This is a genomic window from Nostoc sp. (genome assembly GCF_036917415.1).
GTDB lineage: Bacteria > Cyanobacteriota > Cyanobacteriia > Cyanobacteriales > Nostocaceae > Nostoc.
Genome location: NZ_JBALDJ010000081.1, coordinates 1 through 47,390, shown reverse-complemented (window position 1 = coordinate 47,390; position 47,390 = coordinate 1). Strand labels below are relative to the sequence as shown.

Below are 47,390 nucleotides of genomic sequence, written 5' to 3'. Positions count from 1 at the left end.
AACTGCCGAGTAAAAAGGCTCAACTGCCGAGTAAAAAGGCTCAACTGCCGAGTAAAAAGGCTCAACTGCCGAGTAAAAAGGCTCAACTGCCGAGTTCAGAGGTGGAATGAATACAAAACTCACCTTGATAGCGCTAGGGGTTGGATGGGTATTTTCCAAGGTAGGTTGAATTATGCGATCGCAAATACATGAAACAAAAAATGCTCTGCCGATTGTGATTCTCAAAGGTGGTTTTGCAGGATTGTTTACAGCACTCCATCTCAGAGATTTACAGAGTTCCGTCCGATATAATTAGTAATTAGCTGTATATTCAATCCAAATATTGTGAGATTTCTTTTTCCTAGTGATTACTTCAATCCTAAGAAAGCGGATGCAGCATACTTGGAGCAAGTTGCTTGTATGCAAAATGCTGGGTTTGCAACTTCCGTTATTTCTTTGGAGTCGCTGGGATCTGGTTCATCAAGAGTTATTCCAGTCCCGACTTCTGATTCAAAAGTGGTCTACCGGGGTTGGATGCTCTCGCCCTCCGATTATGAGTTATTAGTTAGTGTTGTAGAGAGTACAGGAGCAAGTGTCTTAACTTCTAAGGCTGAGTATTTAGCTACACACTATCTGATAAACTGGTATCCTCTGATTACTGATTTAACTCCAGAGACTAAATTTTATTCCGTTGATGATGATTTAGAGAGTGAGTTGAATCAACTTGGCTGGAATGGATTTTTTATCAAAGATTATGTTAAATCTCTCAAAACCTCAGTTGGATCGATGATTGATAAAGCTTCGGAAATCGAAACAGTGGTTGCCGAAATGCAGAGGTTTCGGGGCAGTATTGAGGGAGGTATTTGTGTGCGGCGGATTGAAGATTTTGTGCCTGAAACCGAGAGGCGTTACTTTGTCGTATATGGTAAACCTTTTGCCGCTTTACTAGATGAGGAAATTCCAGAGATTGTTTCTGAGTGTGCCAAGCGCATTAGAAGTCAGTTTTTTTCAGTGGATGTAATAGAGCGTAGAGATGGTACTAAGCGGATCGTAGAAATTGGTGACGGGCAAGTATCAGATATTGTTGGATGGACGGCTGAACGTTTTACTCAACTGTGGGTAGTGTGATGATTAAACCTTTGCGATCCTACCCTGTAGGAAGGCGAAGCGCATCTGCATTAAAATTTTAACCCTCAATTCGCCACGAAATTTACGCAAAAAGCTTGGGTAGAGCGATCGCTCTATCCAGCCGACAATTATCCTTAACTCAAAATCCAATTTCAATGGTCAAGCTGCGAATCTTTCCTGTGTCTGCGTTAGCTTTATCTGCAACTTGAAGAGTCCAGGTTCCTTGGGGACTTTTACCTTTAAAGGCAGCAAGTTTTAGGGTGTTTACCTCGTCATAGGTTGTTTTAATATTATCTGTAGCTCCGCCCTGGCGATCGTGCAGAATTACGGGAAGTATACCTATTTGTACTGGGGGAAGAAGAGTAACGATAAGATCCCCAATATAAGTATGCTCGATATCTACATTAACTTTGATGGATTTTAAGAGGCTGGTATTAGCGATCGCCACCGACAATGTTGATGTTTGCAAGTCGTTAATTGGGATATCTTGCACTGCCTGGAAAATACTAATGGGCGATGTTTGAGCAGGCATGGCCAATTCTACAGCTTTCAGAGCATTGATTCGACCGTAACCGTAAAAGGGGCTGCGACCATTGGCATCATATTTACCTCCAGCTGAATCAATGCGATCGCAGGAGCGTTTAATAATGTCTCGCACTTCATCCCAACGCAGATTTGGGTTTCTAGCAAGAATTAAGGCGGCGACACCTGCTGCACCTGGACAGGAACTGGAAGTACCGCCAAATTCGTTCGTATAGTTGCCTAAAGCCTCACCCAGATTTCGATTACCCGAATTATAGCCAAGTACACCAGAGCGATCGGTTGTCCAAATTCCAGTGGTTTGAGAACTGTCACCATTGTTGCTAGGAAAGGCACACCAAACTGCCTGACCAAAATCACTGTAAGCGCTTCTCGTACCGTAGTCGTTACAAGCTGCCACTGCAATCACTTTTTGGTTGCTGGCATAGCCGTCATTATCGACGCTTTCGTTACCATTGCCAGCCGCGAATAAAATTACACAGCCCTTGCCGTTGCGTCCTTTATTGATTGCAAAATCTATAGCGAGTCGTGTAGAATCAGGCAAAGGTACTTTTTGCTTGTGTACGGGATCGTCTGGCTCAAACCAAGTACCGTCTGCTGGACCCCAACTGCAAGAAATAACATCAGCACCATTTTGAGCCGCCCAAATAAAAGCATCTGCTTCATCCTGCGACCCCAACGCCGAAGCTAAACGAATCGGCATGAGTTTTGCCCCCGGTGCCACACCAGATGCTCCAAAGTTACCGTTTGCACAGGCTACTCCTGCACAGGATGTACCGTGGTTATTATCGTTTCCCGGTCTGGGATTGTTCGTTTTACGTGTGACATCACGCGGAGCAACAATCTTACCAGAGGAACGGAACTCTTCATGATCGAGATCCACACCATCGTCGATAATTGCAATAATTGTCCCAGTGCCATTGCTCAACTTCCAAGCTGCTTCAACGTTGGCATGGGCGTTAATTGTCTTACCATTAATTGTTGTTTGCTTTAAGTGCCATTGCTGCGGGAAAACCTGACGTTGGCGTGACTCACGTGCTAGTTCAGGATGGCACAGTTCTACTGATTCCTCATGCAGAACTCTCTCGGCGATGTCAAAGACGGCTATACCAGTATTTGCAGGCGCACTGACAAAATAAGCATTTCGGGCGTATTCAAGTTGGCGTTTAATTGTTAAGTTGTAACGTCTTAAAACCTCTTGGCAGACACCTGACTCTTCTTCGCTTTCAAATTTAACAAAAAGGTTTTCAGTGTAAACTACAGGTTGTTGAGATACTGGATCGATTAGGACACGTCCGGCAAATTGGACTTCAGACTCATTGTTGAGAATTTCACGGGCGCGATCGCGCAAAGCAACACCCTGATTTGGAACTTTCGCTTGCAAAATTTCTACACCCGCTTGCCGAAACCTTGTTGTTAACTCAAATTGATTGAGAACACTACGAGCTATGGGTGATACAGTTGCGACTTCAAAGGATCTTGCACCAAGCAGAGTGCTGCGGCTTTCGGTACGCACTACAACGTGTTCGTTACTGATAGCAAATTCATACTGTTGGCCGTTCTGTCCACCATAGCGAACCTGAACCATTGTTTAATCTCCTAAATATTTTGAAAATTGAGAATTGGGCATGGGGCATTGGGCATTGGGCATAACAGTTCCCAGTCCTGAGTAAAGAAGTTAGGATTCCCCACTCAGCACTCATAAGGGGGATTGGGAAACCGTATTATGCCTTATTTTTAAAGCTTGCTGCACACATTGTAGGCTTACGTTAACTTTATGGATGCTTCTAATTTCATGTGTTATATGTGTATTACGCTACAGAATTTAATCTATCTAAGTTCATACAAACCTTCGATTAGTCTTTCCAGAAAAGAGGGATTCAAAATCAGGTTGTTTTAAGAATCTTCACTATCAGTAGGGGCGTATAACTGTGAATCACGATCAAAAGAATGTATTTGATGCCACTGAAAAACGCTATAACATCATTAGAACTTGAGAAATATGTTTTATTTTCCGGTTGAATATTTTCTACAGGTGTACTCTCTACCCCTGATTGGTGAAGTGAGATTTCAAAAAGACTACTTTTCTGAATATCCTGAACAAATTTATATTGGCGGCAATCGCACAACTGTATACTACACTCGTAAACCTGGGTACTATGCAGTACATTACAATCAACGCGACACTGTGGCAACAGGAGCAATTTTACGACTTAACGACGGTGCAATTGCAGTTTTTTCCGGCGAACCCAATCAATCAGAACAGGGTATATTGAGTCCGGTTTATACACTAGAATCCAATGGTTCTATAGCAGTACCAACTGGACTGGTTTTTATCCGCTTTGCTGAAGGCGTTGATGTGGAGTCGCAGCACGAGGTAATTAATCGAGCGGGTTACAAAGTTGCACAAAGCCTTTCTTATGCGCCTCATACCGCTTGGTTGCGTGCCCAATCAGGTAATATTGTTGATGCGATCGCTGGAATTTCTCAGTTAGAAGCGATCGCTAACGTTGAGAATGTCGAACCTCAAATGCTTATGGAAAGAGGTTTCAGATAAATTACAAATTATGTATGCATATTAAAGATATTCTTACTTCTCAGTTGACGGTAATATAAGTACCATGCTTCACTATTGCCTAAATCTTTTTTGATTGAATGACTAGATTTATCCACGATCAATTTGCAAAAGACTATTTGGAAGAATTACTAAAACTTTATGGAGAAGTGCAAGGTTCTAGCCGTGTGGCGGGAGAAGTTCGAGAAATCGATGTTTTGTTTTCTCCTTTAACGAAACAAAGCACGAATTTAGAAACACTAGGATTATTAGGAAGATTTGCAGCTACAGCAGCCATTTTTGAACCCTTCCGTAACCCTGCATCAAAAGAAGAAATTTGTGATTGTCTGTTAAAATTATTAGAAGTAAGGGGTGGATTACAACGTCAAGCAAATCGCAATAAAACTTCCATTTCAGAATTAGAACTTCCCAAATTATGGATACTCACTCCAACAGCATCTACAACACTGCTGTCAGGATTCGGTGCTACTCAAAAGGTAGATTGGCTACCTGGAGTACATTTTATCGCAGAGTATTTGCGGACTGCGATCGTTGCAATTCATCAGTTACCGCGTACCCAAGAAACTCTGTGGTTAAGAATTCTCGGTCGAGGAACAGTACAAAAACAAGCAATAGATGAATTAGAAGCACTATCATCAAATCATCCATTTCGCAGAGCAACGCTAGAATTACTTTATAACTTGCGACAAAACTTGCAAGTTAATCAAAATTCAGAAGAAGACGATCGGGAGTTAATTATGCGATTAAAACCACTTTATCAACAAGACCGGGAACAAGCTGTACAACAAGGGGAACAACGTTTAATTATACGTCAATTAAATCGCCGTTTGGGTGAGATTGATTCATCTACTATTGAGCGAGTTCAAGAATTATCTATTGAACAATTGGAGGCGTTAGGAGAGGCTTTGTTAGACTTCTCAGCTATTTCTGATTTAGAAGCTTGGTTAAATCAACAAATTGAATAAATCTAATCTGTAAATCAATAAACAAATCTTATGTGATCCTGCGCTTTATTCGTGTAGGGGCAAGTCATGAATTGCCCCTACAATTGAAATGAGAATACTAACCAAAACTTTGAACAACGTACATATCATTTCCTGTATCGCCTACTAAAAGCAAGCTACTGTCATCACTTTCTAAAGTTTGACTTCCAGCAATACCTTTTTGCAGAACTTTAATTATTCTTTGGGGAGTGAAAGATTCCAATTCCACAAACTTTCCAGATTCTAACCATGTTACTTCTTCAGCAGATAAACTTTGACGTATTTCTTCAGGTAATTGTTTAGCTGCTTGCGCCGACTCTGGAGAGGATTGAATGAACATTCCGCGCTTAGTAGCGATAATTTGACGTGGCGTTAGTCCAATATCAAGAATCATAATCTCGCTATTGAGAAACCAATTAGCATTGGTTCTCAAATTATAAACTAAACCAATTCCTTGTGGATTGCAATCATGTATTGCATAGACTTTCAAATCGGGATTGCGCCGCAGCATTTGCATTGTGGTGTCAAAAATGCTTTGGGGATATCCAGTAATGCTAAGAATTGCACAGTTATTTTCAAAGTGAAAATTATTAGCGATTAATAGTTGAGCAATACTAGCACTCTCACAAACGACTAATCTATCAAAACTGTAAGCAGTCACATCAGGATTAACTGTGGCTGGTGTATTCTCCTGCTTTGGTGAAGGAAGAATTTTGAGAATTGAACCATTAATTTGCTGCCAGCGGTCTAGCCAATCTTTAACCTGAGATTGTGAAATTAAAAAGTCTTGTGTTAATAATTGAATTCGCCTTAACTGTCGAGTTCCTAAATATATAGGTAGCATTCCCATAACAACAAAAATCAAAAACAATCTGAATGAATTTAAGGGAAGACTGAGTAGAATTCCAATAAAAATGATTATTCCTCCTATAATTTGCAAATTCCTTGCATTCTGTTTACGACTTACAATATTGAGTTTAGCTGATTTGCTACTTTCATGAAAAAAAATAATAAATGCTAGATTTACTATAAGCGGTAGAAAAATCGTTATTGATGTAACCAAGTTAATAAAAATAAAAAGAACTAGCCACCTAAATCTTGAAATTGACTTTGAGTTTTTTGCTAGACGATTATCTAGAAAATAAAGCAGTTGCTTGGGTGTGAAAAATAAGGTGTTATTTGCAGAAATGTCAGCGATCGCTTTTGCAAAAAAAGGATCGGTAATCTGAACATTACTCATACTAGTCGGTTCAAAGGCAAAGAGATGATTGCATTTTATACACCGACCTTGATTAGCTGTCCGGTCTTTTAGTTTATTATCAGTTCCGCAGTTAATACACTTCATAATGGTTGTTCAATGTTAGTGATTAATTATTAATCAATACGGTTCAGATCAAGCTTGATCCCCCCTAACCCCCCTTTTTAAGGGGGGAACTATCTAGCACCTGATTTGTTAGTAAAACACTATAGTCTTCCCGCCGACGAATCAGGCGGTGTGTGCCATTTTCTAGCAAGACTTCCGCAGGTTTAGGGCGGTGTAAAAAGTGAGACGACATGGCATAACCATAAGCACCGACATCTAGAATGGCAACGATATCACCAATTTCTAAAACTGGGAGTTGGCAATTTTTCCCCAGATAATCTCGTGAATATGTTGTATTACCACAAATATCAGTTGTGAATCGATTGTCTGCTTGCTTCCAGGTGATAATTTCTCGGTAGCCACCGTGTACTGAGGGTACTGAAAGATTGGCAACGGTGGTATCAACTCCGACAATCTGTTTTTCTCCTTGCCATTTTACAGAAACAACTTGAGCAAGCAAAGTTGCACATCCAGCGATCGCACTTCGCCCCGGTTCAATCACCAAATCAATTTCCCGTCCTAAACGAGTAATTCTCTCGGTTAACTCAGCCCCAAATATTTCCCAGTCAAAGGCTGTTTTATTATGGTGATAAGGATAGCCAAAGCCACCACCAAAATCTAAATATTCCCAATCAGGTAACTTTTGTGCAATAGCGATTACCGTATCGATCGCTTGGGTAAAAGCTGCTGTGGCGTTAGTTCCCGTTCCTCGATAGAAGTGTAAACCACTCAGCTTTAATCCCACCTCACTAGTTAAAGCGATCGCATCACCAAATTCCTCTGGACGTACACCAATGCGGCTATCTCCGGTAATTTCTGGCAAATTGAGACGTAAACCTAGCCGAATCGATTTCTCTTTATGTTTGGGCAAAACTTCGCAGCACAATTGCAACTGAGCGAGGCTATCGAAATTGAGAGTTGTAACTCCCCAATTTATAACTTGTAGCATCTCAGCGCAATTCAAATTACTGCCGCTATAAACAATCTCACTAGGATCGAAACCAGCTTGCAATCCTAAATAAATATCTCCTGGCGTATTGGCGTGAAGTCCCCATCCAAAGGAGCGAAAAATTTTTAACAGCGCAATGTTGCCATTGGTAACACTGGCAAAGCAAAATTGCGTGCGGGGATAACTGACTGCTTTGCTAATCCGCTCAATAGTTTCGCGCAAGCGATCGCCATTATAAACATAAAGCGGAGAACCGTAAGTACTCAGTAACTTTTGGGCAAATTCCCTGGAGAATGGGGGAGATGAGGAAATTAATTGTTCACTCCTAACTCCTAACTCCTCACTTTTATCTAACCTTGCCATCGCTTATAATTTCTCCATAGCCAACGATGTAACCAAAAGGGATGATCCCAAGACTGTTTACTTATTTCTTCATTTAAAACGTGCGATCGCCAAAGTTGCCACATAATTAATAACCAGAGTGTTTCACCAATTCGACGGCCTTGAATAGCTGCTCCCAGTTTGCCTTCAACGATTTGTGCCGCAATGTGAGGATAAAAGTGATTGTTGGCGCGAAGTATTTCTGGATTGAGCCAAATGCCGAGTTGATGCCAAAAATCATTTAAACACCAAGAAGTTAAAGGAACCCCCATACCACGTTTTTGTCGCCAGACAATTTCGGGTGGAAGCCAATTTTCTACAGCCTGTTTGAGGATATATTTTTCACAAGCACCCTGCAAACAGAGTTCTCCAGATAGGCAAAATGTCCACTCAGCTAGAGGTAAATCACAAAAAGGCGATCGCACCCATAATTTATGAGCAAACCCCAATGCAGTTGCACGGGGATGGATATTCTGCGCTCCTTTGAGCATCAAATTAGCACGGCGGAGGCGATGCAGCAAAGATGGACATTCATTGCGATCGAGAGCTGTTAACAGCCAATCTTCAGGATGCAAATTTTGGATCTGTGCATAAACCTCTGGCTGATAAACTTGAGATTCGTATCCCCCAAGACGGTGAAAGGTGCGGAGATATTGCTGGATAAAAGTTTCCTGTCCGGCGGGATTTTCTGCTTGATAAACACCTGCGGCTATTAAAGGTTTGTTCGTCCAACCAGCAAATAATTGATCTCCACCTTCGCCGTTAAAAATTACCTGAGTTTCCTGACTCGCTCTCTCAGATAGGAGATACAACGGCACACACACGCCATCTCCAAAAGGCAAATCCAATGCTTGCACAGTCGGAATTAAGGCATTCTTAATCGAACTTGGGGTTACTGCAACTTTAACAAGCGGAATTTTGAGAGACTGGGCGACTTGTTCAGCATAGAGATATTCTGGAATCCCTGCGTCACCAAAATCTAAAGTGTAGGCGCGGACTTTCACCCCTGCTTGTACCAGCAGCGCCGCCACTACTGAAGAATCGAGTCCGCCAGAGAGAAACACCCCAATAGGCTCATCTTTTAAATCGGCAATCTGACGCTCAATGGAGTCTTTCAGGAGAGTTTGCAATTGGTAAATTGCTGTAGCTTCATCTGTTAACTGTTCTGGCGCTTCCCGCCACGAGTGGATGTTTTTAAATTCAGGCGATCGCAGCTTACCTAATTGACGATCGCTCTGGCAAACTAACTCAGTTCCCGCCGTCACTGCAAACACTCCATTAATAGGAGTTAAGGGCGTGGGAACGTAAGAAAAACAGCTATAACCATATAACCCAGGAATGCTAACTTCTGACTGTTGCAAAATCGGCAAGAGTAATCGCAGTTGGGATGCAAACCAGATTATTTGTCCTTGCACAGTCCAATACAAAGGCATCTTTCCGAAAGGTTCTCTTCCCAAAATTAGGCAGTTGTTTTCCTGGATTACCCAAGCATCGGGTGAACTAAATAATCCTGATGCAAAGATGGCAGCAATTTGATTTTGTTGCGACGGGGAATTGCCATCAAGTCCTATATAAACAACATTCCAGATGGGAAGAGGAGAATTTTCCTGTGCAGAAAACTTCAAAGCCTTTCCCCTTCTATCCACAACACTAGTTAACAGCGTTTCCAAATCCTGTTGAACGCCGTAACCCCAATAGCCAAGAAAGTGATGCGGGATACCCATCTGGACTATTTAACTTCAAAGGTTGCATCGCTAATCTGCCGATTTTCCAGGAACATCTGTACTTTCCAATTACCGACAGTTGCAGCTGGGTTAATAGTGTAACGACATTGGGTATCCCAGACAGAGGTATTAATCTCACGGGTTTGATAGTTGTTTTGCTTGACAATTTGACCGCTTGGGTCAATCCAATTACAGGAAAGAGCCAACTTTTTATCCAAGGGTGCATCCTTTAAGGTGACACGATACAACACTTCTGGATTGGTTTGGCGGGAAATTGTCTTTAAGTCGCCCCCATTATCTTGTGTCAAAGTGATGCGGTCTTGTTGAGCATAAACACGGGAAAGTGTAGAACTTTGCTGCTGCATAAAAAATATTGTAAATACAATGACAACCACTATAACTGCCACCACTCCAGAGACAATCCATCGATTCCGGCGTTGTTGTACCTCTAGTGCTTGGCGGCGATTTAATTGAATCAGCGCTTCATCTAGTAACTCTGGCGGTAAATTCAACTCCTGTAAAATTTCTCTGACTTGCTGTTGGTCTAGTTCCGCTTCCCAACGCAATTGCAGACTTTCTACTTCTGTAACTATTTGTGATAATTGCTCTTGAGTCAGTCGCTGCGTCATAGCTTAACTCCTGTTAAAAAAACTTTATAGCGATCGCTAAATCTCATTTTTGTAGGTACATCATAAGCTACAAAATAAAGTTGTTGCTTTTCGGATTTTTTAAGAGATACTTTTGTAAACACAGACGCGATGAATCGCGTCTCTACGTCTCACTCTTGTACAGACGCGATTCATCGCCTCTCTCCCAACTCAGCACTGATTATGACTCAAGAACAACAAACTACAATTGCAGGTATCGATGAAGTCTGCATCGGCATTCCAGAGCCAATTTCTGCAATTCAGTATTGGGAGCAATTTGGCTATCGCATTGGTGAAGTGGGTGAATTAACCGCAGATGTCGCCCATCAATTATATGGGGTGAATTCATCTTTACGCTCAATCCGCCTCTATCACCAAAATGCAGATCATGGTTTGATTCGGCTGATGGTTTGGCAAAATCCCACAAATGAAGGTTTGGGAATAGCGTCAATGAAAATTAAGGGAAATCGTTGGGCGACAAGCTTAACTACGGATATCTTGAGTATCTTAAATCATATAGAGGATGCAAAGGCAGCAGGTTTCCCTATTAGATACTCTTACCCTTATTGGGAAGTCATCTACAACAAAGACAGAAAAAGCCGTCCTTTTATTGAGCCAGCAGTTGGTGTGCGAGAAATGCTGCTACTGCAACCCTTAGCTCGACAGGTTTTGTTTCAACGGTTTGGCTATACACTACCGCATTACGGACAAGTTAACCATAATGCGCCTCTCAAGACTAGTCAGTTTACTCATATAGGGATTATCGTTCAAGATGACAGCAAAGAAACCCTGAAGTTTTATGAAGAAGTTTTGGGTTTGCTGCGTGTACGTGATGATGTTGAAACTAGCTATGAATCTTCGCCAGCAGGTCGAGATATTTTTGACCTAAATCCTGGTGAAAAGTTTATTGTCACTACCTTTGACGATCCCCGTTCTTCTAAGTCTGACCTGATGGCTACGCGCAGTGGTAGACTTTATATCGTTCGATTTCCAGAATCTATTAATTTGGAATCACACTTTGAAGCAGCCCAACCAGGTAGCTTGGGTATGTCTTTATATACCTATCGGGTTAAAGGAATACAGGAGTATTGCGATCGCATCAAGGCAAGTACTGCACAAAAAGTTACAGATATTATTAGTAATGAATTTAGCGAGACGAGTTTCTCTTTTATTGCACCAGATGGCTATTTCTGGACTTTGCTAGAAGGTAATTAACTGATAAGGGGACAGGGGGACGAGGAGAAAACTATGCCCAATGCCCTATTCCCCATTTTCATTAGTTTAAACTTCTTTATTTCCATCAACCGCTAGCTGCTTTTTGCTGTGTTTCAATTGTTTCCAAAGTTTTTTAATTTGCTCGTAAGCTTCTTCCTGAGAGAGTTTTCCCCCTGTTTCTAGACATGTGATGTAACTAATTTTTTGAGAAAATTCTTGTAGGTTGGCATTAAATACTAAGTTTTCTGGCTGGAATTTCCCATAATACCGACTACGTGGGTAAAGAAAGCTGTTTTTGTCTTGCGAGTTAGGTTGTGTCATAAGTTTGCTCTCTGTAATTCCTAGAACACCAATTCAGTAATCCTCGAAGAACCTCTCCCCCTACCCCTCTCCTTGGAGGAGAGGGGAGTTTAGCTCCCCCTTCCTTTCTAGGGAAGGGGGCTGGGGGGTTAGGTTTTTGATTACTGAATCGATGCTCTAGTTAAATTTATAAACTATAATTTTTCTCTTTGTGTATATACACAATCCCAAATTCAAATTCCTGAAAAACTAATATTTTGGTTAAACCTTGGGATAAGGCAGGAGGGAAGGGTAATATCATGTTTGGTAAAAGACTTCGCAGGGGGCAGGGAGCAGGGGGCAGGGGGCAGGGGGCAGGGATTAGGGGCAGGGGGCAGGGATTAGGGGCAGGGAGCAGGGGGCAGGGAGCAGGGGGAAAGAGGGTTTTAAGATTTTTGGATAGATGCCTGGAATAATAACTAATCAAGCGGACATGATATAATTCATTGCGGAAAACACTGAAATAAGTAAGTCAAAGCTGATTTTGAGTAAGTCAAAGTTCATTTTGCTTGCGGAAAACACCAAAATGAGTAAGTCAAAGCTGCTTTTGCTTGCGGAAAACACCAAAATGAGTAAGTCAAAGCTGCTTTTGAGTAAGTCAAAGTTCATTTTGCTTGCGGAAAACACCAAAATGAGTAAGTCAAAGCTGCTTTTGAGTAAGTCAAAGCTGCTTTTGCTTATTAAACTCGACTTTATCAAATGGACAATACCTCGCTTCTGTGCAAGACGCTTTGCGTAGCTTGCTTCTCCATAGGAGTATGCGTCTACATGAATTGCCCCTACTAAGGTTGATAGCGAAGGCTAAAGTAAAAACCATCATCTTGAGCGTTATTGCCACGATCGCTCAGATCGATAAATGGAAATCCATAATCTAGCCGCAAAAAGAGATTATCAATTCCCATTGCCTGATTCCATAATAATCCTAAGCCTGCGCCCACTAAAAAAGTTTGATTGGGTAGCGGATTGGGATTATCAGACTGATTCCAGACGGCTCCCATGTCTACAAATGGCGCCAGTTGAATTGTCGATAATCCAGATTCATTACGCTGCACTGTAAACCGATCTTCGATCGCTACCCGAAATCCATTATCCCCAGAACGGATATTTTGGCGATATCCCCTTACAGATTGTCCACCGCCAATCACAAATTGTTGGGAAGGTAAAAGGCTATCTGGTGTAAGCTGCAAGTCTGCTTGGATCAGCAATAGATGATTGTTGCTCAGTTGCTGCACGCGCTGGACTTGACCAAGCCAACTGAAAAAGCGACCATCGGGTATGGGGTCATTATTGATAGTTGCATCTAATATATCAACGCCAAAATTAAATTGCGATCGCAAAAACCAAGCTCCTTGAGATTCCCGCCTGATATAATCTTGACCAAATTTAATTACACTGGTGCGGCTAACGCCATTGACATCAGGCCCAATGCCAAAGGGGGTTGCGAGGTTATCAAACAGGAAGGTTTGACCATCTTCATAGGTAAATCCTAAAGATAGAGCAAATTCTTCTTTGGGCGATCGCATCAATGGTTGACGATAATTGATTTCATAAAGATCCTGGTTTGCCTTAATACCAAAGGCATCAAAGGGTGGCTCAGTGATTTCGTTGCGATAAAATGCAGCTCGAATCTGCACTTTGCCGTTCATGGCGTTTACGGGAACTTGGTAGGCAAAATCAAACACATCGGAACCACCAGAAAGTGTATGGTAATAGGAGCCTGCTAACTCATCTCCCATACCGGTTAAATTGCGATCGCGCAATTCAATACCCAATCTTTCCGCCCCAATACTGGGAGGCGAATAATTATCTACACCCAAGCTACCAGTTAAAGGGTTTGCCTCTTCAACTCTGACAACGAGAGTACTTTGACCAACCTTACCAGTTGGACGCAAACGCGCTTCCACATTTGTAAATAGGGGGTCGAGTCGCAATAGTTTTAGTTGTTCTTCGAGCTTACCAGTATTGAGAGGAATACCAGCACCTAGTTGGATGCGACTACGAATATAAGATGGGTTTAATCGTCGCGTCCCTTCGATATTAATCTCTGTCAAACGTCCTTCAAATACCCGAATCACCACAACACCATCTGCGGTACTAGATTGTTGAGTATCTGGAATCGCTCTGGAATTTATATAGCCTTTATTTAGGTAAAGCTGGGTAACAGCATCTGCGGCTTGTCTAATTTCTTCTAAAGTTAAGTCCCGCTCTTCAAACGGTTTCACTACTGGATTAAAATCATTTTCATTAAAAACTGTGCTACCTACAACCTGGATTTTACGAACCCGAATGCGTTGTGGTGTTTCTGGTGGTGGGTTAGTTGCTGGAGTAGGTTCTGTTTCTTGTACTATTTGTAACTCTGACTGGCTGCTTTTTGGAACCGAGTCCGGTGTAAAAATATTTGCTGTAGCTCTAAGTCCATTTGCAGTTACTATCCAGATCGCAGGCAGAATTAGCAAGCCGCACCGAAAACTGAAACTGTGCTTACTGCATTTAGTAATTGCCAAATGCCAAGTGTCTAACTGATGAGAGAAATAGACGCTTCTTTGCTGAGTCGTTGCTCTCAGCTGAACACTAGTTTCTGTTTTTTTTCTCATTTATCCTCAGTAAAGTGTCTTATTTAACGACTGGGCTGATTTTGATTTTTGACTATGCTATTGCTATAAGCTAATACGCCTATATATTGCACAAACTCTGTATAGACCGTCATTAGTCATTAGTCATTTGTATTTCTAAGGACAAAGGACAAAGGACAAATGACAAAGGACAACCCTCTCCTGAAGGAGACGCTGCGCGAACACTAGTTAATGTGCAATTTTCTTTGCGTAACAGCTTATGAATATTTCAATATCATATTTTTGACATTCAGATTTCAGAAGATTTGTAACTAAAACTATAATTAACAGCGATTTCTTCTAAGTGATAGTCCCTAGCATTATATTGTGGTAACAGGTAGAAAACTTGGGAATACTTCGATGTCACCACCGATTTCCATTGTCATCGTCAATTACAACCGGGCGTCTTACCTTGAAGAAGCGATCGCTAGCGTCTTAGCGCAGACATGGCAAGATTTTGAGCTACTAATTTGGGATGATGGCTCTACAGATAGATCGGTGGCGATCGCAAACAACTATGCTCAACAAGATGGACGAGTGCGGGTAGTCCAAGCACACCATCAAGGAGTTACTGCGGCTTGTAAAAGAGCGATCGCTCAAACTAGTGGCGCTTACATTGGTATCGTAGACAGTGATGATATCCTAGCCCCTACCGCCCTCGCCCAAACCGCTACAGTTCTCAACCGCCACCCAGAAACAGGATTTGTTTACACCGACTACTTAAATATCGATCGAGACGGCAAAGTAATTGGCTACGGTCATCGTTGTGACATTCCTTATTCTCAAGCAGGTTTGTTGCTAAACTTCATGACTTTTCACTTCCGCCTCATGCGCCGTTCTGTTTACGACCAAGTGGGAGGTGTCAACGCATCCTTTGCTGGTAGTGCTTATGATTACGACTTGTGTTTACGACTTTCAGAAGTAACTCAGGTGCGCCAAGTTAAACAGCCCCTCTACTTATATCGAAATCATTCTCAAAGCATCTCTGTTACTAGAAAAAAAGAACAAATACTCTGGTCGCAGAAGGCGATCGCTCAAGCACTTTGGCGACGCAGATTAGCAGACAAGTTACAAATCGATGTAGAATTGCCCACAGGTCGCTTCATATTGCGTCACAAAAAACCTCTACTACACAATATCGCCGCTTCAGTCCTAGTTATTGCCTCGCTGGTAAGTCCCAAATTAGCCCAAGCACAACAAATAGTTCCTGCTAACGATGGTACAGGTACAATTGTGACTCCCAACGGCAATCGACTTGATATCAATGGCGGCACAACTTCTAAAGATGGTGCAAACCTCTTTCACAGCTTTCAACAATTTGGGATTTCACCAGAACAAATTGCTAACTTTCAAGCTAATCCGGCGCTGCAAAATATCCTTGGTCGAGTTACAGGCGGGAATGCCTCGGTTATCAATGGCTTAATTCAGGTGACAGGTGGCAATGCTAACCTTTTCTTGATGAATCCAGCCGGATTTATTTTTGGAACAAACGCCAGTTTAAATGTGCCTGGTGCTTTTACGGTGACAACAGCTAACGGCATTGGCTTTGGTAGCAGTTGGTTCAACGCCATCGGTGTGAATGACTACAATGCTTTAGTGGGAAACCCCAACGGATTTGCCTTTAGTACAAATCAGCCAGGAGCGATCGCAAATACTGGAAATTTGGTAGTAGGTACTGGGCAAAATTTGAATTTATTAGGCGGTACTGTAATCAACACCGGGCAACTTTCGGCACCTGGAGGGCAGATTACCGTTACATCAGTACCAGGACAAAATTGGGTACGTCTCAGTCAGCCAGGAAATCTGCTGAGTCTAGAAATTCAGCCCCTCGCCTCTAGTAGCAACCAACCCAATAACTGGACAATTCCCATCGCCTCAATACCCGAACTACTCACAGTTGGTAACACAGGGTTAACAGCCAATCCTGATGGAACTGTAAAATTGACAGGCTCTAATGTCACAATTCCCACAACTCCAGGTACAACGATTGTTTCTGGGACAGTGAATGCAGCGAGTCAAACAGGCGGTACGGTAACTGCTTTGGGTAAAAAAGTCGCGGTGATTGATGCCAATATTAACGCCTCTGGAAACAATGGCGGCGGTACTGTGCTAATTGGTGGAGATTATCAAGGTAAGGGGACTTTACCCAATGCAGATCGGACTTACGTAGACTCAAAATCCGTCATTAATGCCGATAGCAATTTGAATGGAAATGGCGGACGGGTAATTGTTTGGGGTAACGACACAACCAAGTTTTTTGGTAACATTTCGGCTCGTGGAGGAGCAAATGCTGGCAATGGTGGTTTTGTAGAAGTATCAGGCAAAAATTTCTTGACCTTCAACGGTTTGGTAGATACTTTAGCCCCTAATGGCAACTTTGGCACTTTATTGCTAGACCCCAGCACATTGACCATTATCGATGTCCCAGATGGGGTGCTTTACGATGGCCTACCAGGAACGCCAGGTGATTATGATAATCAGATAACAACGCTGTCACCTGGCAATATTCTGTTTGACGTTCTAGATAGTGGGGCTAACACTGTTTCTTGGGGTGCGATCGCAGCATCGGGTGCAAATATCAACTTACAAGCTACGGGAAATATTACCATCAATGATATCACCGGAGCTACACCCGGAGTAACTACTGATGGTGTCGCTTCATTAAACTTGGGCGGTGGTAGCTTCAGCCTGACCTCACAAACTGGTTCTGTAAACTTTGTTGACCCTACCAACACAATCCAGACAAACGGAGGAGCAATCAGCATTTCGGGAGCCAGCTTATCGTTGGGAAATTTAGATACGACTACTAATTTTTCTGGTTATAGTGGCAATGTCAATTTATCTGCGAGCGGCAGCATCACTGCGGGGGACATTATTGCCAGTGGTCCGGGCTACGCTGGCGGTAATATTACAGTCCAAAGTACTAGTGGTGGAATTACTTTAAATAACCTCGACACTAGTCATAACCAAGGATTTTTCTTTACTAATCCGGCTGGAACAGTGACTTTAAGTGCCGCAGGCAACATACTCACAGGTACGATTAATTCTTCTTCCAATGATGCTTATATCTCAGGTTCAGGTGGCAATGTGGTAGCAACAACAACAGGTGGCAGCATTACCACAGGAGCAATTAACTCGTCTGTAGTCAAGCAAGGAGGTGGCGATTTTACTGGCACGGCTGGTGCCGTCACCTTAACTGCCAGAGATAATATCACTGTAAATGGAGCCATTAATGCGTCAGCAACTGTTATTGGAGTGGATAATACTGCAAGTGCTACAGGTGGCAACGTTACTTTACAGACTACCAAGCCCTTTGACAGCACAATTCGCTTTACCAGCATTGATACAGAGTCTTTAGCGGATAATTTTGGCGATCTAAACACTGGTCAAAATGGCAATGTGCAATTTCTGCAAGTTCAAGGTGGCAATGTGCAAGTTCTGACCAACGGACTGATTCAAGGAATAGAAACGGTTAGCACGATCGCAACTGGTGGATATATTCCTGGTGAAGTAGGTTTTATCGCTCGACCTCTTGCGGGAGGTACTGTCAGAATTCAACATGATGGTGGCCCAAACAATGTGCCATTTATCGTAGGTGATGCAAGTGTCAATGGCACAGCAGGGGCAATTAATACAGGCGACAATTCAATCATTCCTTCAAATAGCTTTCCAGTTTTACCTACTACCGGAGATGCTAGCGGCACTCCAGGAGCTATCACCATTACTTCTGTCAACACCCCGCCGACATTAACGGCAAATTCATCGCTACCCAATACTCAGACAAATCAGCCAGTGGCCCTGCCTTTCGGCAGTTTGGCTGCCGTGGTCACGGATGCTAATAATGACATTACCTCCATACGCATTGATGCGGTAAATACAGGAAATCTGACTGTCAATGGCGCTCCCGTGATTCCTGGTGTTACTACCTTATCTAGCGGCGATACTTTGGTGTACACACCTCCGGCAGATACCAATGGGTCATTAAATGCCTTCGCCATCAGTGCAAGCGATGGTGTGTCCTCTTCTGCACGAACACAAATAGGAATCAACGTCAATAGCAATAATGGCAATAATGGCAATAATGGCAATAATGGAAATAATGGCAATAATGTGCCTGATTTTCCCCCCTGTACATTCCAGTGCAACACAGGTACACCACCTAATCCTAACCTTAACCCCTCTAGCTTTAGACCCGATCTCCCTGTTATTAATGCCAATTCTACTGCCGAAGGTGGTTTCACAAATGAAATTGCCGACTATTTAGGCATCCCCACTCCTAAAATCAAAACATTGGATGATGCCAAAGAGATCGCTGGCAATATTGAGAAAGCTACTGGCGTTAAACCTGCATTTATCTACACCAATTTTGTTCCTGTAGAAATTCAACCACCGCCAAATTCAGGCAAAGCGACATTTACTAAACAGTTGAATACCGAAGCAGAGCAAGTTAATGACCAACTAGAATTGGTGGTAGTAACCGCAAAGGGCGACCCCATCCGCAAGCGCATCCCAGAAGCGACCAGAGCTAAAGTTCTCCAAGTAGTTCAAGAATTTCGCGATCAAATCGTTAGTCCCCAAAACCGTCGCCGCACTGGTTATTTGCGTTCATCTCAACAACTTTATCGCTGGATTATTGCACCAGTGGAAGCAGATTTACAGGCGCAAAAGATTAGCAATCTAGTCTTTCTACAAGACGTTGGGTTACGTTCAACCCCAATGGCAGCACTTCACGACGGTAAGCAGTTTCTGGTAGAAAAATACAGTATTGACTTGATGCCCAGTCTCAGCTTGACTAACACCGTGTATACAGACATTAGAAAATCTCAAATTTTAGCGCTGGGGGTTTCTCAAAGTACTCAAGGGCAAGATCCTTTACCAGGAGTTCCCGTTGAATTATCAACACTAGTGTCCAAACTCTGGGGGGGCAAATTATTGTTAGACAAGCAAGCCACCTTAGACAATCTCAAAAGTATTCGTCGCCAACAACCTTTCGGGATTATTCACATGGCAACCCATGCTGATTTTGTTACTGGCGCCTTGAGCAACTCCTATATTCAGCTGTGGGAGGACAAGTTACGCTTGAACCAATTACGACAGTTAAAGTTGAATCAACCCCAAGTCGAGATGATGGTGCTAAGTGCTTGTAGAACAGCTTTAGGGGATGAAGAGTCTGAGCTTGGATTTGCGGGTTTAGCAGTGCTGGCAGGTGTGAAAACTAGTGTTGCTAGTCTTTGGTCGGTTAATGATGCTGGCACAGCAGCGTTGATGACACAATTTTATAACAACTTAAAGACAGCTCCGATTAAGGCAGAAGCTCTCAGACAGGCTCAGGTAGCTATGGTCAAAGGCCAAATTTATGTAAAGGATGGACAAGTGCAAGGTTTAGGAGTAGTTGGGAATTTGCCTTTACCTGCTGACAGTGCTGATGAATCACTTATGCATCCTTATTATTGGGCTGGATTTACAATGGTTGGCAATCCTTGGTAAAGGTAAGGAATAGGGAGTCATATCATGTTGGGTAAAAGACTTATCATTAAGAGCGCAGGGGGCAGGGGGCAGGGGGCAGGGGGCAGGGGGCAGGGAGCAGGGAGCAGGGAGCAGGGGGAAAGAGGGTTTTAAGATTTTTGCATAGATGCCCGGAATAATAACTAATCAAGCGGACATGATATCAGAGAGCTAGGGGGAGAAAAAGATTTTTATTGTTGCTATTAACCTAATGTAAATTAGACGTAGAATTAGTTTTACCACTAGTAACTTCAATCGAGCGACATACTTCTAACGGATACTACGGATGAAAGATGTGTCTTCTTGTAGATGAACGCTACAATCTATCAGAAAATAAAAGAAATAGTTAAATCCAGAGTGGCTTCATGAGGGCTAATTTAACACCTACAGAGACATTTGACTTTGTTACCGTGCTATCCCAAGCGGCGGTTACGTATCGACAACCACAACGCATACGCCCTAGTGCTGAAATATTAGTAAAGGCGTTGCTACAAGCAGAAAAAACTGCCAAGCAGCAACGGTTGACTTATCCGTTTGAGTTTCTTCTCGGTAAATGGCAACTTTGCTTTGTCACTGGCACTAAGAAAAACAAAGGTAGCGGGGGAATTGTATTAGGCAACGGTTTCTATGTACCCAAGTTTATAGCAGTCCATGTTTCCTTTAATGCCACTTTGGAACAGGATTCAGACAGAGGCGAAATTACTAATCAGGTTGAGTTTAACCCAGTTTCACTGAAGCTCACGGGCCCAGTGCAATATTTCGGTAAGAAAAATTTATTGGCTTTTGATTTTAACCAAATGATTATCAGTTTGTTTGGTCGTGTTATTTACAACAGAGCAATCCGTGCTGGTAAAGTTCAAACAGAAGATTTCTACAACCAACCTATAGCTAAACTACCCTTCTTTGGCTTCTTTTTAGTGACAGAAGATTTTATTGCAGCTCGCGGTCGTGGGGGAGGATTGGCATTTTGGATTCGAGAAACTTAAAGACGCTTGCAACAAATCAGGCAGTCTTGCTGGAGGCAAAAGGAAAGAGGATTTGACTTACAGCAGTTTGCAACAAGCGTGAGGTACAAAACCGAGGACTCAAAAATTAAATTATTCTTCTCCCTCCAGCATAGCTGCCTCCTGCCTCCTGCCTCAAAACTAGTGACTTTGTACTTCATCCAAACGAAAACTGCTGTATTTGTTTGATTTGTAGAAAGTGGTGCAACCTTTTTTACAAATCAAATAAATACTTCACATCATCTGCGCTTGATTACTTAGGGAGTGATAGAGTTCGCCTGATTTGGTCTTTTATCTTGCTTTCTCAAAAAAATATATGCTAATATTGATAATCGTGTGGTTAAGGACGTATAGCTCAGTTGGTTAGAGCGCTACGTTGACATCGTAGAGGTCACTGGTTCGAATCCAGTTACGTCCATTTGTTGTACTGTATCTTCACAAATTGAATGTCGCTGTTCGCAGATTAATGTCGCTATTTCACAAATTAGTGTCGTTACTTCTTCTAGATAACCGTTCACAAATTAATGTCGCAACATTTGAGTCTAGTCAACTATTCACTCTGGCGAGACAGAATCATCCCAGAGTGAATAGTTGACTATAGACTCAATTTTAACTTAAGCTAAAAAGCTTCCAGCCAACTTTCTCGATGTAACGACGAAGACACCTAGATTTTTGATAGCTACAAAAGCATCGGGTTGCTGATAGTTTTACTTAGGGAACAGAGTCTGCTATTTGCTGCCTCAGGCTCATCTAATACCAGTTGCTCTGTCTCCAAACCTTGAGAGTGAGTTTCTCTACTTGCTCTCTGCGGTGTTAATCATAAATCTTTAACCGGACACTATATAGCAATATAGCAGTCCTAAATGAGTCGTGAAAATATAGATAAGGAAACGAACCGCCAACGCGTAGCGTCTCGTTAGAGAAGGACGCAAAGAGAAGAAAGAAAAAAGAGATATATAATTTTCACAAATGATTTAGGACTGCTACGTGACAGATTAATAGTGCTGACCTATCGAAACCAAGTTGAGTTAGTCCGCAAATACACGTATGCAACTAGATTAAAATTAGATTATGATATAACCGAAATATTACTGTGATTTTTGAAGGTTTTTATATATGTAAATGGTTGATTTCAGAGGATATACGGTAACAATAACCAAAGCGATCGCGGTACTTTAATTTTAATAAATCTTATATTAGTCAGATTAAAAAACTCAGAGAAGATGACGAACACAGAATATAGAAGCTCAAGCTACTACTCGATTCTAGCCTAAAACTAGTACGGTAAAACTCTGACGAATGCCAAACGTAGTTCTCCTTTAGAATGTGAGAGCTACTCTCTAGGCATTTGCGCGTCTACAGAGGTCTGAGGTTAAAAACCTCTTCTTTGGCACTTCAGGCTTTGGTGAAGACTTGTGCAATGTGTAGGTTTTTATAATGGAATTTTTAAATAATTTTTTCTCTACTAGTCAGTTTATTCCCCACGGACATTGCTACCTCTGGAAACCAGGATTGGTGTGGTTGCACCTGATTTCAGATGTATTAACTGGACTTGCTTATTATTCAATTCCAGTGATGTTGGTTTATTTTGTCCGTAAACGGCGAGATATGCCTTTCGGTTGGATATTCCTAATGTTTGGCACATTCATCGTTGCTTGTGGCACAACTCATTTAATGGATGTATGGACGCTTTGGTATCCTACCTATTAGCTATCAGGGTTGCTCAAAGCTATCACTGCTTTTGTCTCCGTATTAACGGCTATACAGCTTGTGCTATTAATGACGCAGATAATGGCTCTACCGAGTCCTGCCCAACTAGAGGCTGCAAACTACCAACTAGCAAAGGAAATTGCTGAACGCATACGGACTGAGGAGGTATTGAGGGAAAGCGAACAACGCTGGCAATTAGCTTTGCGAGGCAATAATGATGGAATTTGGGACTGGAATGTTAAAACCAATGAAGTTTTCTTCTCGGCTCGCTGGAAAGAAATGCTCGGTTATGAAGACCACGAAATTTCTAACCATTTAGATGAATGCGTGACACGAGTGCATCCGAACGATCTTGACTGGGTAAAACAAGCGGTTCAAGATCACTTTGCTCAGAAAACACCGTTTTACATTACCGAGTATCGAGCTTTATGTAAAGACGGCACCTATAAATGGATTTTAGATCGAGGGCAAGCATTGTGGGATGAAGATGGTAATGTAGTACGAATGGCAGGATCGCATACTGACATTACCGATCGCAAGCAAGTAGAGGAGACATTAAATAGCCTACTTAACCAACTAGAAAGCATGGTTGAAGAAAGGACAGCAGAGTTAACAAAAATCAACGAATCATTACAGACAGAAATTACTGAACGCCAGCGAATAGAAGAAGCACTGCGAGAGAGCGAACAGCGATTTCGTGCTGCATTCCACCAAGCTGCTGTTGGCATTGCCCATGTCGCAATCGATGGAAGCTGGTTGTTAGTTAATCAGAAGCTTTGCGATCTTCTCGGTTACACACTCGAAGAACTACAGTTGTTAACTTTCCAAGATATTACTCACCCAGACGATCTTAATACTAACCTGAAATATGTTGAGCAGATTTTAGCAGATAATATTCAAACTTACTCGATGGAAAAGCGCTATTTCCGCAAAGATAATTCCATAGTTTGGGTTAATCTCACTGTGTCTTTAATGCACGAATCTAGTGGGGAGCAAAAATATTTTATTTCTGTGGTCGAAGACATTAACGAACGGAAAGCCGCGCAGCGCGAACGCAAGCAGTGGGAGAAGCAAATTAAAGCATCACTATTAGAAAAAGAGGTGTTATTAAAAGAAATTTACCATCGAGTCAAAAATAATTTACAGGTTGTTTCTAGTCTGCTAAATCTGCAATCTGCATATATCAAAGACAAAGAAGATTTGGTAATATTTCAACAAAGCCAGCAGCGGATTGCATCAATGGCTCTCGTTCACGAAAAATTGTATCAATCTCAAGATTTGGCAAAGATTAATTTGGGTGAATATATTCGAGATTTGGTAGCCAGTTTATTTACTGCTTATGAAGTCAATGAAGATGCGATCGCTTTGACAATCAATACCGAAGATTGTATTTTTCTCGGTTTAGATACAGCAATTCCTTGTAGCTTAATTATCCATGAGCTTGTATCTAATTCCTTGAAATATGCATTTACCAAAGGCAGTAATGGTGCAATCAATATTGAAATAAAGAAAATAATTAATAATAATTTAATGCTGATAGTTAGTGATAACGGTATTGGCTTACCACTAAATTTTGATTTTAAAAAACTCGCATCATTAGGATGGGAGTTAGTGGATGCCTTAACCCATCAGTTAGCAGGAAATATCAATATTACAGGCTCTACTGGAGTAGAGTTTCAGGTGACATTTCCTTTACCATAAATACACAATTAATAAAAAATGACAAAGGCAAAAATTTTAGTTGTGGAAGATGAAGCTATTGTTGCTAAAGACTTACAATATCGGCTTAAAAAGTTTGGTTATACAGTGCCTGCTATTGCTTCTTCAGGAGAAGAAGCGATTAATATAGCAAGAGAAATATCTCCAGATTTAGTTTTGATGGATATCAAGCTTAAAGGGTCAATGGACGGGATACAAGCTGCTGAAGAAATCTATAAGCGTTTGGATATTCCAGTAATTTATTTGACTGCTTATGCAGATGAGAACACATTGGAACGAGCTAAGATAACTGAGCCGTTTGGCTACCTCCTAAAACCTTTTAAAGAAAGAGAATTACAAACAAATATTGAAATAACTTTGACTAAACATAGTTTGGAAAGGCAATTAAAAGTTAACAAAAAATGGCTGGATGCGCTTTTAAAAAGTATCAGCGATGGTGTTATTGCTAGCGATTTACAAGATATAATCACTTTTATGAATCCGGTTGCTGAAAATTTGACTGGATGGAAACAGGAAGAAGCTTGTGGCAGAAATTCCTCAGAAGTATTTAATATTGCTAATGGCAAAACTCATAACCCTATTGAAAGTCCGCTTATAAAAGTTCTTCAAGATGGGACGAGCGTTAATCTTCCCGCAGAAACAATTTTGATTACTAAAGATGGTGCAGAAATACCAATTGATGACAGCGCTGCACCGATTAAAGATGATAAAGATAAGATTACAGGCGCTGTATTAGTGTTTCGAGATATTACTGAGCACAAACAAGCAATTGAGGCGCGTCAAAAGCAAATTGAGCAAGAACAACTTCTGGTGCAATGGGAGGAGATAAATCAACTCAAAAATGACTTTTTGAATTTAGTTTCTCACGAACTGCGATCGCCTCTGAGTAGTATCAAGATGATGATTCAAATGATACAACTATCGAATAATACTGAGGATGCTCAACGCTATCTAAGATTAATGGAAAGCGAGTGCGATCGCGAACTAGAATTAATTAACGATCTACTAGACTTACAACAGCTAGAAAGCTCATCCTATCCAGTTATTACACCTAATGCGTTGCTCTTACAACAGTGGTTACTTTGGGTTATCGAGCCGTTTCAAATCCGCGTTCAAGAACATCAGCAAACTCTACAGCTGAATCTCCCTGCAAATCTCCCGCCGCTGTTATCAGATAGCATTAACTTGGAACGCATCGTAGTAGAATTGCTCAATAATGCCTGTAAATACACACCTGCGGGTGGTGAAATTGTCTTGAGTGTAAGTCACAATTCCTCGGAAGCACCTGCGAAAACTATTATTACTGTCAGTAATTCAGCAGAAATTCCGATAACAGAGTTACCACGGATATTTGATAAATTTTATCGTCTCCCCAATGCAGATATCTGGAATCAAGGTGGTTCGGGATTAGGTTTATCAATAGTACAAAAATTAGTCGAACAATTGCAAGGAAACATTCAAGTAGAAAGTAGCAATGGATGGACTACATTCACTCTTACATTAACTGATTTATAGTACTCGACAACTCAAAAATTGCTAAGTAAGTGTGGGGAGTAAAAAAGTTTTTCGTGTTGTTAAACCTTTGGAGACTTAGCAAAGTTTCCTTGGAAGACTAATAGGTTTTTGATATTAAAATTTTATAACTTTGATCGTTCTTGATGTTGGGTTTCACTGCCATCCAACCCAACCTGCATTAATAGATTCTATGATACAGCAGTTTGCAACAAGCGTGAGGTACAAAACCGAGGACTCAAAAATTAAATTATTCTTCTCCCTCCAGCATAGCTACCTCCTGCCTCCTGCCTCAAAACTAGTGACTTTGTACTTCATCCAAACGAAAACTGCTGTAAGTAATTAACCAGACTTGATATGAGATAATTAAAGCAAATTATTAAATATCAAAAAATGCCATTAACTATATCTTCCACACCTCAAGGTTTTAGTGCATTTATCACTAATTTGGGAATACGAGATACAACTGATGATTTTGTATTTATTAAATCATCAGTTCCTTGTGTTGCAGATGGAGTCTTCACTCAAAGTCTTTTTGCTGGGCCAAGTGTTACTATTAGCCGTGATAACTTAAAAGATTCACAAGCACAAGGAATTGTCATTATATCTAAAAATGCAAATGTAGCTAATGGTTATGTTGGCATCGCTGACGCCCAAGAGGTTCTGCAATTAGTTGCAACTGAAACTGGAATTGCTGCACATAATATCGTGATAGCTTCTACAGGTGTAATTGGCAGACGTTACCCCATTGAAAAAATCCGGGCTGGTTTATTAGGATTGGGCAAAAAATTGACTGATGCTGATTTTCATGCCGCCGCTCGTGGTATTATGACCACCGATACAGTAGCGAAACTAGCTACACGGCAAATAGGAAATGCCAAGCTAGTAGGAATTGCCAAAGGTGTTGGCATGATTGAGCCTAATATGGCTACACTCCTAACTTTCTTTTTTACTGACGCTGCAATTTCTGCAAATAACCTTCGTTCTATTTTTCGCTCTACTATAGATAAAACCTTTAATTGCCTGAGTGTAGACACTGACACTTCTACTAGTGACTCTGCTGTGATTCTAGCTAATGGAATAGCTGGTGAAGTTTCAGAATCAGATTTTGCTAGTGCATTGCAAGAAGTTGCACAGGAATTAGTCCTGAAAATTGCACGAGATGCAGAAGGTGCTACTAAGATAATTGAGGTGACTGTAGATTCAGCGATTAACTATGCACAAGCTAAAACAGTAGCGAAAGCAATTGTAAATTCACCATTAGTAAAAACTGCTGTTTACGGAGCAGATCCGAATTGGGGAAGAGTTGCTATGGCTATAGGCAAATGTGAAAATGAACAGCAGATAAATCCAGAAATAGTTATTATTCGTTTTGATAATGTGAAAGTTTATCCTAGTAGCTTAACTGAGGCAAATCTAGAACAGTTACGCAAAATTATGTCTAGAGATAAAGTAGATATTCATGTTAGTCTTAATATTGGCAAATCCTCTGCAACTGTATGGGGTTGCGATCTTTCAGAGGGTTATATAGAAATTAATGGTAAATACTCAACTTGATTAGACTTCTTGTACAAAAAACACGATATTAATAAGAAACATTGGAATGTTTCTCACAAACATTGCAATATTAATACGAAACATTGCAATATTCCTCACAAACATTGCAATATTAATACGAAACATTGCAATATTCTTCACAAACATCACGATATTAAGAAGAAACATTGCAATGTTTATAAAAAACATCATGATGTTGGTGAGAAGAGCTTCTGTTAAAACCTAATTAACCCTCTTCTATCACTTTGGGGAAAGAAAAATAAATGTAGGTTGGGTTGAACAAAGTGAAACCCAACTTTTCTAAGGTCTTTGGGTGTTGGGTTTCGTTCCTCAACCCAACCTACGTCTAAATTGATAAAAGTCATGAGAAATAAGGGTTTTAGATTTTTCTCTACCGATAGTGATTAAAGAGGATTAAAACAGCTACCCCTGCGCTATTTTATGAAAAAAATTCTTACTAGTCTTTTGACTGTGGGTGTTTGTCTAACGCCTTTAACAGTAATGCTCATATAGGAATCTGATTTGATTTATGAAAAAATCTAAGTATCTGTAGGGGAGCCAGCCGCGTGGGCGGGTTTCCCGACTTGAGCAGACTGGCGTTGTGTTATGGCGTAGCCTAACGCACCTAAATCGTTAACTGGTGCGTTAGCCTTTGGCGTAACGCACCCTACGTGTATTTCAGAAATCAAATATGAGTCCTATAGCTTAACCCAGATGGCAGGGTGGTTTCATACGAAAAAAGAAAAATACATAAGTCTTGATTTCTCGTGAAAGTGGCATGGCTTTTTCCCTCACTTCCATTCCTCTCCCCCACGGGGGGAGAGGCTTTGAAACCCAGTTTTAATTTTTCTTTGCTTGTATGAAACCACCCTGCTATAGCTTAACCCAGATGGGGACAGACTTATATCATGTCCGGTCAAAGACTTATGATTTAGACCGCAGTTCTTGCAGGGAGCAGGGAGCAGGGGAAAAGAGACTTTTCCGATTTTTGCACAGATCCGGTAATCATAAGTGATTAACCGGACTTGATATTACAGCAGTTTTCATGTATTTGAACCACATCTGTCGTAAGGGCACAGCATTGCTGTGCCCCTACCGCATGGTCTATTTACCTGAAAATAGCTGTAAAACTCGCGATCGCAAGAAGCACAAAGACTGCTAGAGCATTTCATGTATTTGAACCATATCTGTCGTAAGGGCACAGCATTCCTCATAGGTGTAAACTTCAGGTAGAAGTTATGTAAGAGAAAGGGTTCTAGGGTTGCCCTCATGCCCTAACCCCTTCTCTCTACAAACCAATTCATTTACAGCAACTTATCTGGTGTAATTGGCAGATCGCGAATTCGCTTACCTGTGGCATGATAAACTGCATTAGATACGGCAGCAGCTACCCCAACAATCGGAAGTTCTCCCAAGCTTTTGGTTCCTAGTGCATTCACATAAGGATCGCGTTCTTCAATAAATTGTACTTCCATATTGGGGATATCTGCATGAACCGGAATCAGATAATCAGAAAGGTTAGCACCAACTATTCTGCCCTGATTAGCATCCATTACAGTTTTCTCCATCAGCGCCATACCAATTCCCCAGGTAATCCCGCCGATAACTTGACTCCGCGCTGTCTTGAAGTTGAGAATTCGCCCTGCATCATAAACGCCTACGCAACGTCTAACTTTGATTTCTCCTAACAATTCATCAACTGCAACTTCGACAAATATCGCCCCAAAAGAGTGTTTGGCGTATTCTTTGCTCTCTGGGTTGAGTGACGATTCCTCTGTAAATTCTAAACTTTCTAATCCATGACGGCGCAGAATATCGGTGTATTTGTCTCGCTTCGATGGGTCTTGTTTTAAGAATATTTCCCCTGACTCAACGGTAATATCTTCTGCTTGCGAGCCATAAAGCAGAGAATTTGCATCTTCGATCGCCATTTTAATTATCTTATCCCGTGCCGCGATCGCTGCTTTATACACTGCCGGGGAAACACTAGCAACTGTCATTGAGTTCCCTGTAATCGGGGCTTTGGGAAGATTGCTATCACCTAATTCAAACTGCACTGGTAATCCTAAGACTTCAGCAGCTACCTGCGTCATCACTGTATACGTGCCAGTACCGATATCTTGAGTACCACTTTGTACTTTCACTTCTCCAGTGGCAAAAATTTCTACCTTGACTGATGCAGTTCTAGCATTGGTGGGAAACGTCGCACTTGCCATTCCCCAACCAATCAGGAAATGACGATCTCGCATGGAACGGGGAACTGGATTGCGTTGTAACCAACCAAAAATTTCTGCCCCTTTTTGGTAACATTCTTTCAGGGATTTACTTGACCAAGGTAATCCTTTGTGCGGATCGATATCTGCATGATTTCTTAATCTTAGTTCAATTGGGTCAATATTTAAGGTGTATGCCAATTCATCCATTGCCGATTCTAAGGCAAACATTCCCGGCGCTTCTCCTGGCCCCCGCATAAAGGTTGGTGTGCCGGCGTTGATGCGTCCCAAACGGTATTTAATTTCCAAATTGGGACAGGCGTACATCATGGTTGTTGCTGCACCCACTGGTTCGGCAAAGTCATCAAACAGGGAAGTTAAAGATGTACCAATTTGCTCGATCAGGGTTAGTTTGCCTTCCTTGGTTGCACCTAACGTTAGCTGCTGCTGAGTTTCGGATCTGTGGCCGCAAGCAGTGTACATTTGCGATCGCGTTAGCACAACTTTTACAGGGCGTTTTACTTGACGAGCTGCGATCGCTGCTAAAATCGTATGCGATCGCAGCAGCGCTTTACAACCAAATCCGCCGCCTAAATATTTGGAGATGACGCGGACATTTTCTTCGGGAATATTCAGAATAGATGCAATTCGGCTTTGGGTTGCAGAAATGCCTTGAGTGGTTTCATACAGCGTCAAATTATCCCCTGACCACATTGCGATCGTTGCAGAAGGTTCTAGGGGATTATGATGTTCTATTGGCGTGGTATAAATTTGCTCTACCAAGACATCTGCCTGTACTTTCCCCGATTCAACATCCCCTCTGGTGACTTTAGCTGGCATCATACCAAAAAATATCGATTCAGGTTCAAATATCTCTGTACGTGCCATTGTGACTGTCGGAATAGCTTCCTCGTAGATAATTTTTACCCTAGAGGCAGCAGTTTCGGCTTGTTCTAAAGTTTGGGCAATTACAATCCCCAGATGTTGACCATCGTAGTAAATGTTATGGTCTTTTTCGGTTGACTGGGGTTGTTGAGGGCCAAAGAAGGGTATTTTTACCAGAGATGGGGTTTGTTGGTAAGTAACGACATCTAGCACGCCAGGGGCGACTGCGGCTGCGGATGCGTCTATTTGGATAATTTTACCACTGGCGATCGCGCTTTGAAAAATCACTCCATAAGTTAAATTCTCTATTGGCACATCGGCTGTGTAAGGTGCTTCTCCCGTTACTTTCAGTCTGCCATCAACGCGATCGAGTGGTTTCCCAATAATTTTATTCATATCAATTAATTATTAATCCTCTTCCTTGTCCCCTTCTGTCACAACTGAGAGTGCGCGTACCAAAGCGCGTTTGACTAACTCAATTTTGAATTCATTGTGTGTTTGCGGTTTTGCTTCTTTGACGGCTGCGGCGGCTGCGACTGTAAAAATATCTTCGTTAATTGCTTTCCCTTTTAGAAATTCCTCAGCTTCCCAAGCACGCCAAGGTTTGGGTGCTACTCCTCCAAAAGCGATGCGTGCTGATTTTATCGTGTCTTCTTCTATATCCAAAGCAACAGCTACAGAAACAAGAGCAAATTCGTAAGAAGCACGATCCCTTACTTTTAAATAATGGGATTTATATGCAAAATCTGAAACTTCAATGGCAACAATTAATTCTCCAGGCTGTAATAGAGTTTCTTTTGCTGGTGTCTCGCCTGGTAAGAGATAAAAATCATGAATTGAAATTCGCCGTGATTTTTCTACCCCTTGGATGCAAATCACTGCATCTAATGCCGTCAAAGCTACAGCTAAATCGGAAGGATGAACGGCAATGCAATGTTCGCTAGCTCCGAAAATGGAATGCATTCGATTGTAACCTGTAATTGCCGAACAACCTATACCGGGAATGCGTTTATTACAAGGAAAAACCGGATCGCGAAAATAACCACAGCGGACTCGTTGCAGTAAATTACCACCCACTGTTGCCATATTTCGCAGTTGCGGTGAAGCACTTTGTAATAAAGCTTGGCTAATTACGGGATAACATTCCTGAATTTGGGGATGAAAAGCCACGTCACTCATTCGAGAGATAGCACCAATGCGGATTCCCTGAGGTTGAGATTCAATATCTGCTAAAGGCAAACTATTAATATCAATTAATATATTCGCTGTTTGGACTCCATCTTTCATTAATCCCAGCAAATCTGTGCCACCAGCAATAAATGCAGCAGTTTTGTCTTGCTCAACTGTGGCGATCGCCACTTCTTGTAAAGTAACTTTAGCATAACTAAATGGCTGCATTTTCTATTTCCTCTAACACATCCCGAATCGCCGCAACAATATTTGGATATGCTCCACAACGGCAAAGGTTTCCACTCATTTTTTCTCGAATTTCTGTCTCAGATTTTGGCGATTCTTCTAATATCATCCCTACGGCTGAGATAATTTGACCTGATGTACAGTAACCACATTGAAAAGCATCATGGGTAATAAAGGCTGTTTGCATGGGGTGGAGTTTACCATCTTGTGCTAATCCCTCAATTGTGGTAATTTCAGTACCGATGTGCATAATTGCCAAAGTCATACAAGAGTTAATTCGCCGATTATTAACTAATACAGTACACGCACCACATTCACCGCGATCGCAAGCTTTTTTAGTGCCCATTAGACCCAGCTTTTCTCGAAGTGCATCTAGTAAAGTCACACGAGGTTCTATCTTCAGGGAGTAAGATAGATTATTAACATTCAGCGATAATTCTACTTCTTCTGAACCGAATATTTTCGTTTCCTGGGTAAATGAGTCTGAAGTTATTAACGCTAAAGAATTTTCTTCCATGTCTCATGTAGATAATAATTACATCATTTACTATAGTAACGATAAAAAGTCTGCGGTTCTTCTAGCTAGACTTCCTGAGATTTATAATTAAGAGTGAATTCTGACTTAATAATATGAACACAAATCTTACTCAGAAATTATCCCAACCCATAGTAAAGAAAGTTGCGATTGTCGGTGCTGGCCCAGGTGGTTTGGCTGCTGCGATCGCACTGAGAAGCCAAGGGATAGAGGTTCAAGTATACGAAAAAGCCCAAGAATTTCGTCCGGCGGGAACTGGACTAGGACTAGCTCCGAATGGCTTGAATTCTCTAGATGCGATCGCGCCGGGAATTGTCGAAACCCTCAAAAGTTCAGGATGCGAGGTTCACCACACGGTTTTAAAGAATATTCAGTCTGAGACAATCCGAACTAACGCAACTAAATATTTAGAACAATACGGACAACCGTTGTTAACTGTTTGGTGGTATCGTCTACAGCAAGTTTTAGCATCGAGATTGCCGCCTGAAATCATTCACCTCAATCATCGCTGCATCGGCTTTGAGCAAGATGCAAACGGTGTAGAAATTCATTTTGATGGTAAAAAATCAGTAGATGCAGATTTGCTGATTGGGGCTGATGGCGTTAACTCTGCGATCAGACAAACTTTATTTGGCGAGGGTAAGCCTAATTATATCGGTAGTATGTGTTGGCGTGCCGTCATCAAGTATCGCCACGAGCTATTTAATGACTATGAACTAGTTTTTGTTAAAGGCAATAAACAGTTTATGTACCTTCTCAATGTCGGCGGCGGCTATACCAGTTGGATTAGTCGGAAGTTTTCGCCTGAGTACTCCCTTTCCCACAGCGCCAATGAAGTGAAATCTCGCATTCTTGATGAATTAGCCGACTGGGATAAATCCTTCCGGGTGGTGGTAGAAGCGACACCAGCCGAGGAAATTTGGGAAGGGCCAATTTGCGATCGCCCACCGTTAACTCAATGGAGTCAAGGCAGAGTGACTCTCTTAGGCGATGCCGCTCATCCAATGGCACCTGCAATGGCACAAGGAGCCAATACCACTTTTGAAGATGCATACCAACTGCGAGAGTGTTTTTCTGATTCAACTAATCTGCAAGAAGCTCTGACTAGCTACGAACAGTGTCGCATCGAGCGGACAAAACTCATTCAAGCTCGTAGTGCCTTGGGTGAAATGCGGTACTATGACATTAACACCGTGGCATCTACTGAGCAGACGCAACGCCAAATGGGTCTTAATGATGATTTTCACAAATGGGTGTACAATTTTAAGCCATCTGTAAAAAGTTAAATTTTAGTGTGGTATTAGTAAAGTTACTTTTATCGCAACTAGCGCATAAACTTACAGCAAGGACTAATCTTATCGAGTAATTTGAGCCTATCAGAAGTGACTGTTTTTAGTCAAGCCCTCAAACACAACAAATTCGTTGAATAATTGAGAATTACTCGCGTAAAATCAACATAACTTAATCAGATTATTAATTTTTGTAAGAAGTGATGCCATTATCTCTTTGGAGTAAATTGAAGTATTAAATCTCGTTTTAGAGTTACTAATTTACCCCTATTGTTGGTCGAGATTCAGCGGAAGTAATTAACTTAGTAGCTATCTAGGTTTAATTTCCTGAAACTTTTCGATTGTTAGAAAGATTTCTTCATCAGCTATTTGACTATTGTAATCGATATTAATTTTGGTTGGATAGCCGAGTTTTGCATTGTATTCTACATCCAGGTTGAATGCCTTACGGTTGATCGCATCTTGAATCACATTAAAAAGCTTGGGAATTGTGTTGTATTGTTGAAAAAATTGCGGATTAACTGGTTTACCTGTAGCGACAGAAGTGATGGAAGTTGTTTGACCATTACGCACTTCAATAACCACTGGCCCTCTAGCATCTTGTATACAGAAGCAACTGTTGCTAACTGTAATCCGATAGTTAGAAATATTTGCTTGTTCCCACAAACGTTTATTAAATCTTAACCGTCTTAAATTCAAGTTATTATTCGTTTGCGTTTGATATTGTGTTTTCTCTGCGGGAGTTTCGGAGATTGCTGATAGGTTCAGACCTAGAGATAGCAATAGTGCTGCACTGATAATGATAGGTAAACGCATATTAATCCATTTATTGGTTTTCAAAGCTCTAACTATTATTATGATACAGCGAATTTTAACTTATTTGCGAGAGTTTGTTTAAATAAGTTTTATTTTGGAATTAATTTTTTCGTAGATAAATGAATCTGCATTTTCTCAGAATACCATCTATAATCCAATTTTCCAGACATCAATTAGGAACTTTGCCGAAATATTTTCGATCGCCCAAAATTGCCTCATTGTCCAAAGCGATGCCTACAGCTAGCTACGCCTACGCAGCAACCCTAAGTTTTGCGTATCTATATAGATTTAACTCATAAAAAATAAGCACAACAAGAGACTTTCAAGGCTGTTTGTGTCGTGTTACCTGCGACAAGATAAATTATAATCCTCCCCTAACTTGAAGTATGAGGAGGATTCAATTATCCCTAATTAGCAATGTTGGTGATTGTGGCTATTAGGATTTAGCTGCAAGCTTGCAGATATGCCTTAGCTTCTCTATGGATTTTGAGAGATGTTTACGCAACGATCTCAAAGTTTGTAGCTGATAATAATGGTGGGGCTGTGAATTGATTGTTATCGTTATCAATGTTGGCAAACAAACTACCTGTCCCCAAGCCTGGTGATGTCAAGTTTTGGTTGAAGAACAAGTTGCCAGTTCCAAGACTATAACTAATGAGTCCATAGCTAGTTGCAGCTGCTGCATCATTAGCTACTATCGTAATTTGGTACAAATTATTGAGTCCGGTAAAAGTTGTCTTATCGAGGACAATTTTATCGCTATAGTTGCTGAAGTCAGTAATTTTATCAACACCTAGATCGGCACTATTGTACCCAGTACCTGAGTTGAATACAAAGCGATCGCTACCAGCACCACCAGTCAGGATGTCATTACCTTTACCACCTCGTAATATATCGTTACCAGCATCTCCATAGAGGTTGTCATTGCCAGCACCACCATAGAGAATGTCATTACCCTCACCACCGAAAGCTCTCAACGGTGTCGCTGTGCCACTACCATCAAGAAAGTCATTGCCAGCCCCGCCTGTGAACCATACCGCATTTACAGAAGTTGCTGACAGGTTATTGACATCAAGGATGTCATCACCTCCACCACCATTGATTTCAAACCTCTCTGCACTGTCTACAGTCAGAGTGAAGGGAACTAGGTTCAGCCGATCGAAGATTGCTCTACCTTGAGCATCTTGTTGCAGGCGGAAGTTGTCTCCCGCAGCTGCTGCGCCGTTGACCTCAACCACGTCATAGCCAGCATTACCACTGATTCTGTCGCTACCATCACCATTGTTCCAGATCAGGCGATCGTTGCCGTTTCCACCAGTGAAGGTGTCGTTGCCACGATTTCCAAGTATGGTATCGTTCCCGTCCCCACCAGATAGATAGTCAATACCATCGCCACCTCGTAACAGATCGTTACCAGTATCGCCATAAAGATTGTCGTTGCCAGTACCACCTGTCAAACTGTCATTACCCTCACCACCAAAGGCTCTCAAAGGTGTCGCTGTGCCACTACCATCCAGCACATCATTTCCAGCCCCGCCTGTGAACCATACCGCATTTACAGAAGTTGCTGACAGGTTGTTGACAGCGAGGATGTCATCACCACCCCCACCATTGATTTCAAACCTCTCTGCACTGTCTACAGTTAGAGTGAAGGGAACCAAGTTCAGCCGATCGAAGATTGCTCTACCTTGAGCATCTTGTTGCAGGCGGAAGTTGTCTCCCACACCCGCGCCGTTGACCTCAACCACGTCATAGCCAGCATTACCACTGATTCTGTCGCTACCATCACCATTGTTCCAGATTAGGCGATCGTTGCCGTTTCCACCAGTGAAGGTGTCGTTGCCACGATTTCCAAGTATGGTATCGTTCCCGTCCCCACCAGATAGATAGTCGATACCATCGCCACCTTGTAACAGGTCGTTACCAGCATTTCCATAAAGGCTATCATTTCCACCCAAACCATTGAAGTTATCAGAAGCGGCATTACTAATACCTACATCTGCTCCATTAGTCGGCCCTGGGCCTGGAATCCAACTTACTGCCATGATTAATACTCCTAATTCTTAATTTATCTAAGTAAACAATGAGTTCCTAATACTTCATTTTTAAGAAATGTATGGAAGTACTAGTTTCTCTCTACGAACTACAAAACTTATAGTTTTTAGCTGCTAAGTATTAATCAGAGATATGTTCTTCTTTTATGCAGAAGATTGGTTTTTGTAAAATTTCTTCACTATGAGTTTTAGAGACAGACCTGACCTTTTCACATCATTTTAAAAAGAGAGAAGAGCTCGTGAATGCCTTTTGCAAGCTAGCTTATGACTGTTTGAGCTATTTTAGTTAAAGTTTAAAATAGTGCTTCTGATCTGCGAGGATTAAATATCTATCTTAAATTTACAACCTAATGCCTAAGTATATCCATCGCTTCAGATGTATTGATTACACAGTCGGAAATCACTTTTATGAAAAGAGCCAAATCCTATTAAAAGCAATGCCAAAAAATAATTTCAAGCGTTAGAACAAAACGTACAATCAATATCTTACGTAGTGTAATAGACATTACATTCAAGACAGGATTTAGTGTCATGTGTTTTTATACCCATCCATAGTCCAATCTTCAAGGCATAAATTAGGAACTTTGCTAAAATCTCTATGATTGCGAGTAACTAAAATTGCTTCGTTAACCAGAGCGATCGCAGCAATTCTTAAGTCTTGTGTACCTATCTGGATTTTTTGCTGGCGCAAACTTTGATAGTAACTGTATGCTGCGTCATCGAAATCCAGCAAATTCATACTACAAAAGTAAATCTGGGTTATTCGCAAATTTCGATAAGCAACTGCTAGCAGTTCTGATTTAGTAGCACATTTGCTAATAGAAGCTAGTCTGCCTTTCAACTGTTCTTCTAGTGTGACTGTTGTAATAAATATGTTGGAACTTCCGACAGCTTGAGCGCGTTGTAGAATTTTAGAATTACCATGTTGAGAAAGAGTAACATGATCGGTATCGAGGATATATTGGCTCAAGCTGACTGATTCTCCTCTAAAGAAGCTTCATAAGCAGTGATTTCTGCATCTAATTCACGTCGATTTACAGCCATATTTTCTACAAAATCATCAAAAAGTGGGTCATCTTTGAAAATTCCATCAAATTTAACCCAAGGATTGGACTCTTTAACCTGCTGTTGCTGTTGCAAGATTGGCAAACAACAAAGCCGTAATGTGACCCACCATAAGTAAGACATAATAGGGCTGTTGAACTCACTATCATTAATTAAACCGTGAGCCATGCGGTTTCTTAAATTTGAACCAGAACGCTCAATTAGTAAACCCTGGAGATCAAAAAGTGTGTCTTCATCAAAAATTGAGTTTATTTGTGGATAGTTGCGGGGGAAAAGAGTAGTATTCAAATCACGTTCATCTTCAATTCCCTTATCGATATCAATTTTTGATGGTAGCGCACCCTGCCTTCGCAGTAAATAACGAATAGAATTCTCAATTTGAGGAATGAGAATATGGGTGGATGTAAGCAGATCTCCTGTTAGTCCAGCGTAAAGCCCTTTCGCAAACTGATATTCTCTCCCTGCTGGGACAAAGGGGTTGTTTGAAACAATTGGAAATAAGTCTTTTATTTGTAGACTATGTTCTATATTTATTTGATACCTGGCTGGTTCGATATAAGCTTGAGCGTGAAGTTTTTGATAGTAGATTGCATTTTTATACATCTCAAAACGAATTGATTCTTCTACCTGCTCTGGATTATTGGATAAGCCTAACTTGGGTTGACGAGCTACAACTTTACCCATCTGATTAATCATTGAAGATGGGAATAAATGATATATGGGATTTTCAACAGCTATTTCTAACACCTCTTGTCGAAGCTGGGAGACTTTAGGTGGTGTTCCTATAAATGCTAGAGAAAAGAGTGCATCATCAAATTCTTTCCCTTTAACGTGTGATCTAGCTATATTCACCTGAGCAGTAATATCTGTTTCATAAGACATAGAAACTAACTCATTTATGGATTGCTCCTGATACTGGCTAAGAAGCTTGCGAACCTCCTCAGCTTTTTCTTTTGCAGGAATAGTTTCTTGCTTAGTACCTCGGACATTCATAAAAGCTTCAAAACCTTTCTCCATAAAATGTGATGCACGCAGGTAGCTTGGATCTGTACCCTTAAGGCTATCTTCAGCTTCTTTTACATAAGTTTCAGCCGCCTGCATTTGTGCTGTACGTTCCTTCTCTTCATCTTTTTCAAAACGATGCCATTGTGCTTTAATTTCCCAATAGTTTCTAGCTCTACGCCAATCATTGTTTGATTCTGCTAGGGTTGCGGCTTTCTTAGCTAGAGCAGCGTATTTAGTCGGATTACCGAGTTTGTATTCTTGTAAAAGCTCCATAAGTTTTGCTGACAGCCACAGTGGATCTTCTCCGTTGTAACGATCAAGAACTGCCTCTATGTGTGCGACAACTAATTCAGCTTGATAATTAATTTTGCGTGCTAGCCGAAGTGCCCGTTCAATCCTCTTGAAACACCAACTCCACTTTTCAGGATCTTCTAATTCTGTGGCAGATTGTAAGTAGGCTGTAACTGCTAACTGTGCCATCCGATAATTGCGCTTTTTGACCCAGAGAATGTCCGCAATTCGTGCTTCAAGTTCTGGATCTGATACTTCAGGAGCAATTTCAGTAAGAAAATTTAAATGTTCATCAGTAAGATTTTGGAAAACTTTAGCAAAAAATTCCTCTGTAGATTCTGGCTTGATTGCAGCACCAGTCAGTAACGCCAGAATCTCAAAGACAGACTGTTCTCTGACATTTTCTGCCTCTTTTGCTTCCTGTGCCTTGTTCCAGAAGACTCTGTTGTAAGCACCACACTCTTTTCTCTGGCTGCTATTAATTACGTCCTGCCAGCGAGAGTTAATAAAATCTTCTTTAGTAAGAGGAGGGTTTATTAATGGCATAGTCTAGAATTACTGAGCTATATGTCTACTATGCCAAATCTAAAATAATGTAGGTAAAATCTATAAATTAACATTCCCCGGCAGAGCCAGAGAATGAGAGAATACTAACTTGCGGCTAAATTGCCCCAACTTACGTAGGGTAATTTTGTAGCAGTTGCCCGAACTTGGTCGGCGTTAGCTACCAACTGACCGCAAGCGTCCCAAGTTCCAGAAATAAATGTGCTTCTTGTACCTTCACCGATCGCAACTGAAACAATATAATCACCAATTTGCACTTGCAAGGTTTCCAAATCCACTGTTACGGCGGCTTGAGGATTGGCAGCGACTAAATCTTGCAGTTGTTTAACACTAACAGCATCGGCTGTCAGACAAGGTATGCCCATTGCCACACAGTTACCAAAAAAGATTTCGGCAAAGCTTTCACCAATTAAAGCTTGGATTCCCCATTTTGCGATCGCTTGGGGTGCATGTTCCCGTGATGAACCACAGCCAAAGTTACGATTGACTATTAAAATATTTGCCCCTTGGTACTGCGGTTGATCGAAGGGATGTTTGCCTTGAAGTGCTGTCCGATCGTCGATAAATGCGCCTTCACCTAACCCATCAAAGGTAACGGCTTTCAAATATCGCGCGGGAATGATGCGATCGGTATCTATATCATTACCCACTAAGGGTATACCGCGCCCTGAAACTGTTTTAACTTCACTCACCATAAACTTGACAAAGGGATTGGGGACTGGGGACTGGGGACTGGGGATTGGGGACTGGGGACTGGGGACTGGGGATTGGGGATTGGGGACTGGGGACTGGGGACTGGGGACTGGGGATTGGAGACTGGGGATTGGAGACTGGGGCAGAGGAGCAAAGGAGAATAATTCATAACCAATGCCCAATGCCCCATGCCCAATGGCCCTTTGTAAATTACAACAACTCGCGCACATCAGAGACTTCGCCTTTAATCGCAGCAGTGGCGACCATCGCCGGACTCATTAACAATGTCCGACCAGAAGAGGAACCTTGTCTTCCTTTAAAGTTGCGGTTGGAGGAAGAAGCGCTGATTTGTCTTCCTTGTAGCTTATCAGGGTTCATGGCTAGGCACATAGAACAGCCCGGTTCGCGCCACTCAAATCCGGCTTCTTGAAAGATTTTATCTAGTCCTTCAGCTTCTGCCTCTTCCTTCACCCTTTCCGAACCAGGGACAACGAAGGCTTTGATTCCCTCTGCAACGTGGCGACCTTTAGCGATTTTCGCGGCTTCTCGCAAATCACTAATTCTGCCGTTGGTGCAACTACCAATAAAGCAGACATCTATTTTTGTGCCCTTGATGGGTTGACCAGGATATAAATCCATGTAGCGGTAAGCTTCTTCGGCAATAAATCGGTCTTCTTCCAGCAGTTCTTCTGGTTGAGGTACTGACTGGTTGACACCAATACCTTGATCGGGAGTAATGCCCCAGGTAACGGTAGGAGAAATTTCCGCAGCGTCGAATACGACCACATCATCATATTGCGCATCAGTATCACTCTTGATGGATTCCCACCAAGCCACTGCTTGATCCCAATCTGCATATTTGGGTGCAAAGTCTCTGCCTTTGAGGTAATCGTAGGTGACACGATCGGGATTGACATAGCCGCATCTAGCACCGCCTTCGATCGCCATATTGCAGACAGTCATTCTCTCTTCCATATTCATTTGCTCAAAGGTCGTACCTGCGAATTCATAGGCATAGCCCACGCCACCTTTAACACCAAGGGTGCGGATGATATGTAAAATTACATCTTTGGCGTAAACTCCAGGGTTAAGAGTGCCGTTAACTTCAATTTTGCGGACTTTCAGTTTGGAGAGGGCGAGGGTTTGGGAAGCGAGAACATCCCGAACTTGGCTAGTACCAATACCAAATGCGATCGCACCAAATGCCCCATGACTGGAAGTATGACTATCTCCACAAGCGATCGTCATTCCTGGCTGGGTGAGTCCAAGTTCTGGAGCGATAACATGAACTATACCCTGACTGCCAGAACCAATATTGTAAAAAGTTATGTTATTTTCTTGACAGTTATTTTCGAGCGCCTGAATCATTTCCTCTGCCAAGTTATCGGCAAAGGGACGCGCCTGGTTTTCTGTGGGCACAATATGATCGACTGTGGCGACGGTACGCTGTGGAAAGAGTACCTTTAGACCCCTCTCGCGTAACATAGCAAAGGCTTGAGGACTGGTGACTTCATGAATTAGATGAAGCCCGATAAATAGTTGCGTTAGCCCTGAGGGAAGTGTACCAACGGTGTGTAAGTCCCAAACTTTGTCAAACAGGGTACCTTTGCTCATACGTCAATCAATATTTAAAGAGTCCGGTCTTAAATAGTATCAAAAAAAAGTCTTGGTTTTTACAGATCGCTTCATATTACTTACATCTTTACACTCTTATTTCTCTGTGCCGCGCCAGTTGCTACAACGGGGGGCTTCGGGGCCCCCTTTGGGGATGGGGGAAGACCCCCCTTCGGGTTCACCAGTCACCTACGGCGGGAAACCCGCCTACAGCGCTGGATTCACCGCAACGCACTGGCTTCTCTGTGCCTCTGTGGTTTCAATCTTCCTTAACGAACCGCAGAGGCGCTGAGAACACAGAGGAAGAGAGAAGAGAGATAATATCACCTTTGAGGTAACAAAAGCGAAAATTATCCGAAATATTGAGATGCAAAGATGTAAATAATTTTATCCTTTTCCACAAGGATATGTTAAGACAATACCAGATTATTGCACTACCAGGTTATGTCCATAGATTTACGGGAATTTTATCAGGCTAGCGATCCCAGCAGAACTCTGTTTGTCAACAATAGCTCTGATGGCAAGTATTATATAGATTTTTCTTCGGTACGAGGTGGTGATATTCTTGGCAAGCTGAAGCAGAAAATTACTTTTTTTAAGCCGAATGAACCCACTTGCACTTTATTTACTGGACATATTGGTTGTGGGAAATCGACAGAACTATTACGGTTACAGGCAGAACTGGAAAAGTTAGGTTTTCATGTGGTCTATTTTGAGTCCAGTGATGACTTGGAAATGACTGATGTTGATATTGCTGATGTGCTGCTAGCGATCGCTCGTCGTGTAAGTCAAAGTCTGGATAAAATTACCTTGGAGGCACCTAATAAGTTTAATGAGTTGCTGCAAGGTGCTTGGAAGGTCTTAAACTCCGAGGTGACGGCGGGAAAAGTTAAGCTTCCGGTGGTTGGGGATGTCGGTTTATCCGCAGATAAAGAAAAGTTTTCTCTGTCTGTGGGCATTGGTGAAATCACCGCGAAGATGAAAAATGACCCAATGCTGCGAGAAAAACTTAATCAGTATTTAGCACCGCAAAAAACTAAGCTGCTGGAAGCGATTAATCAAGAATTGTTGGAACCTGCGATCGCTAAACTCAAACAGCAGGGTAAAAATGGTCTGGTGGTAATTGTCGATAATCTTGACCGCATAGATAATCGTGCCAAACCTTGGGGTCGTCCACAGCAGGAATATTTATTTGTCGATCAGGGTGAGTTTTTAACAAGGCTTAATTGTCATCTACTCTACACCATGCCCTTGGCTTTGAAGTTTTCCAATGATTACGGAATGCTAACTCAGCGTTTCCCAGAAGATCCCAAGGTGTTACCTATGGTACCTGTACAAAGGACTGATGGCAGTGTTCATACACAGGGAATGGCACTCATGCAGCAGATGGTACTAGCGAGAGCTTTTCCTAATTTGACAGAACAGGAACGTTTAAATCAAGTTACCGAGATTTTTGATAGTGCTACTAGCCTAGAGCGGTTATGTAAAATGAGCGGTGGTCATGTGCGGGATGTGCTGAGGCTGCTGAATACCTGGATTATGGAAGAGATGAGTCTTCCCCTAACTCGTGAAACCTTAGAGCAAGTAATTCGTTCTCGGCGGAATGAAATAATGTTACCGATTTCTGAGGATGAGTGGCAATTGTTACGTCATGTCAAGGAAAGGAAAAAGGTGAGTGATGACCACGGATATCAAAAACTGATCCGCAGTCGGTTTGTGTTTGAATATCGGGATGGTGGGGAGTCTTGGTTTGATGTTAATCCAGTTTTGGCAGAAGCAAGAGAGTTGAATGTTCCTTAACAGTAGGGTGTGTTACGGCTTCCGTAACGCACCATCCCCAGTACACAACCGACATCTTCCGTAACGCAGCATCTCAGGTTTTCGGTGCGTTACGCTTCGCGGTAACACACCCTACACGCACACTGTACATAAGTTTATGAATCCAGAACAACCATCAGAAGATGACCATGTAAACAGCGATCGCACTCTGGCACAATTAGCTTGGGCAATCGAATCCTCTGTGGGACAGTTTAAGCTGATTTTGGCACGGTGTAATTATGCTAGCTTGCGCGATCGCTTAATCTCCAGACTGCGAGAAATTTGTCAAGTTGAAATTCGTGTCTTGACGGTGCAGCAATCGAACAGGACTCTTTATACTGCGATTCAAGAAGAATTCGGCAAAGAAATACCAGCTTGCGTGATGGTTGTGGGTTTGGAATCAGTGCAGAATTTGTCTGTGATGTTAACCTCTGCTAATCAGGTGCGGGAAGAGTTTCGCAAGAATTTTGCTTTTCCCTTAGTGTTCTGGATTGACGATGAAATTTACAGACACCTAATACAGCTAGCGCCAGATTTGGAAAGTTGGGCAACTACGAGAAATTTTGCCATATCAACACAGCAATTAGTAGATTTTATCATCCAAACGGCTAATCAATGGTTTAGTAATAATTTGCAATTTAGCGTCAATGTATATTTTAAGCTGGAAAATGAGTTAGAAGCAGCGCAAAGAGATTTAATTAAAAAGCCAGATATTTATAATTTAGATATTCAAGCTAACTTAGAATCTTTATTAGGTTTTATTAAACAGATAAATAATCAAAGAAATTCGGCATTAGAGCATTATCACAAAGCTTATAAGCTCTGGCAGCACAGTCATAATTTAGAAAAACAGGTAAAAATCATCGGTGAAATTACCTTTTGCTGTTATCTCAAAGCTTTGAAACATCAAGATATCAATTGTCAAGATTGGCAGACAACTTGGCATTATCTTCAAGAGTATATAAACTTTATTAACCAGTTCCAAAATCCAGACTTAATTGCTAATGCAGTAGTTAAATTCGGTGATATCTTGCGAGACTTGAAAAAGTGGGAAATATTGCAGAGTCTTTCGGAACAAGCTTTAGTAATCCATCAAAATAACAAACAGCTAAAGGAATTAGCCAAAGATTACGGTTTTTTAGCTGAGGTGGCTTTGGCTCAAAAAAACTGGGTAAAAGCAAATCAGTTAGTTAAGCAAGCATTAGAAGTTTTTGCTGCGATTCCAAATCTGGAATCAGCTAATATATCAGAGATTTTATCTGATATTCCCGAAAGGGTTTTAAAATCAAAAGACTTGAGCTTATATCAGTTTATTTTAGGTCGTTCTCAATACAACTTAGGTCAAATTCGACAGGCAACTTTCAGCGTAGAAATTGCTAGAAATGTGGGGAATCCCCTAGAAGATGTCAGGCTTTACTTGGATATTCTCAGGTTTTTGCAGCAGCTTTATTTTGAGCAGAAAGAATATCTCAAAGCATACAAAATTAAACAGCAACGGCGTTCTATTGAACAGCAATTTGGCTTGCGGGCTTTTATTGGTGCGGGTAAGTTAGAAGCTACAAAACAGGCATTTGTAGAGTCATTGCGCTCAAACTCTCCCCAAGGAAATATTGCCCCAGAAATTGCTGCATCTGGTCGCCTCTTGGATGTAGAACGTTTAATTGAACGCATGGGTCGTCCTGATTATAAGCTAATAGTAATTCATGGGCAATCGGGTGTGGGCAAAAGTTCCCTGGTGAATGCGGGATTGATACCAGCTTTAAAGAATAAAGCAATCGGTACTCAAGATTATTTGCCGGTGGTAATGCGCGTTTACACCAACTGGGTGGAAGAGTTGCGGAAGCTTTTGGGGAGAGATGACGGAGATGAGAGGGATAAGGGAGATGAGAGAGAGTTAGAACCTCAACGTTCACCCTCAGAAGGTCAACGTTCAGCTTCAGAAGGTCAACGTTCAGCTTCAGAAGGTCAACGTTCAGCTTCAGAAGGTCAACGTTCAGCTTCAGAAGGTCAACGTTCAGCTTCAGAAGGTCAACTTTCAGCTTCAGAAGGTCAACGTTCACCCTCAGAAGGTCAACGTTCACCCTCAGAAGGTCAACGTTCAGCTTCAGAAGGTCAACTTTCATCCTCAGAAGGTCAACTTTCACCCTCAGAACTCGGAACTCCGCAATATTTAATATCCAGACTTAAAGAAAACGAACAGCACAACCTCCGCACGGTGCTAATTTTCGATCAATTTGAAGAATTTTTCTTTGTTTACACCGAACCTGCACAAAGAAAGCAATTCTTTGAGTTTCTGGGAGAGTGTCTGAATGTTCTATCAGTGAAAGTTATCTTATCGCTGCGGGTAGATTACATCCATTACTTGCTGGAGTGCAATGATTTGTCCAGTCTCAAGATTATTGGCAATGACATTCTCAGTAATAATGTGCTTTACAAGTTGGGGAACTTCTCACCGGCTGATACCAAGTCAATTATTCAGCGTTTAACTGAAAATACTAGTTTTCACTTAGAAGATGCTTTAGTTGAACAACTGGTGCAAGATTTAGCCGGCGAATTGGGTGAAGTTCGTCCCATTGAGTTGCAGGTTGTGGGGGCGCAACTGCAAACGGAGAATATTACAACTCTGGCAGAATATCGACAGCGTGGCACTAAGGGGGAATTGGTTAAGCGTTATTTGGATGAAGTTGTTAATGATTGCGGTGAAGAAAATCAGCAAGCAGCAGACATATTACTCTATTTACTGACCGATGAAAAAGGAACTCGCCCTTTAAAGACTCGCGCTGAGTTGAAAGCAGATTTTGAGCCGTACTTCTTGGAGATCCCCCCAACCCCCCTTAAAAAGGGGGGCTTTATTCTCTTCACCCCCTTTTTAAGGGGGTCGCCGCAGGCGGGGGGATCAAAAGCTAGCGCAGAACAAGCTTCTGAAATCAGTAAATTAGATTTAGTGTTAAAGATTTTTGTCCAATCCGGCTTGGTGGTTTTGTTACCAGAAAACCCGGCTGACCGTTATCAACTGGTACATGACTACATCGCTACCTTTATCCGCCAGCAACAGGAACCGAAGTTAAAGCAGGTGATGGCGGAACTGGAAAAGGAACGAAAAGAAAGAAAACTGAGTGAGGCGAAACTGAATAGCTTTCTCAAACGCGCCCTTTTTGGTACTGTGGCCGCAGGTTTAGGATTTGCTGGGTTAGCAGCGGCAACATTCCAGTGGTCAGTAGAGGCAAATGTTAATCAAATTAGCGCCATCAATAATTCTTCGGAAGCCTTTGCTGTCTCTGGAAAATATCCAGATGCTTTAATAGCAGCTTTAAAGGCAGGTAGCAAACTCAAGCATACAATTTGGGCACAGCACAGAAACGATATCTTAATGCAAACTGTGGCAACTTTACAGCAAGCAGTTTATTTAAAGCCAAAGGAGAAGAAAGAAAATCGTGCGATCGAGGTGAATACATTAGAAGGTCATAACAGTCCGGTTAATAGTGTCACCTACAGCCCCAATGGACAACAGTTAGCTTCTGCTAGTGCTGACAAGACCATCAAAATCTGGGATGTCAGCAGCGGTAAACTCCTCAAAACCCTGACTGGTCATAGTAGTCCGGTTAATAGTGTCACCTACAGCCCCAATGGACAACAGTTAGCTTCTGCTAGTGCTGACAAGACCATCAAAATCTGGGATGTCAGCAGCGG

The 47,390-nt window shown here is 41.8% G+C and carries 31 protein-coding genes, 1 tRNA gene and 1 pseudogene; 16 read left to right on the top strand and 17 right to left on the bottom strand.

The genetic code is table 11. From position 1 onward, the window contains the following. The first annotated feature begins 172 nt into the window (after window positions 1-172). A complete protein-coding gene (locus V7K41_RS17485) occupies window positions 173-295 on the top strand; it encodes a hypothetical protein (RefSeq protein WP_334850105.1) in 123 nt (40 codons plus the stop codon). A gap of 29 nt (window positions 296-324) precedes the next feature. After that, the gene (locus V7K41_RS17480) at window positions 325-1,107 is read left to right on the top strand and encodes an ATP-grasp domain-containing protein (RefSeq protein WP_334850103.1); all 783 of its coding nucleotides are present in this window, start codon (window positions 325-327) and stop codon (window positions 1,105-1,107) included. A gap of 139 nt (window positions 1,108-1,246) precedes the next feature. On the opposite strand, the gene V7K41_RS17475 is transcribed toward V7K41_RS17480, so the two are convergent. Continuing rightward, entirely contained in the window at window positions 1,247-3,235 is a 1,989-nt protein-coding gene (locus tag V7K41_RS17475) for a S8 family serine peptidase (RefSeq protein WP_334850102.1), read from the bottom strand. 414 nt (window positions 3,236-3,649) lie between these two features. On the opposite strand from V7K41_RS17475, the gene V7K41_RS17470 reads away from it, so the two are divergent. After that, entirely contained in the window at window positions 3,650-4,204 is a 555-nt protein-coding gene (locus V7K41_RS17470; RefSeq protein ID WP_334850100.1) for a hypothetical protein, read from the top strand. Between the two features lie 98 nt (window positions 4,205-4,302). Continuing rightward, complete coding sequence (locus V7K41_RS17465) at window positions 4,303-5,187, top strand: DUF4351 domain-containing protein (RefSeq protein ID WP_334850098.1); 885 nt, start codon at window positions 4,303-4,305, stop codon at window positions 5,185-5,187. Between the two features lie 97 nt (window positions 5,188-5,284). Here the strand turns inward: V7K41_RS17465 and V7K41_RS17460 are convergent, their stop codons facing one another. The 4 genes from V7K41_RS17460 to V7K41_RS17445 form a co-directional block, all read right to left on the bottom strand. Continuing rightward, window positions 5,285-6,070 carry a hypothetical protein gene (locus tag V7K41_RS17460; RefSeq protein WP_334850096.1) on the bottom strand — a complete coding sequence of 262 codons (786 nt, stop codon included), beginning with the start codon at window positions 6,068-6,070 and terminating at the stop codon, window positions 5,285-5,287. Between the two features lie 544 nt (window positions 6,071-6,614). Then, entirely contained in the window at window positions 6,615-7,880 is a 1,266-nt protein-coding gene (locus tag V7K41_RS17455; protein ID WP_334850094.1) for a diaminopimelate decarboxylase family protein, read from the bottom strand. Then, window positions 7,868-9,622: an asparagine synthetase B family protein gene (locus V7K41_RS17450; RefSeq protein ID WP_334850092.1), complete on the bottom strand. Its 1,755-nt coding sequence runs from the start codon at window positions 9,620-9,622 to the stop codon at window positions 7,868-7,870. The genes V7K41_RS17455 and V7K41_RS17450 overlap by 13 nt, the downstream gene beginning before the upstream one ends. Before the next feature lie 5 nt (window positions 9,623-9,627). After that, window positions 9,628-10,251, bottom strand: coding sequence for a DUF3859 domain-containing protein (locus V7K41_RS17445; RefSeq protein ID WP_334850091.1), 624 nt, complete (start codon window positions 10,249-10,251; stop codon window positions 9,628-9,630). Window positions 10,252-10,452: 201 nt separating this feature from the next. Here V7K41_RS17445 and V7K41_RS17440 point away from each other — a divergent pair, with 201 nt between their 5' ends. Next, complete coding sequence (locus tag V7K41_RS17440) at window positions 10,453-11,484, top strand: VOC family protein (RefSeq protein ID WP_334850107.1); 1,032 nt, start codon at window positions 10,453-10,455, stop codon at window positions 11,482-11,484. A gap of 66 nt (window positions 11,485-11,550) precedes the next feature. On the opposite strand, the gene V7K41_RS17435 is transcribed toward V7K41_RS17440, so the two are convergent. Beyond that, the gene (locus tag V7K41_RS17435) at window positions 11,551-11,805 is read right to left on the bottom strand and encodes a DUF7219 family protein (RefSeq protein ID WP_334850089.1); all 255 of its coding nucleotides are present in this window, start codon (window positions 11,803-11,805) and stop codon (window positions 11,551-11,553) included. A gap of 800 nt (window positions 11,806-12,605) precedes the next feature. Beyond that, window positions 12,606-14,417: a ShlB/FhaC/HecB family hemolysin secretion/activation protein gene (locus V7K41_RS17430; RefSeq protein WP_334850088.1), complete on the bottom strand. Its 1,812-nt coding sequence runs from the start codon at window positions 14,415-14,417 to the stop codon at window positions 12,606-12,608. A gap of 378 nt (window positions 14,418-14,795) precedes the next feature. On the opposite strand from V7K41_RS17430, the gene V7K41_RS17425 reads away from it, so the two are divergent. From V7K41_RS17425 to argJ, 8 genes and pseudogenes are all read left to right on the top strand, one after another. Then, window positions 14,796-19,922, top strand: coding sequence for a CHAT domain-containing protein (locus V7K41_RS17425; protein WP_334850086.1), 5,127 nt, complete (start codon window positions 14,796-14,798; stop codon window positions 19,920-19,922). A gap of 383 nt (window positions 19,923-20,305) precedes the next feature. Then, a complete protein-coding gene (locus tag V7K41_RS17420) occupies window positions 20,306-20,926 on the top strand; it encodes a hypothetical protein (RefSeq protein WP_334850085.1) in 621 nt (206 codons plus the stop codon). Window positions 20,927-21,288: 362 nt separating this feature from the next. Continuing rightward, window positions 21,289-21,362, top strand: a tRNA-Val gene (locus V7K41_RS17415). A gap of 1,019 nt (window positions 21,363-22,381) precedes the next feature. Beyond that, complete coding sequence (locus tag V7K41_RS17410) at window positions 22,382-22,654, top strand: hypothetical protein (RefSeq protein WP_334850084.1); 273 nt, start codon at window positions 22,382-22,384, stop codon at window positions 22,652-22,654. Between the two features lie 126 nt (window positions 22,655-22,780). Further along, window positions 22,781-23,257 (top strand): annotated as a pseudogene (locus V7K41_RS32925) (PAS domain-containing protein); the annotation flags it as partial. Beyond that, window positions 23,240-24,355: a PAS domain S-box protein gene (locus V7K41_RS17405; protein WP_442943214.1), complete on the top strand. Its 1,116-nt coding sequence runs from the start codon at window positions 23,240-23,242 to the stop codon at window positions 24,353-24,355. The pseudogene V7K41_RS32925 and the gene V7K41_RS17405, both read left to right, overlap by 18 nt. An 18-nt stretch (window positions 24,356-24,373) precedes the next feature. Continuing rightward, window positions 24,374-25,888, top strand: coding sequence for a hybrid sensor histidine kinase/response regulator (locus V7K41_RS17400; protein WP_334850080.1), 1,515 nt, complete (start codon window positions 24,374-24,376; stop codon window positions 25,886-25,888). Window positions 25,889-26,278: 390 nt separating this feature from the next. Then, a complete protein-coding gene (gene argJ / locus V7K41_RS17395; protein WP_334850076.1) occupies window positions 26,279-27,442 on the top strand; it encodes a bifunctional glutamate N-acetyltransferase/amino-acid acetyltransferase ArgJ in 1,164 nt (387 codons plus the stop codon). Window positions 27,443-27,981: 539 nt separating this feature from the next. Here the strand turns inward: argJ and V7K41_RS17390 are convergent. The 4 genes from V7K41_RS17390 to V7K41_RS17375 form a co-directional block, all read right to left on the bottom strand. Continuing rightward, window positions 27,982-28,131 carry a hypothetical protein gene (locus V7K41_RS17390; RefSeq protein WP_334850074.1) on the bottom strand — a complete coding sequence of 50 codons (150 nt, stop codon included), beginning with the start codon at window positions 28,129-28,131 and terminating at the stop codon, window positions 27,982-27,984. 615 nt (window positions 28,132-28,746) lie between these two features. Continuing rightward, the gene (locus tag V7K41_RS17385) at window positions 28,747-30,936 is read right to left on the bottom strand and encodes a xanthine dehydrogenase family protein molybdopterin-binding subunit (protein ID WP_334850073.1); all 2,190 of its coding nucleotides are present in this window, start codon (window positions 30,934-30,936) and stop codon (window positions 28,747-28,749) included. Window positions 30,937-30,948: 12 nt separating this feature from the next. Then, complete coding sequence (locus V7K41_RS17380; protein ID WP_334850072.1) at window positions 30,949-31,938, bottom strand: FAD binding domain-containing protein; 990 nt, start codon at window positions 31,936-31,938, stop codon at window positions 30,949-30,951. Continuing rightward, window positions 31,925-32,473 carry a (2Fe-2S)-binding protein gene (locus V7K41_RS17375; protein ID WP_334850070.1) on the bottom strand — a complete coding sequence of 183 codons (549 nt, stop codon included), beginning with the start codon at window positions 32,471-32,473 and terminating at the stop codon, window positions 31,925-31,927. Before V7K41_RS17375 ends, V7K41_RS17380 begins: the two co-directional genes overlap by 14 nt. Window positions 32,474-32,586: 113 nt before the next feature. On the opposite strand from V7K41_RS17375, the gene V7K41_RS17370 reads away from it, so the two are divergent. Beyond that, window positions 32,587-33,777 carry an FAD-dependent monooxygenase gene (locus tag V7K41_RS17370; RefSeq protein ID WP_334850068.1) on the top strand — a complete coding sequence of 397 codons (1,191 nt, stop codon included), beginning with the start codon at window positions 32,587-32,589 and terminating at the stop codon, window positions 33,775-33,777. Between the two features lie 312 nt (window positions 33,778-34,089). Here V7K41_RS17370 and V7K41_RS17365 read toward each other — a convergent pair whose 3' ends face one another. The 6 genes from V7K41_RS17365 to leuC all read right to left on the bottom strand — a co-directional run bounded on the left by V7K41_RS17365 (window position 34,090) and on the right by leuC (window position 41,882). Next, a complete protein-coding gene (locus V7K41_RS17365) occupies window positions 34,090-34,596 on the bottom strand; it encodes a DUF6174 domain-containing protein (RefSeq protein WP_334850067.1) in 507 nt (168 codons plus the stop codon). A gap of 497 nt (window positions 34,597-35,093) precedes the next feature. Then, the gene (locus tag V7K41_RS17360; protein ID WP_334850065.1) at window positions 35,094-36,641 is read right to left on the bottom strand and encodes a calcium-binding protein; all 1,548 of its coding nucleotides are present in this window, start codon (window positions 36,639-36,641) and stop codon (window positions 35,094-35,096) included. A gap of 538 nt (window positions 36,642-37,179) precedes the next feature. Further along, on the bottom strand, window positions 37,180-37,620 hold the full coding sequence (locus tag V7K41_RS17355) for a type II toxin-antitoxin system VapC family toxin (protein WP_334850063.1): 441 nt from the start codon (window positions 37,618-37,620) through the stop codon (window positions 37,180-37,182). Next, on the bottom strand, window positions 37,617-39,557 hold the full coding sequence (locus V7K41_RS17350; RefSeq protein WP_334850062.1) for a DUF4209 domain-containing protein: 1,941 nt from the start codon (window positions 39,555-39,557) through the stop codon (window positions 37,617-37,619). The genes V7K41_RS17355 and V7K41_RS17350 overlap by 4 nt, the downstream gene beginning before the upstream one ends. A gap of 104 nt (window positions 39,558-39,661) precedes the next feature. Then, a complete protein-coding gene (gene leuD, locus V7K41_RS17345; protein WP_334850060.1) occupies window positions 39,662-40,270 on the bottom strand; it encodes a 3-isopropylmalate dehydratase small subunit in 609 nt (202 codons plus the stop codon). A 208-nt stretch (window positions 40,271-40,478) separates the two neighbouring features. Beyond that, the gene (gene leuC / locus V7K41_RS17340; protein WP_334850058.1) at window positions 40,479-41,882 is read right to left on the bottom strand and encodes a 3-isopropylmalate dehydratase large subunit; all 1,404 of its coding nucleotides are present in this window, start codon (window positions 41,880-41,882) and stop codon (window positions 40,479-40,481) included. Window positions 41,883-42,326: 444 nt separating this feature from the next. On the opposite strand from leuC, the gene V7K41_RS17335 reads away from it, so the two are divergent. Both V7K41_RS17335 and V7K41_RS17330 read left to right on the top strand, forming a co-directional pair. Beyond that, window positions 42,327-43,682 carry a P-loop NTPase fold protein gene (locus V7K41_RS17335; protein WP_334850056.1) on the top strand — a complete coding sequence of 452 codons (1,356 nt, stop codon included), beginning with the start codon at window positions 42,327-42,329 and terminating at the stop codon, window positions 43,680-43,682. A 136-nt stretch (window positions 43,683-43,818) separates the two neighbouring features. Next, a partial coding sequence (locus V7K41_RS17330) for an nSTAND1 domain-containing NTPase (protein WP_442943213.1) occupies window positions 43,819-47,390 on the top strand: 3,572 nt, incomplete at its 3' end.

Bases quoted from the DNA above. Each gene is read 5' to 3' on its own strand.
- V7K41_RS17485 (WP_334850105.1), top strand. From the start codon at position 173: ATGCGATCGCAAATACATGAAACAAAAAATGCTCTGCCGATTGTGATT.
- V7K41_RS17475 (WP_334850102.1), bottom strand. From the start codon at position 3,235: ATGGTTCAGGTTCGCTATGGTGGACAGAACGGCCAACAGTATGAATTT.
- V7K41_RS17470 (WP_334850100.1), top strand. From the start codon at position 3,650: ATGTTTTATTTTCCGGTTGAATATTTTCTACAGGTGTACTCTCTACCC.
- V7K41_RS17465 (WP_334850098.1), top strand. From the start codon at position 4,303: ATGACTAGATTTATCCACGATCAATTTGCAAAAGACTATTTGGAAGAA.
- V7K41_RS17455 (WP_334850094.1), bottom strand. From the start codon at position 7,880: ATGGCAAGGTTAGATAAAAGTGAGGAGTTAGGAGTTAGGAGTGAACAA.
- V7K41_RS17450 (WP_334850092.1), bottom strand. From the start codon at position 9,622: ATGGGTATCCCGCATCACTTTCTTGGCTATTGGGGTTACGGCGTTCAA.
- V7K41_RS17445 (WP_334850091.1), bottom strand. From the start codon at position 10,251: ATGACGCAGCGACTGACTCAAGAGCAATTATCACAAATAGTTACAGAA.
- V7K41_RS17440 (WP_334850107.1), top strand. From the start codon at position 10,453: ATGACTCAAGAACAACAAACTACAATTGCAGGTATCGATGAAGTCTGC.
- V7K41_RS17435 (WP_334850089.1), bottom strand. From the start codon at position 11,805: ATGACACAACCTAACTCGCAAGACAAAAACAGCTTTCTTTACCCACGT.
- V7K41_RS17430 (WP_334850088.1), bottom strand. From the start codon at position 14,417: ATGAGAAAAAAAACAGAAACTAGTGTTCAGCTGAGAGCAACGACTCAG.
- V7K41_RS17425 (WP_334850086.1), top strand. From the start codon at position 14,796: ATGTCACCACCGATTTCCATTGTCATCGTCAATTACAACCGGGCGTCT.
- V7K41_RS17420 (WP_334850085.1), top strand. From the start codon at position 20,306: ATGAGGGCTAATTTAACACCTACAGAGACATTTGACTTTGTTACCGTG.
- V7K41_RS17410 (WP_334850084.1), top strand. From the start codon at position 22,382: ATGGAATTTTTAAATAATTTTTTCTCTACTAGTCAGTTTATTCCCCAC.
- V7K41_RS17405 (WP_442943214.1), top strand. From the start codon at position 23,240: ATGGTTGAAGAAAGGACAGCAGAGTTAACAAAAATCAACGAATCATTA.
- V7K41_RS17400 (WP_334850080.1), top strand. From the start codon at position 24,374: ATGACAAAGGCAAAAATTTTAGTTGTGGAAGATGAAGCTATTGTTGCT.
- argJ (WP_334850076.1), top strand. From the start codon at position 26,279: ATGCCATTAACTATATCTTCCACACCTCAAGGTTTTAGTGCATTTATC.
- V7K41_RS17385 (WP_334850073.1), bottom strand. From the start codon at position 30,936: ATGAATAAAATTATTGGGAAACCACTCGATCGCGTTGATGGCAGACTG.
- V7K41_RS17380 (WP_334850072.1), bottom strand. From the start codon at position 31,938: ATGCAGCCATTTAGTTATGCTAAAGTTACTTTACAAGAAGTGGCGATC.
- V7K41_RS17375 (WP_334850070.1), bottom strand. From the start codon at position 32,473: ATGGAAGAAAATTCTTTAGCGTTAATAACTTCAGACTCATTTACCCAG.
- V7K41_RS17370 (WP_334850068.1), top strand. From the start codon at position 32,587: ATGAACACAAATCTTACTCAGAAATTATCCCAACCCATAGTAAAGAAA.
- V7K41_RS17365 (WP_334850067.1), bottom strand. From the start codon at position 34,596: ATGCGTTTACCTATCATTATCAGTGCAGCACTATTGCTATCTCTAGGT.
- V7K41_RS17360 (WP_334850065.1), bottom strand. From the start codon at position 36,641: ATGGCAGTAAGTTGGATTCCAGGCCCAGGGCCGACTAATGGAGCAGAT.
- V7K41_RS17350 (WP_334850062.1), bottom strand. From the start codon at position 39,557: ATGCCATTAATAAACCCTCCTCTTACTAAAGAAGATTTTATTAACTCT.
- leuD (WP_334850060.1), bottom strand. From the start codon at position 40,270: ATGGTGAGTGAAGTTAAAACAGTTTCAGGGCGCGGTATACCCTTAGTG.
- leuC (WP_334850058.1), bottom strand. From the start codon at position 41,882: ATGAGCAAAGGTACCCTGTTTGACAAAGTTTGGGACTTACACACCGTT.
- V7K41_RS17335 (WP_334850056.1), top strand. From the start codon at position 42,327: ATGTCCATAGATTTACGGGAATTTTATCAGGCTAGCGATCCCAGCAGA.